Genomic DNA, 43,260 nt, shown 5'->3' on the forward strand with positions numbered 1-43,260 from the left:
GAGGCCGCACCAAGGCCCGCCGTCTCAAGACGACCCCGGTGCTGCTCTTCCGGCGCGCGGCCAGAGCCGATCGCTGAGAGCATGGTGGGGCGGCAAGGTTAACGGATCCTCTACCGCGCTCGGGATGCGCGCACGCCAAACCAGCAGCCAGAGGCGCCGAGGCGGTAGCGGCATAGCCTGAGCCGTAAGCTAAGCGTTTATACGACAACGGCGCAGCAACCTTGAGGTCACTGCGCCGCTGGTCGGGCCGCCTGAGGGGGCAATGACGGCCACGACGAAACGGATACGCCCAGCCCCGCCTTCGCGGGGTGCGCCTGAGCACATCCAGTCGCATGTGGCTCGGTGGTGACACGCATCGACGACCATCTGTGGACGACGTCGGATGCCTCTGATTGGTCAAGGTTCAGGGGCGAGCGTGAGATGCCTTCTCCGATCTGGCATCGCCATGTTCGCCAGTTCCCACGCCTTCATCCACTATCATCGCGAGCGCTTGGCCGTGCTCCTGTCCTCGGCCCTGTTCTTGGCTGGCGCCCTGCCGCTGTTCTGGGCGATCGGCTGAACCTCTCAGCGCCTAATCCCAGAACGAAGAAACACCCCAGGAGCGGGTGCTCCCAGGGTGTCGCCGACCTCGCGGCCAGGGTGATCGAGCTGGGGGTGCGGAGGTCAGCCGATCGGCTGCTCTTTGGCGATGAGGGGCGGTGAGGAGGACCAACTACCCCTCGCCCGCCATCGCATCTCCCGGCACGGATGCCGGGAGCAGCGCGACCGGATCTCAGTACGAGCCGAACTTGTAGTTCAGGCCGGCGCGGACGACGGCGAACTCGTCGGAGCGGCGGCCGATGCCGCTGCTGTAGACGGCGGGGAAGTTGCTGGCGGCGTTGATGACGAACGCACCCTGGTTGCGGGTGTTGCGGTCGAGGTTGACGTACAGGCCTTCGACCTTGAGCGTCACGGCCGAGGAGCGGAAGAAGTTCAGGAACGAGTCGGTGGGGAGCGCGTACTCGACGCCGCCGCCGACCGCGTAGCCGGTGCGGAAGCTGTCGTTGCCGGCATAGCCGCCGAAGGAGCGGTCGGCGCTGCCCGAGCCGTAGGCGAAGCCGCCGGTGCCGTACACGAGGGTGCGGTCGAAGGCGTAGCCGAGGCGGCCGCGCACGGTGCCGAAGTAGTCGAGGCTCGACAGGCCGCGCGGGTCGGTGACGTAGTAGCCGGGGGCGAGGGCGCCGTTGATGAAGGCGTTGTTCCGGCTGCGGCCGAAGTCGAGGTACTGGGCATCGGCCTCGATGCCGACGACCACGCCCGAGCCCGGGGTGAACTGGTAGTTGTAGCCGATCTGGGCGCCGCCGGAGAAGCCGTCCTGGCTGCGGTTGCCGAAGGTGGCGGTGGTGCCGGCGGCGGCGTAGGGGGCCGGGACGCCGAAGGTGGAGTTGTTGTTGCTGCGGCTGGAGGCGTCGAACGCGTAGCCGGCGTTGATACCGAAGTAGGCGCCCGTCCAGGTGAACACCGGCACGGGGGTGAACACCGGCGGCGGGGCGGCGCGGCGGGGCAGGTCGGCGGCCGAGGCGGCGGCCGTCAGGGCGGTGAACGCGGCCAGCGAGGTCAGGAGCTTGGTCATAACGTAAGGTCCAAATTTCGATCTGACGATAAGGCTACCCGTCCGTAGATGAAATGGCTGTAGTTTTACGGACACACTGCCGGCTGATGACGTGGGACGGTATAGTAAACCATCCATGAACATGCGTTGCACGGTCGAAATACATTGCGATGTACACGACCGGTCGTCGTAACATCTCGGCAGTTGTTTGGTTGCAGCATCCCGTAACTTTGGCCCGCGGCTGTTGCCGAGATGCTACAGAAGCGATCCGCCGCCCTGCCACAGAATTGGCCCGCCATCGGGTATTCAGCCCCATCATGCCGATCCGGCCCGAGCACCGCTTTTTCTATCCGATCGACTGGCGCGAGCTATCGATGGCGATCTGCTTCGGCCGGGCGCAGGGCCGCTGTGAGAGTTGTGGGCGGCCGCACGGTCGGATGGTCTACCACCTCGGCGATGGGCGCTGGTGGGACGCAGACGCTAGCCGCTGGCGCGACGGCTGGGGCAGACGGATCCGAATAGATGCGGAGGCTGACATCCTTGGACGCGCTCGCCGGACTTGGGTGGTGTTGGCTGCAGCCCATCGGGACCACGACACCGCGAACAACGCCGACGCCAACCTCGCGGCCTTCTGCCAGCGATGCCATATGATCCACGACCGGCCGGAGCATCAGCGGCGGCGTTGGCGCACCCTGTTCCGGCGGAAGGCGCTCGGCGATTTGTTCGGCGGTCCTTACGCTTGAAGCATGGGGCGCTCGACGAGGCCGAACCAGCCGCCCCGGGGCGCCGGTTCCTCCTGCGGATCGTAGGTCTGGCCGTGCTGCGCGGGAATGGGCTCAAGATGGCGAGCGGCGGGGTGGTTGTCGAGATACCGTACTTGACGGCTCGTTAACTGGCCTGCCCCCATCCGGTGGCCCAGGTTTGAAGTTAGTGCATCGTCGGTCGCGTGACGATGGCGGGGCGAGCGGACGGTACTGAGCCGCCCGGTTCCGGTGGCCGGATGACGACCTCCGGCGCAGGCGGGCAGTAGCCGAGTGACGAGTGGGGTCGGATGCTGTTGTAGTACCTCCGCCATCGCTCGATCACGACGCTGGCTTCCTTGAGGGTGTAGAACACCTCGCCGTTGAGGAGTTCATCCCGTAGCTTCGCGTTGAAGCTCTCGCAGTACCCGTTTTCCCAAGGACTGCCCGGCTCGATGTAAGCCGTCTTCGAGCCGACCGCTGTGATCCAGTCTTGGACGGCTTTGGCGATGAACTCCGGGCCATTGTCCGAACGGATATGCTCGGGCACGCCGCGCAGGCTGAACAGATCCGAGAGGACATCGATCACGTCGTACGCCTTCAGCTTACGGGACACACGGATGGCCAGGCACTCACGGGTGAACTCATCGACCACGTTCAGCATCCGATACTTGCGCCCATTGTGCGTGCGGTGCTCGACGAAGTCGTAAGACCAGACGTGGCCGGGCCGCTCCGGCCGCAAACGGAGGCAGGAGCCATCGTTGAGCCAGAGGCGGGCTCGCTTCGGCTGTCGCGCTGGAACCTTGAGCCCCTCCAGCCGCCAGATCCGTTCGACCCGCTTCACGTTCACCGTCCAGCCATCGCGGCGGAGCATCGCCGTGATCCGACGGTAGCCGTAGCGCCCGTACTGGAGAGCCAGTGCGACGATGGCGGCGGTCAATGCCGCCTCGTCCTCGACCACCACGGCGCGCTTGCGCTGTGTCGAGCGGTGCTGACCAAGAACGCGGCAAGCGAACCGTTCCGACACGCCATGCTCGGCCACGACGTAGTCGACGCAAGCCCGGCGGCGAGCCGGGCTCAGAAGTTTCCCGAAGCTGCCTCCTTCAGGATGAGCTTCTCCAGCGTCAGGTCCGAGATCGCCCGACGCAGGCGCAGGTTCTCCGTCTCCAAGGACTTCAGCCGCTTGACCTGATCACCCTTCAGGCCGCCGTACTCGGATCGCCAACGATAGTACGTGACCTCCGTCACCTCGATGGATCGGATTGCTTCGGAGACCTTGCGGCCCTGCGAGACCAAAACATCGACCTGACGCAGCTTCGCGACGATCTCTTCAGCCGTATGCTTCTTCCGACGCATCATAACATCCTCCACATGGCGCGAAGCCATACCTCAGGGAGGACCACTTTTCAGGGGGCAGGCCATCGCCCCCGAGGTGCTTGCCAGACTTGAGGATGGCTTGCCTATCACCGAGGCGGGGGCTCGTGACCGCGTCATGGGCGTGCTCGGACTGCGTCCAGATAGCCAACTCTATCCTGCCAAGCCGACTGATTTCGGCCGGCGTCCATCGGATTGAGATGGAAGCACGCTGACCCCGTCTGCAGCCGCCCAGCCTCCTCCCGCCACGCATCGCGCTCGGTCCGCATGGCTTCGACGAGGGCGTGCATGTTGCCGGCGTCGACCGCAGTCTCAACCAGCATGTCCTGGGTCGAGGCCAGTTGCTCGCGCAGCTCGGCATTCTCGGCCGGGATAGCAGGCCTTCGAGCGTCTGATGAGAAGCGTAGGCAATCAGGCGGCAGGAGCAGTGATAGTCTCAGATGCGAGCTTGGATGAAACAAGCATGAAGCTGCGATGGACACCTCGTCCCGCAGCCTTGGCTTCGTACAAGGCGGCATCGGCCTTCCGGTGGAGGTCGTCGCCCGACTCACCATCCTCTGGAAAGCGCGCAGAGCCGATGCTGAGGCCGACCCGCAGCAGCCCTATTGCATTAAGCAGGTAAGGCGGGCCAGCGATACTTTGGATGAGTGCATCGGCATAACGCTCGACTGAACTCGGTGAAAGCTCTGGTGCGACGATGACAAATTCGTCGCCCCCAAGGCGCGATACGATGTCGATGTCGCGAACACTTTCTCGAAGACGTTCACCGACCGCTCTCAGGACCTTGTCGCCAGCTTGGTGACCGTGACAGTCGTTGATAATTTTGAAGCCATCGAGATCGAGATAAAACAGGACGAAGCGATTTCTAAAGCCTATCTGACGAGCATCAAGCTGTTCCATCAAGCCGAACCGATTGAGTAGTCCGGTCAACGTATCGTGCCTCGCCTGATGACGATTATTCTGCTCCGCCGTCAGGTTTGTGATTGCCATAGTCTGAAATCGCTCGATAATCTTCATTACCCCGAAGAGGAACAAGGGCGTTTGAAGAAGGAGGACGAGCAGCCAGGGCTCTCCAGACACGGCAGCGCCGACGACAAAAGGCAGGTCGCACATGCAAACGAGCATGAGCGCGTAGCGCGGGGCGGCGTAATTGCGAGCGCAGATCGGCCCGATCAATCCCATGACGGTTGTCGCAGCCAGAAGCTGCAATGGAAGTATGTTGGTACGCATGGCGGCGAACGCCATCCCTCCCTGGAGTCCGCACCAAAGCGTGGCCGTGACGAGATACAGATCCGTGGGTGTGGGCATCCCGCGCGAGGCGAGCGTCGCTGCTCGCCGCACCACCGCTAAACGCGCAGCCACGAGAAAGACATCGACCACAATGAACAGCGCGAAAATCTGCCCTCGATCCATCAACAACGCTGCGCCGTTGAGCACCAAGCCATTTATGACACCCGCTATGACCGCGTTCGGAGTCGAAAATAACTCGCCGAGCAGCACGTTTGCGATCGCTGGCGAAGCTGCACGTCCAGGATCTGTCAACCATCGCAAGGCAGTATTGACGGGGGGCGTGTAACCGTACCTAGTGTCGGGCATGCGTTCGTCTCCGGAACCAGACCCTGATGCATCCAAATGAATAATAGTTACGTCGCCGTCAACAAAAAATACATTATGTTACGTATACAAGCTCTATTTTTAGTTTAGTTTTGTTTAATATTCACAGAACTGAATCATTTAATCGCTTTCTTCGCCGGCCAGCATCGCATCTGATCATGGTGGATACATTTCCTGTCTGATGCATTTTCCATCCATGATGGTTCTCGACCTGATCCGGGCCCTGGCGGAAGATGCTCCCGTAGGCATCGTCGTCACGGACGTGGCGATTGATCCGCCGGGGCCGATCATCCGCTACGCCAATCCTGCCTTCGCACGCCTCGTCGGGCGCGACCTCGGCAAGATCATCGGGCAGAGCCCCCGTTTCATGCAGGGGAAGGAAACCCGCCAGGAAACGCTCGATATCTTCAGACGCGCCTTGGCAGCTGGAGAGCGCTTCCACGGCTACATCACCAATTACCGCGGGGACGGCACCAAGTACCGGGCCGAGATCGATTGCCGCCCGCTCCGCGACTCCAGTGGGCGGATCGAGAGCTTCGTCGCATTCGAGCGGGAGGTGATCAGACGCCTCGGCCGACCTGCTTCCGGCGTAGCGGGACGCTATGAGCCCGTGATCGCAGTCGGAGATCCCCTGACCGGTGCTCTGCGAGCACTCGCGGTGTTCGAGGAGTCGTAGGAGGAACTTAAGGCGCTATTCCACGCCCTCGGCTATCTCGCGTCGCAATTCCGGTATGCGCGCCCAGGGCTCGGTCGTCCGGGCCATCGATCCCAGACGCAACTCGACCACCGCTTCGGGCACGGCCAAAACCGCCGCCCAGGCTGACGCGAACGCCGCCACGCATGCGGGGTCGAAATGCCGGCCGCTGTCAGCCTGGATGCAGTTCCGCGCCTCACCGAACGGCATCGCCACCTTGTATGGTCGCACCGTGGTCAAGGCGTCGAACACGTCCGCAACCGCGACGATCCGCGCTGATAGAGGGATGGCCTCGCCACTCAGGCCGTGCGGGTAGCCGCTGCCATCCCATTTCTCGTGGTGTGCCTCCGCGATCTCGGCGGCGAGGCTGATCAGCTCCGAGCCGCTGTCCCCCAAGATCCGGCTACCGATCGTCGGGTGCGTGCGGATGACGGCGAACTCGGCCTCATCAAGGCGCCCCTTCTTCAGCAGGATCCCGTCCGGCACGGCCACCTTGCCGATGTCGTGTAGCGGTGCCGCGAGGTACAGGCGCCGGCAGAACTCCTCGGGCAGACCCATCGCCTCTGCGATGATCTGGCTGTAGCGGGCAACGCGCCAGGTGTGGTCGCCGGTGTCGTTGTCCCGGTACTCGACGGCCAGGGCGAGCCGGAAGATGACCTCCGCCTCCCGCTCACGTAGCCGGCGCGTCGCCCGCTCGATCTCACCAGCCATGCGCGACGCCTGCTCGTCCAAGTGACGCACGGCACTGGCTAGGCGCACGAGGTTGCGCAGCCGCACGCTCAGCTCGACGCCCTTGGCCCGTTTGTCGAGGAAGTCGGTGGCCCCCGCCTCCAGCGCACTGAGCCTGACGGTGTCGCACATGTCGCTGGTGATCATGGCGATCGGCGCCTGGGCGTAGTGTGGTATGGCCCGGATTTCGCGGATGTACGCGATGCCGTCCATCTCGGGCATGTGCTGGTCGACCAGCACGAGGTCGAAGGCGCAGGTTCGGGCTTCGACCAGTGCGGCGAGCGGATCGGTGCACGTAGTCACGACGACTCCATGCTCGGCCTCCAGCAGACGCCGGAGGTGTAGCAACGTGGCCTTGCTGTCGTCGACGAGGAGGACGTCCATCGAAGCCAACTCCATGCGTGGGTACGGTCGAAGGTCGGGCATCCGGAAGAGGTCACGCCTTGTACGGATAAGCTCGCGCCATTGTGCCGAGCCGCGAGAAGGTATCGGCCAGGCGATGGATACTGTCGCGGAAGGCTTCGATCTCCGGTGTCGGATCCAAGATGGACCCCATCCGGTCGACCTCATGCTCCAAGTCACGGCTCAAATTCTGCAGGGACAATCCGAGCGAGCGGATCTGGGGCCAGCGCGGACCGTGGTCGACATTGGCCCCAAGGGCCTGCTCCAGGCTTTCGGCGAGGCGCTCCGCGCCTTCGCGGTTCAGCCGGCTCGGAAACAGGTAAACCTCAGGCATCGTCGCCTCACGCCGCTCGCACGGTGGCGAGGAAGCGTCCGACCTCAGCCGTGAGGTGCTCGGACTGGCGTGACAGCTCGGACGCTGCGCCCAGAACCTGGCTCGCCGCTGCACCCGTTTCCTCGGCTGCATTCGCGACGCCGGCGATGTTGCTGGTTACCTCGCCCGTACCCATGGCGGCTTGGCTGACGTTGCGCACGATCTCCTGGGTGGCAGCGCCCTGCTCCTCCACGCCAGCTGCGATCGAGGTCGCCACGCCGCTGATCTCGCGGATCCGCCCGGTGATGCCCGTGATCGCCGTGACCGCCTGACCGGTTGAAGCTTGGACCTGAGCGATCTGTCCGGAGATTTCGTGTGTGGCCTTGGCGGTCTGCTCGGCCAGGGCCTTCACTTCGGAGGCGACCACCGCGAAGCCCTTGCCTGCTGCACCGGCGCGGGCGGCCTCGATCGTGGCGTTTAGCGCCAGGAGATTGGTCTGCCCGGCGATGGTCGAGATCAGCCCGACTACGTCGCTGATACGCGCGACCGCAGCGCTCAGCTCCTGCACCAGAACACCGGCCTGGTCGGCTTCGCTTACCGCGAGGTGCGCGAGGCTCGCCGATCCATCCACCTGGCGTCCGATCTCCTGAACCGACGATCCGAGCTGCTCGGCGGCGGCGGCGACGGTGTTGACGTTGGCGGCGGCCTCTTCGGCCGCGGCGGCCACCGCGCCGGACTGAGCGGAAGTCTCACCCGCCATCGCCGACATCGAGCCGGCGGTGGCCTGCAGCTCGGTCGCGGCGGCTGAGACCAAGCCGATGATCCCGCCGACCGCCTGCTCGAAGCCATCGGCCATCTGGCGCATGCCGGCCTTGCGCTGCTCCTCGGCGGCCAGCCGTGCCTGCGCGGTCTCAGCCTCTAGCTGGCTGGTGCGGATCTGGTTGTCCTTGAACACCTGCACGGCGGCGGCCATCGCACCAATCTCATCCCGGCGCAGGCGATAGGGCACCGCCGCTTCTGTATCGCCACCGGCGAGCACGCCCATAGCCCGTGCCATGGTCTGGATTGGACGAGACACGCGCAGCAGGCCGAAGGCAGCGGCGGCGCAGGCGGCAACGAGCGCCAAGGCGACGGCGACGTAGGCGGTCAGTGTGGCGGTGTCGGCTTCGGATGCGGCCGCGTCGGCATCCCGGCGAGCCCCTCGCTCGTTCAGGGCGACGTCACGCGAGAGATCGGCACGAGCTTCGTCGTAGAGGTTTGCGGTCTCGGGGGCGGTCATCTGCTTGAGGGCGAACGGCTGTTGCCCGGTCTCCATCAGACGACGCATCTCGGCATCGGCCTGCTCGAAGCGCTTCCATGCAGATGCGAATGCATCGTAGAGCGCACGCTCGTCCGTCGAGGAGATCAGCGGTTCGTAAGCCTTGCGCGCTTGCGCGAGCTTGTCGTGGGTCGCGGCGAGTTTGGCCTCGTTCTCGGCCAGATGAGCCGGCGTATCCGACAGGGTGAGCAGGCGCAGCTGTTTAATACGGACCTCGGACGCAGCCTCACGCATCTGCCCGACCGCCACCACGGACGGGAGCCGTATTGCTGCCACATCGAACACAGAGTCCCGGATACCCCCGAGCTCGATGATAGAGAGCGCGCCTTGCCCACCCGCGATGAGGGCGAGCAGGCCGAAGGCAGCCGCGAGCGCAGCTTTGAGCGAGAGGTGCATCTTTCCATCTTCTGATCAGGAATAAAAACTTTTCCTGCTCGACAGAATACGTCGGAGCCATCAACATTTCTGATTAATTCCACTAATTAAAAGTTTATTTCTGAAAACGCTGCAAAAATTTATCGATAAATAGTTCTAAACTGGCCTTAAAACACGTCAAATGACTGCTTCCAACCGTCATATCGCCATAATACAACTCATAATTGCGGGTTAAATAATGGGGATGGCGCTCGAAATCCCGCCATCGAGAATTCCGTCTTTTGACAGCTCCTTCGATACCTTGCTCGGGTTGGATCATGCGATCCGAGGGAACACTACACCTCGTCATCTCTATGGGTGTCACGACTCTCCGATCCACCACCTTGCCGCAAAGGCATAGGGCGGTGCGAGGCGTGACCATCGGCATTGATCCGTTCTGCCGAACGCCCGCAGACCGTCACCGCATGGCTTGACCGATTCCACTACCCGCGCGGATTCTCGCACGGTCTGATCGGTCGGGGTCGCCCGCCGCTTGTCGGCAGCCCTTTTTTGGCTCCGTTTTCCCCGATTCTGACAGGACTAGAACTTCAGTAGGCGTGCGCTGCGGGGATTTGCACCCTCCCCCCTGAGGGATGGATCCCTTCCGGGCCAAGCGCAGCCAGGCGGTCCACTCAGCCGAGACGATCCGAACGATGTTCGGCAGGTTGCGAAAGCCGGTGACAGGGCGCTCCTCGACCGTGACCAAACAGAGCTTGCGAGCCTCCCGGATGGCGTTGCGCACCGTGGTCTCGGACACGCCGACGATCGCCGCGATGTGCCCAACCGCCAGCCGGCAGTCGCCCCGGCGCGCGGTCTCGGCAGCGACCAGGGCGAGCACGCCTTGCTCGGCGTGGGTGAACTTGGCGGCGAGACCGAGCGGCATGCGGCCCGAGGCTGCCCAGCGGCGGCGGCGCTCCATCGAGGCGTCCGTGCGTGGCCGGGAGCCGACGCCAGGCTTCCTAGAGCTTCCTATGCGATTTGAGGCGTTCTCAGCTGCATCCCCCATCCGGGGTGTGACAGTTGCCGCCCCGTTCGGGTTCTGTCCGGATCGCGGTCCACTTTTAGACAGTGTTCGCGCCTCGATCAGGCCGGACAGGCTCTCGGCCTCGGCCTCCGTGACCTTCCCTTCCCCGTAGGCGCGCCACAGCAGCGCCGTCACCTGCGGCAGGGTGATTCGGCTCGCGGCCTCGATGGCGCGCCTCAACTCGTCGGCAAACATGGTCCTCGGCCCCGTGAAAGGGCCGCAACAGGTCGTTCCGGGCCGCCGCAGGGGCGTCCAGTCCACAAGGCAAAGCCTCATCGTCGCGGGAATTGGCGTTCCCGCTTGACGCCCGGGGGCGTCTCATGGCTTGTGGGGGGTGCGTGAGGCCCCACAGGCCCTTTTCGATTTCGACGGCCCTCCAGTTTGGCGACTGGGGGGCCGTTGGCTTTTCAGGGGTCGACTTGCGGCGGCGTGATCTCCTGATGGTGCCGGCGACTCGCTAGAAAGCGCCTCAGCCGGACATGGCATGTCGGCCGGGTCACACGGTTAAGTCAACGTCAGGGAATGATCAGCGCGACCATGCCAGCAGGAACTTCGACCCTCGCGGACCTGCGCAAGGCAGGTATCATCAGGAGCCAAGAGGTTGTCGCGGCGATCGACGTCTACATGCGGGATCCGGCGGCGGGCCCCTACCGCTTCGCCAGCGGGCACAGCATCAATGTCTCGGCCATCGCGGATGCGACGCCTGGCCTCGATCGCGAAGAGCGCGCCGGTCCTCAAGAGAAGACGTTCCGGAACGCGCTGGCAGCCGCCGTCATGTCGGCTCACCCGACCCTGCCGTGATTTTGAACCTGTCGATCCAGATCAGCGCCGAGACGCTTTCCCCTTAGATCATGATCGACGCTAGGGTCCGGGCGGCGGCGTATGCTGCCGAGACGATAGAAGATCTCATGAACGGACAGAGACACCCACTCCACCGGCTTTGCAGCGCAATGAAATTGGATAATAACGAACTCGAGACTAGTAAATTTCGTAGACAGGCAATTTTGATAGTTTGCGCCGAAAGCTTACTTGAAGCGCAATACAAAGACAGGCGTGCGCAAACCTCAGCCTTAGACTTGATGCTCGACATATCTGAGATTGCAGCCTTTGTGCCCGAGGGGTCGGAAGCCTTCAGAAAGAAGGCGCAACGCAAGATGTATAATCCTGACACGTTGTCTTATGGCGACAGGCAAATGGGGCGAAAAGTCAACAAGAACAAAGTATATTTACAAAACCATGGAGCGACCACGATAGATAAAATCCTCACTTGGACAGTGCGAGTGCTCTGGGTGCATCTGTCGCCCCTTGATCTGGGCGCGACTTCGGCTTTTGAGCAGCGTCGCATCATGATCGTTGACCCGAAGGCTGGATTGATCTCGCTTAGCCCCGGCCGTGCGCCGGCAGCTATTGCCCCTCCCCCAGGTCAATCCTAGCTTTGACAGTCCCATGCAGGACGCCCTCGCCCGTTCCATCGCTCAGACCGCAGCCGATGTTCTCGGCCAGCGCAGCGACGCGCACGGTGGGGTCATCGTCTCGGATGAGGCGATCGGGGCGCATCTGTGGTTCGAGCGCGGGTTTCGGGACCACGACGAATTAGTCTCACTCATCAATCACACGCGCCAGGCGCTAGACGAGCGCACCCCGCCTTGTCCCGCCCGCGCGCCGTACCGGAAACCGGTTCAGCTCAGCTTTGAGCTGGGGGCCGCCTGATGCCTCGCCGGGATAGTGAGCCGCCCCGGTTGTTCAGCATCTTCGACCGCATCGCGGCCGAGGCGATAGCGGCACGGCAGCGGGAACAGGCCCAGACCATCGCGCTCGTAAAAGAACGGAAGATCCAGCGTCGCCGCAATCGGCGCTCGAATTGGACAGGCGATCGTCAGACCCTTCGCGAGATCGCGGATCTCATCCAGCTTCGCCACCGCGGCCCCTGCGATACCGATGACGGCGAAGCCTATCTGAGGGCCGCCCTCCCCTGGCTCGTTGCGAAGGCCGGCGGCTTCCTCGCCGAGGATCTGGAACAGCACGTCACCGGCTGGTGTCGCGTCGCTGTTCCCCGCCTCGGCTTGGATAGCGTCCGCGGCTGCATTGCGGAAGCCCAGGAGCGCGACGGGCAGCGGCACCGATGGTGGACCGCTCAAGAGCTTGGGGACGTTCTGCGCCTCACCGTAGCCGAGCGGGAGCGATTGCGCCTCACCCGGATCCGCCCGGCCGGGATGACCGCTCGTCAGTTCGCCAAGTACCAACGGCGGGAGAAAACCTCCCGGGAGAAAGCCCGGCGCATCGCCAAGGGTGCCCGACCCCGGGAGCAATCGAAGGCTCAGCTAGAGCCGTGGGAAGCGCTGGGGATGAGCCGGGCGACCTACTTCCGGCGGCAGCGAGCCGGCGCCCTCCCCGCTCAGGTCCGAGACCGTGAGACTGTTTCGTGTCCAGCAGGTACGAAGTACCTACAGGCCGCCACGGACCAGTCTCACGTCACAGAACGGACCGTACAGGGTCCAGCGAGGAAGCACCGCCCGATCCCGAGCGTCGGCGCTGTCGGGCATGCGCCCGGAGCCAAGGTAAGGGCGATCCCGTCCGGTCGTGCCGTCGCGCTGCCGCTACCAGAGGAAGGAGTTTTTGAGCACCCCGACATGCTCGGTGGGGGCGAGTGGAGACAGATCGGGGCGCCCCTCAGCGACTATGCCGGCGGGGTCTTGCCGGACAACCTCGTGCGGGCGGTGCGCGACGCGCAGCGGGTGCGCCAGATGACGCAAGGGGCAGTCGCACGTCAGATCGGGATCAGCCGTCCGCAGCTCGCCAACGCGTTACAGGGCCGGTTCGGCTTGAGCCGGAGTGCGGCAACCAACCTGCTGGAATGGCTGGCGGCCTAACCCTTCAATGTTTCCGAGACGGCGTCAGCCGTCCGCCGTCAGGCGGGACCAACGTCTACTGGAGGAGTCGCAGGTTGATCGACGAGGTCATCCCGAGCCCGAACAGCGCCGTGCCGATGGGCGCGGGTGCACAGGTGCTCCAGAAGGTCGGCGTGCTCAGCGCGAAGGCAGCCTTGAGCACCATCCCGTGGGCGGCCCTAGTGTTCGACCTCGGACAGGCCGCCGTGGATTACGGCAATGCGCGGCTGACCGACCGCTTGCTCGGGGATCTCGGCGAACGCATCGATCGAATGGAAGCCGGAGCCCGCGAGCGGCTGAAGGCGGATGAGATCTACCAGCTCTCCGCGCACGCCGCGATCCGGCGCATGCTGTCGGAGACGAACCCGCGCATGGCGGATGCCCTAGCGAGGGCGGTGACGGAGTTGGGCATATCTACGCTCCTACCAGCCGAGCGGCTGGAGATCGCCCGCGCGCTTAATGCGCTGACCGAACCGGCGCTGCACCTGTTGCAGACCATGTACCGAGCCCAGAACAATCATCTCACACAGCAGGAACTGGGCGTGGTCGACGACGACGTGCGGAAGACCTATCATTTCACGAAGCTGATGTACGCCACCATGCCACTGAGCTCTTGGATCGCCCCCGCCACCGAACTTGAGCGGGCTGGGATGGTCGTGGCGACCCTCGATGATGGCTGGTACGACCCGGCGGAAAGGGCGGCCGAGGAGTCCTTGGGGCTCACTGTGCATCTGCGCGAGATGTACCCGCTGGGCGAGCGCGTCGTGAGGATGTGCTTCGGCAACCCCGCAGTACCCGCGTTCGGGTTTTTCGCTGATCAGCCGTTGAACTCTTAGTGCCGCGCCGCCCTGCCAGCGTCACCCAAGCCGATATCGCGCAAGCGATTAGGGTGACCTACTCCACGGCGCGCCGCTTCACAGGCGGCAGGGCCACGCTGCACACAGACGGTTTACCGCTACGTGCAAACCAACGGAACGGGCCCTCGCGCTGAGCACTTAGCGAACTGCCATGTTTTGGTCCTGCCTGATCCTCGTCGCTGAACAAGCGTTCGTGCCCACGCAATGGGAGCGAGCTTCAGCGCGTAAGGAGGCTGTCGACGAAGCGCTCTGGCTTGGCTTCGTGGGGACCATCGTGGGGACCATGGCGCTCGTCTTCCTGACTGGAACGATCGAGGTCAGCGGCGTAACCCATTGCGCAAATTGGCACCTGAAGCACACCGCGGCGCAACTCGCTGATGGTCCGCTACCGTTCCTGTCCCCCGAAGGCCACAGCAATCTGCTGCTCAAGCGACATGCTGCCGCTTCCGGTCGAGCAGCTAAGATCTAGAACGATGACAAGTCCCAGTCGGTCCAGGCCGGGACTGGACCGACTGGGACTACCGACCGGCATCCCGATCCGGGACCCCGGCGTCCGGCATCGTTGAGGCTGGGCTAACCGCCCTCCCCCATCCTGTATCCCGGGCCACGTTGCGTACTGGCCCCTCGCCGTGAGGAACGGCACCGAGCCCCGCCAGCCCGTGATCAGATCGGGCGGCGGGGCAGCGTTCGTCATCTCGCGGTCCTGATATCTACCGCGGCCTCGGCGAGTCTGCTGCATGTGCAACCTCTACAGCCTGATCCGCTCGCAGTCCGAGATCGGCAAGCCTTGCTCCCGGAGACCATCATCACCCCGCAGTAGTCGATCCGCAGCCTTCCATGCTCTGGATGAAGCGCGAACAGCTCGGCCGCCGTCCAACCGAGCGCATGGGCCTCAGCCCCGAGCCGGTCGCAGAAATCGATGGCAGCCTCGCGGATCGGCACCCAGCGGGTAGGCGTCAGATACCGGCATGGTGAAGCGGCCGACTTGGAATACGCGTTCGCGGATTGCGCCTTTGCAGCCATCGCGGCTGGCATCGTCGTAGCGGCAGCGGATCTCCGTCCATGACCTCCGACCTGGAGTTCATCCCCGAGAACGGCGGTGGGGCCGGGATCCGGCTCCGGGAGCGGAAGGGGTAGGAATTAGAGGGGTCAGGTCGTACCACAGAGCACCTGAAGGCGAAGGGCTATCTGAAATGAGCCCGGTGATTGACGCTATGCAGACGGCCAAACTTGCCCAGGTGGCACAGCTCGCGACCGCCGTCGCTGAACGCGTCCTTGATGCTCAGATTTTCGATCTGTCCGTTCCGCCCGCTCAAATCACCGCGTTGGCAAGTGCGGCTCGTCTGCTGCAGGACAATGGCGTGCCGTGGCCGCCGTTGGTTGAGCAGGTGCTCCACGAGCTTGCCGAGAATTCAGGGAAGCTGGCTGAAGGCGCCGGCATAGAGCGAACCAGCGAAGGCGACAGCGCGCTGACGGGTCTGACACGCTTCCTGGGCGCGTTCCGGCGCGAGAAAGACCTGCCAGTGCAGCAGGTATGAAGTCCGGCGTAACCGCTATGGGGGTCCTCATTGAGAAGGTCGCCAAAGCCCGCGAGCCATCGCGCCCGCTCTTCGCCGAGGTGTGGTTCGCGACCACCGGCCAGCAGGATCCTGACACCAAGGTGCGGTTCGCTTTCTTCATGCAGTCGAAGGCGTGGACGGACGCCGCACTAATCACGCTCGAACACGCGCTACCCGAGTGGGGCGTCGTCGCGAGGAGCGGACCGGGGCCAGGCGAAGCGAAATTGCAGCCGCCCGGAATGGGGCACGCTAAGCGCCCGGCTGGACTAGAGCCCGTGCGACATCCAGGAGGTGCTGCGCTCGCCATCCTGCAGGCGACGCTTCATGCCAAGGCCGGAGGGTTCTGAGGGCATGGCAAGCTTGCCGAAAGCCGCCCTTGAAGCCGGCGTCATCTTCATCGAGGAGAACCAAGAAGGCCGGGGGTGCGGATGGGGAAGGCTCGAGGCCGAAGTGGCGTGGGGCGGGCCAGCGAAGCTGTGGCCTGTGGATCACGCAAATTCTGAATTGACGAACTGTTAAGGTTTTGAGCTAGCCCCAGGACTTGGTCTCTGGGCATTGATGGCCACGCTTCAGTAGGCCACCGACGATGCCAATCCTCCTCTACGATCGTGTTCACCGCTACCTCGTGATCGCGCTGGTGAGTGGTGGGCTGGCAATGATGGGAGCGGCTTGGGTCTGGGACGCTCTTTGATGAACTAGACCGTGCGAAAGGCACATTCGCTCAAAACGACCGATCTTGAACCTCGCTGACTACGCCTGCCCGTAGTTCACCGCTATCGCGTAGGCGCGGCGCGCCGGAACGGATCTGCAATCTGCGGGATTTCTCAGGCAACTCAGAGAGGATGATATGCTGACAGGTAGCCTGCTGTGGCTCTTAGAGTCCGTCCGAGAAGTCAGGCTGATCGGGCGAGGCGTCTGACGAGGATCATGACGGCTGCGGCGTAGAGGAAGGCTCGTGCGGAGGCGAGTGTCGCTTCCGGATCCTTCCAGAGGCGTCGGTTGCGGCTGATCCAGGCGAAGAACCTCTCAACGACCCACCGACGTGGATGAACAGCGAAGCCAACCTGATCCGGCGGCTTGCGCACGATCTCCACGGCGATGATCGTCGCGCTCGCTGGCTTGTCGCCGGCATAGCCGGCGTCGGCGAAGGCCTTGGTGATGAACGGGAAGGTCCGGCGCGACAGGCGCAGGACCGGACCGGCTCCGTCCCGGTCCTGCACGTCGGCAGGTTGCGGATCGAGGACGAGCGCACGCCCGTCCGTGTCGACCAGAGCTTGGCGCTTGCGGCATTTGACCTTCTTGCCAGCGTCGTAGCCGCGCGGCCCGCCGCTCTCCATCGTTTTGACGGTCTGGCTGTCGAGCACGGCTGCAGACGGCGAGGCTTCCCGCCCGACACGCTCGCGATCGGCCATGACGAGGTGATGGTTGATCCGGCCGAACAGCCCTGTGTCGCGCCAGCGGCTGAAGTAGCCGAACGTCGTCGAACGCGGCGGCAGATCCTTGGGGATCATCCGCCAGGAGATCCCACCTCTCAGAACGTAGAAGATGGCGTTCAGGACTTCCCGTGTCGTCCAGAGCGGAGGCCGGCCACAGGACGCTGGCCTCGGCATCAGCGGCGCGATCACAGCCCACTCGGCATCGGTGAGGTCAGTTTCATAGCGAAGGCCCGCGCGGCTATGCTGCCGCCGGGTGGTCGGGGTCCACATGGCGCTTCCAGGTTAGGCTTCAGCACCCTCCTGGAATCATCGCCATCCCGGCCACTCAACCCCGCCTCAGGCCCTTATCGGACGGGCTCTTAGGGGTGCCGATCCCCGTCCTGATCCTGATCTGGTTCTTCTTCCTGCGGGGCCGATAGCGCTACCCCGGCTACCACCTCGACACCGCCATCCCGGCGGCTATTCTCCCCCCATGCGCACAACCCTCGCTGCCCTCGCTCTGGTCGTTGCTGCCGGCGGAGCAAAGGCAACCGAGCCGACAGCGAAGCAGCTCATCAAGGCCTACACCGCAGCTGATGAGGCGTGCCGTGGCTCGCCCGGCGACTCCAGTGCGGCCGAGTGTGATCGGCGCACCCGGCTGAACTCCCGTCTCAATCAGATCGGTCGGTGCTACGGCAAGGAGAACCAGGACCGGTCCGAGTTTGCCTGGCACGCGTGCACGTCTCATTCGAACCGTAGCAACGACCTGGTGCCGGCTTCTCGCTGATGCGGCTGCGCCATCTGCCGCCCACGGTTCTGCACCACGATGCGGGAGGAGACGTCAATGGCAGAAGGGTCCAGTGGGGCGGAACCGCGGCTGGAACGCTCCTCACTCGTAAAAGGACGCTGCAACCGCCGGTGAGATCGACGACCTCCCCCGCCAGCCCGTGATCGGATCGGGCGGCGGGGCAGCGTTCCATTTACCCCGCCCGCTTGGCGCTCCAACTACCGGTGCATTCGACCAGTCCGCCGGACGTGCGCCATGTGCCGCTGCCGCCGCCCTTGGTGTCGAGGCTGCCGGCAATCGGGACCTTGTTCGCGCCGCTGGTGATCGTCGCCTGCACGGCACCACCTGTCGATACACCGCCGGCGATGTCGACTTCCTCCCCAGGAATGGAGGCGTCGCTATCCTTGATCTGCACGTGATAGCTTGTGCTGGCTGAGCAGGGCCCCTCAGCCGTGGTGGCTACGATGGTCCAGGAACCGTCGAACTGGTTAGGGACCCGGACCTTCTTCGTGGCAGCATCGGCCGGACAGAGAACACCTGTCACGAAGGCAGCCGCAAGGATCGAGACGGCGATACGTGTCATAGACTGCTCCGACGGTCGCGCCGTCGGGACTGACTTCGCACTCCGAAAACAATGGCATCGCACAAATATTTTCCGGACCTCAGGACTTTCACCGCTGCTCGGACGACTTTCCTCAGCAGCCTGATCTGGTGCGAGCGTGGCGCCCCGCCGATCGCGTAACCACCCGAACATGTCTGGTTTTGCACAACCCTAGTCCGGCGCAGCGTCGGCGGCCATCTTAGTGGCAAGATCGCCTACCACTGGAGCCGGAGGGCCTGCGCGTGCTGATCTCGATGCCAATCAACCTGCTGGTGCAGATGGATGCTACTTCAGCGATAGCCTTCAGCGCCATAGGGCACTGAAGGCCGTCTCGAAATCTCCGATCAGGGTCCGATTGCAGAAGCTGTGCAGGATGGGGCCGTCGACCCGGCCCTCGCGCATCGCGATCGACTCGGTGTTCTGGTCGTAGGAGAAGTTCAGATGGCGGCCGCCGAGGGTGGTCGATAGGATGGCGTTGCCGCTATCACCATCCTGGGTCATTTCGGTCGATCCTGGCTTGCTGCGCCACATGATCCCGCCGAGCAGCGCCAGGGTGACCGCCTTCATCTGCAGGTCCTCGCCTTCGGACTGCGCGATGACGCTCACCGCGTAACGTCGCACGGCGTCGAGGTCGGTCTTCTCGGATCGGACGGGAGCGAACATGGACATCGACTTACTCCCGCCGCGTCGCGATATCGGTTGCGCCGGTCGAGGTAGCGGAATAGCCGCCCCAACCCTCCGTGGAGACGGGCGACGTGCCGCCCCACCCCTCGGCGCACCACGTCGCGAGGCGCAGCGTCGGATCGACCGAGCCGTGATCCTTCAGGATGCCCATGACGCGGTCCCGCTGTTTGTCCGCGACTAAGAGATCGAGCATCGCTGCGCCTTGCTTCAAGCGCGCGCAGCAGGCGTCCGGCGCTTCCGGAGCCACGCCGATCGTCTCGAGCCTATCCTGAAGACCGGAGCCGTTGGGAAGCGATGAGCCCGCCTCCGCGCGACCGTCATCCAGTCCGATGGGGGCGACCACGAGCCGGATTGCCCGCTCGGGGATGCCGGCCGCGACCAGCGTGGCCGTCGCGGCTTGCGCCCTGCTGGGGCTCTCATACAGCGCGAGGATGCCGAGCCTCGCGCGCGGACCTTCGCTCGGAAGCAGGAGCCCCTCCGGCCGCTCGGCTGTATCGCCCTCGGACGCGATCTCCGTCCACGCCGCAGGGCTGAACGTGGCGCGCTGGTCCGCGCTCAGCGCGAAGCCGGCGCTCATCGTGGATCCCTTCATCGGGAAAGGATCCGCCCACATCCGGTCGCCCGGACCGTTGCCGAGAGAGTTCTGCTGCGCTCGTTCACGCGCCGCAGCCTCAGCCGGATTATCGATCACCGTCTCAGCCGTCCTCATGGGCTCAGTGCTCGGTCCCGGGCATGTTTTGCCGTGGTTCGCCGCCGTGATCTTTGATGAGGTTGGACCGCGCTGGGTCGCCTTTCAGATCCGCCACCTGCTTTCGTGCAATCATGGCCAAGAAGCCGACGCCGCTGATCGTGCCGAGCGCTAAAAATAATAGAGAGATGCCGCTGCCCATAGGCGAAGCCTTTCGTCGAAGGAGCCGCCGAAGGAAGGACGACGGGGAGCATTGTGCTACATGTCGAACTAAGCCCAGGATCAGAGGTTGCCGCTTTCGATCATATCTGGGGTGCGGCGTCTTTTCTTATCATTTTTAGGGAGGATCAATGTTGGTGCAAGCCACATTGATCTAGACAGCATCTACTGAGATTTGGAGTTTTGTCGTGTATAATCCCATCTTTTTATCGATAATGCTGGCGATTGAGTCGCGACGGGTCATCGAGCTGCGCATGGTACGTCTTGCCTGGGGCGGCCGTGAGGGCCGCGCCGAGATGCGGTCGATGGTTGTCGAGAAGGTGCATGCGGCCGGCGAGGCAATGACTACGCTGATGTTCGGAGGCTCGCCCGAGACGGTCATCGCCCGCTACCGCGAGCACGTCGCCTTCAACACCAAGCGGCTGTCGGCAGCCTGATGCGACGCGTCAGTCGCGCCGAGCTTCGGTGCTCGCGCGCTCGACGACAGCCCGCAAGGCTGCGCTGCCTTCCATCACGAACCAGGCCCGCAACACGCTGGTGGTTTCAGGCGTGTCGTCCGACCGCTCCCGGAACAGATCGGCGTAGCGGGCCAGCTCGCGCTCCATGAACATGTCGAGGTAGCCTGCTCCCTTTGTCCGTGCGAGGTCGACGAGGGCGTCGCTGAGAACGCGCTGCATCATCTCGCCGACCATGGCCGAGACGTACACCGCCTCGGCACTGCCTTGTTGGGGTTCGCTCATGATTTGCCCTATAGCCCCGCGCCGCGGCGTCTCTGTTGGGGTTTGCAGGCAACATTTTCCATCGATCACCAGCGAAATCGCTCAAACCGGCTTGAGATGTCGTCGCAGCCAGCGGCTCGCCTCTTCCAGGGCTGGAAAGGCAGGGACCCTCTGCCCTTGGAGCCGGCCGAACCCCGCCTCCATGAACCAGCTTCCGACATTGGCATGCTTGGGTTCGGCGAGGCGCACCAGCACGGCTACGAGCAGCCCGTTTGCCATCACCAGCATGCCATCCCGGTCGGGGCTGCCGGTGTCGACCGCGATCGGTTGCAGCTGCAGCACAAGCAGCGTCTCGACGTTGCCCCGCCCGGACATCGGCTAGCCCTCCTGGGCCATACCGGGCCAACTCAGGTCGCGACGATCACCCCAGCGCGTGCTGCGCAAGTGCAGGTAGTTCGGTGTGAAGCGGCAAAAAGCCTTCATTCGTTCGACGTCGAGGATGGTCAGGACGCGGCGCTTGAGGTGGATCAGGCCGAGCGCGCGCAGCTCGCGCAGAGTCCGGTTCACGTGCACGTCGGACAGTCCCATCGTCTCGGCGATCTCGGTCTGCGTCAGTGGGAACGCGTAGCTGTTGTCGGTGACACGCCCGACCGCTTCCAGGCGCATGAGTAGCTCGCACAGAAGGTGCGCGATGCGCTGGTTCGGAGCCCGCGCGCCCATGTTGACCAACCACGCGCGCAGGACGGCACCGTCGACCAGGGAGCACCACCAGAAGGCGCGCGCGATGCTCGTGTGATGCGCCGTGATCTCATCGATGGCCCGACGGGGGATGTCCACGACCTGGCACTGCGAGATGGTGCCGATGGTGTGATCCATCTCGTCGAGGATGAACACGTTCAGGTCGCAGAAGTCACCTGGTACCAACAGGGCCATGATCTGGCGCTGGCCGTCCGGAAGGACCTTGTACCGGCAGGCAAAGCCGTCGAGGATCAGCAGGACGTTGTCGGGCTTATCGCCTTCCCGGATCAGATCCTGGCGCGCGCCGACCTGCCGGACCTTGAGTACCAAGTTGTTCAAGGCCGAGCGAGCTGGGTCGGAGAGGGGTTCGAAGCTCTCGAGCTTCCGCGTCAGCGCCTGCTGCATGGGGCTCACATCGCTGCGCCTCGATGCCTGCCAATATGTCAGATATCCGACAAGATCTCCATCATTTGACCGATATCTTGTGCTCCTAAGAAATTAGGCTCAAAGATAGGCAGGCGTCGTACGCAGGCACGTCCAGGTGCTCGTGACCGAGGGCTCTTGGACCTCCCGCTCCAAGTGAACGGGACTAGGTCGCAACCGATGCAGCACAGCTGCCTCAATCGCCTGCTCAGATCCCTAGATCCGGACGATTTCGATCTCCTGCGACCGCACCTCGAACTCGCGATCCTGTCGTTGGGCGATGTGCTGATCAAAGCCGACACCCCGATCACGCGGGTTGCCTTCGTCGAACGAGGCATCGTCTCGCTCGTCAGCGTCGCGGCGGATGGCCAACAGGTCGAGGTCGGACTGGTCGGATGCGAAGGCATGGTTGGCGTGCCGATCCTACTCGATGCCGAGCGGACGCCGGACGAGGCCCGGGTTCAGGCTATCGGGCTAGCGCAGGTCATGCCGGTAAGTGCCCTCACTGATGCGCTTCGGCACAGTCGGCGCCTGCACAATCAGCTGTTGAAGTATGCGCACGTCCTCGGCGTGCAGGCCACGGCCACGGCCTTGGCCAACGGCCGCTACACCCTGGAGCCGCGTCTCGCCCGCTGGCTGCTCATGTGTCACGATCGGACCGAGGGTGACGAACTTCCGACGACGCACCGGTTTCTCTCGCTGATGCTCGGGGTCAATCGTCCGGGCCTGACGGGCGCGATCTCGGTCCTGGAGCGTTCCGGCGTGATCGGTCGACAGCGCGGTACCCTGATCGTTCGCGATCGCGCGGCGCTGCTCGCTCTAGCCGGCCCCTCCTACGGCACTCCCGAGGCCGAATACGAGCGCCTGTTTACGGGTCCGGCACCGGGCGGCCACTGAGAACCTTCTCAGCCCCACCCCAAGCTACGATGAGGAAGACGTCTAAGCCGGGCGGCCCTATCATCACCGCTCGCCCGGCCTCGCGCACCTTCCGACCGCGTCCGCGGCTGGTGACGTGATAGATGGCGGCGCGGCCTCGGGCGGCCAGATGATTCGAAGCACCGACGCAGCTACGGATTGACGCAGCTACGTCGTTACGTCATTACGTAAGCACGCAATGAGGCACTGATGCACGTCGTGGTGGTGGCGAGCCAGAAGGGTGGCGCAGGCAAAACCTCGCTGATGCGCAGTCTCGCGGTGGCGACGCACCAAGCTGGGCATGCCACCGCGCTCCTCGACACGGACCCGCAGGGGTCGCTTACGAGCTGGTGGAACCGGCGCGAGGACTCGCAGCCTGCGCTCGTGCGGATCGAGGTCGCCGACTTTCAGGCGGGCGCCGAGCGGCTGGCCGCGGCAGGGATCGAGTTCCTGTACGTCGACACGCCGCCGTCGGTGCGCCCCGAGCTGCGCAGCCTGCTCGCGCACGCCAGCCTCGCCGTGGTGCCGGTGCGCCCCTCCCCCGACGACCTCGACGCGGTGGGTGATACCCTGGCGCTGATTGAGGATGCCGGGTGCCCGTTCGTGTTCGTGCTGACGCAGGCCAAGCCGCGGACCCGGTTGCAGATGCAAGCCGTGATGGCGCTCGCCAAGCACGGGAAGCTCGCGCCGACCGTCATCCACGATCGGACGGATTTCCCGACGGCGGCGATCTCGGGCAAGGCCGTGACGGAGTTCGAGCCCGAGACCGCGGCAGCGCGCGAGGTGAAGGAAGTGCTTGAGTACGTACTGACGCAACTACGTAAAGACGCAAGCAAGGCGAAAGCGAGACGTTGACCATGGCGGCGAAGCAGACACCGTCCCTCGATGGGCTGATCCAGGCCAAGGGTGCGCCCAGGCCGTCCGACGTGCCGCAGCGGGGCGAGGCGCCCGGTCCTGGCGCTGGCGCCCCGGCGCCGGATCCCAAACCCGCAGTTGCGCCGGTCGCCGTACCTCGGCCGCAGTCGGACGCGGAGCCCCGCACGAAGTCGCTCACGCTCCGGCTGTCCGAACCGCGCTATCAGCGGCTTCGGCGGTTCGCGTTCGAGCGTGACGCCAGCCATCAGGAGATCATCGAGGCGGCGTTGATGGCCTACCTTGAGCGAGAGGGCGGTTGAGCCCAAGCCGTACCCGCGTGGGTGCGTGGGTGCGCACTTGCCTACGTCATTACGTAAGCACGTAGCTAAGCACGAACGTACCTGCGGACTTGCTTCGGAGCCAAATCGGCTGTAACTTTCGATAACGGTCATTCTCGAAAGTTTGGCTGCTAGGCAGAGCCTATGCCGACGATCCATCTGATAGACGGCACCGAAGGCCAGTGCCTGCCGGTGAAGCCAGCCAAAGGCGCAGCGTGCAACGGCTGTGGCTACTGCTGCGCCGAGGAGCCGTGCCATCTCGCCGTCGAGTACATCGGCGCCGGCACGGAAGGCCCATGCCCGGCCCTGGAGTTTGAGGAGGGCCGGGTATGGTGCGGCCTCGTGCGGCACGCCTCCCGGTACATGGATCTACCGAACGACTGGGCGGACGCGGTTCTCGGCGAGATGTTCGCCGCGGCGCTGGGTGCCGGGCGGGGCTGCGATGCCGACCTCTGAGATCCTGATCGGCGAGCCGGTCGAGGCCGGACTGCCCGCGGAGGCAGCCGCGATCGTCCGCGCCTATCAGCAGGCCAGCAAGGCGCCCTCGACGGTGCGTGCCTATCGCGGCGACGTGCTGGTGTTTCAGGCGTGGTGCGACCGGTACGGGTTCCGGTCGCTGCCGGCGAGCCCCGAGGCCGTGGCGGGCTTCATCGTGTCGGAAGCGGAGGACGGCCGCGCCGCCTCGACGCTCGGCCGGAGGCTCGCCGCGATCCGGTACGGGCACAAGCTGCACGGCGCCGCGGACCCGACGGATGACGAAGGCGTGCGAGCCGCGATCCGAGGCGCCCGGCGCAAGGTAGGCGTCGCCCCGACGCAGAAGGCGGCCGCAACCGCGGAGATCCTGGCTGCTCTCCTGATGCGGACGCCCGACAGTCTGACGGGCAAGCGGGATCGGGCATTGCTGGCGCTCGGCTTCGCGGGCGCGTTCCGGCGCTCCGAACTGGTGGCGCTCGATGTCGAGGACCTGCGCGAGGATCCCGAGGGCATTCGCGTCATGGTCCGCCGAAGCAAGGTCGACCAAGAGGGCAGGGGCTTTGAAAAGGCCATCCCGCACGGCCGGTTCATCCGACCGGTAGCCCTGGTGCGCGAGTGGCTGGACGCAACTGGCATCGTCTCGGGCCCGGTGTTCCGGCCGGTGTCGCGGTCGGGCAACGTGCGCAAAACGGAAACTGTTTCCGGTTTGCCGCCTCGCCTCACGACGCAGGCCGTAGCCGACATCATCAAGCGGTATTGCGCCGCCGCTGGCCTCGACGCCACGACGTTCGGGGCGCACAGCCTGCGGGCTGGCTACATCACCACGGCGGCCGAGCGTGGGGCCGATCTCGCCCGGATCATGGATCAGTCGGGCCACAGGGATCCCCGGACCGTGGTCGGCTACATCCGTCGAGCCAATGCTTTCAAGGGACACTCGGGGAGCGGCTTCCTATGACCAAGCGCAAGCCCAAGGCTAAACCGCCCGAGCCAAAGCGAGAGCCGAACGCACAGGAACGAGCCGCGATGGAGAAGGCGAAAGCCTACTGCCGGGGCCGAACCGAACCCCTGGCCTATGAGGTCAAGAAGATCGAAGGCGGGGACATCACGGTCGGCATCCCGCATAACGACTATGGCGGGTTCGAGGTCGTGCATCGCGCCACTTTCGGCACTGTCTCGGCAGACTTTGCCAACCGGACGGGCGGCGAGGTCGGTGAGATCATGCGCAGCCGCGGCAAGCCGATGCCCAGCCAGGATCAGATCAACGCCGGCATCGCGGCCATAGCGGGTATCGCCCCCGAGAACGAGGCAGAGACCATGCTGGCCGTGCAGATGCTCGGCACGCACGCGCTGGCGATGGACATGCTGTCCAAGGCCAAGTGTGCAGCGGCCCCCGAGCACATTGAGCGGTTCGGCACGCTCGCGACCAAGATGCTGCGGACCTACACGACGCAGCTCGAAGCCCTCGCCAAGATCCGCCGCGGGGGCGCCCAGAAGGTCACGGTCGAACACGTCCACGTCCATGCCGGTGGTCAGGCCATCGTCGGCAATGTCACCGGGGGACCGGGAGGGGCCGGAGGGGGCCACATCGAAAATGGAAGCCAAGCCCATGCACCCGCTCTCACTGGACCGGCAGCCCTCGCCCTTCAGGCTAATCCGGAGATGCTGTGCCCAGACCAGGGCAGGCACCCCGTGCATGTCGCCGGCGGTGAGGGAGAAGGCCCGATGCCGGATGCACGGCGGGGGAAGGGGAAGCGGCGGACAGAAGGGTGAGCGGAACGGCGCCTATCGAACCGGGATGTACACGGCCGAGATGGTCGAGCTGCGCCGGGAGGTAAGCCGCATGGTCCGGATCTCGAACGCGGCGATCAGAGCCGGGTTCGGGTGAGCCGTCTAGCGCTCCCTCGGGAGTTTCGGGAGCTGTACGCGGGCGCATGCGAGAGGGTTTTTCCCGCCTATAAAAAGGGGGGGGCGATCCGCCACCTCACCCGGGTGGTCCATTCGGCGAGCTGGAGCGCTCGCAGCACCGCGGCGGCCATCTTGTCCGCGCTCCGGCGCCCGTCGGCATCGTGGTGGTAGGCGGCCAGCGTCTCGATCGGCAGCGGCTCAGGCCCGACTAGGGCGAGGCGCCGCGGCTGGTGCGCGCCCTCGTCCGTGTCGAGCATCAGCACCAGGATGAGGCCGGCCGCGAACACGTAGCTGTGCACCTCACGCAGTCGCTCGCGTTGCACGACGGGGAGGGTGAGGATGTCGCCCATGGTAGCGCTCCCGTCAGGACCCACGAGCGAACTGGACGGGCCGCGACCGCGCCGTATGCGGCCTGATCATCGGCAGAGATCTGCATCCAGATCCTAAATTTGATGGAGCATGTGTTCTCGAGACAATGCAGCCTCCCCGGCTCGGGGTGCGGAGGGTCGGGCGCATGCAATCTATCGCCGAGACAGACATCCCACGCTCGCATATGGCCGAGCTCATCGGCCTGCTGGATGAATTTCCACTCGCCCGAAACCCACGACGGGCCGCGGTGCTTGGGCTCCGACTGTGGGAATTGGAATGTAGAGCACGCTGGCAAGGAGCGGCTCCTGAGACGCTGGCGGCGATCCAGGGCGCGCGCGTGCTGCTGGATCTGGCGGAACTACCCCCCCTACCGCCCCTACCGCCGTCGAGCGCAACCCGATGATAGACGGTTCCACGTCCACCAACCTGCTCACGCTGTCTGTGAATTTGGACTCGATGCAGCGGCTTTTGGGTCGCCGAACCGCCGATGGAACGCTCGTACCGGTTGATCCGTCCCTGATCGAAGCGGCGATAGCGGCCGGACGCGAGCAGGTGGCGAGCGTCAAGAGAATGCTGGGGGGCATACCGCACGACGAAATGGAACCCTGGCAGCGATCCGCCGACAGCCTGGCCGCGGCCGTGGCCGAGCTCGATGGCATGCTCGACATCCTCGAGGAAATGCTGAGCCACCTGAGCGATTGGAGAGACGGCGCTCATTTCAGGCCTCCTTTGGTCCAGGCCGCTAACAAGCCCACGCCGCGGTGATGATGGACTCGCGCGCATCGGCCCGGTCACCGCATGCGCCACGATCAAATGGTGCTCGGCATCCACCGCGGCCTGGACGTTGTAGCCGACCATGCCGGTGCTTTTGCCGCTGGTCGCCATGGAGCGCGCGTCGGGATCGGTCAGCGAGACTTGGCCGTCGGAGGCGGCCTCGACTTGCCGGCCCATCGCCTGGAGAACCTGCATCTGCTCGCGCAGACGAGCGATCTTCTCATTGAGCCGCGTCGTGCGCGCCTCGGCGATGTCGCTCGGCGCGCGGTCGGCCCGATCCAGCGCCGCGAGATAGCGGCCGATGCTCGCCTCGATCTGCACCAAACGGGCTTCGACCTTGGCGGCGGTGAAGTTCTTGTCGCGATTGTTGACCGCCTTGAACTTGCTGCCGTCGATGGCGACGACCGCTTTGCTGAACAGGTTTAACTGGCGGCACAGCACCATGAACTGTGCGCAGGCCGCCTGAATGGCCGGGCCATTGTCCTTACGGAAGTCGGCCAGCGTCTTGAAGTCGGGCATCAGCCGGCCGGTGAGCCAGATCAACTCGATGTTGCGCTGGCTCTCGCGTTCGAGGCGGCGGCTCGACGGGACGCGGTTGAAGTAGCCGTAGAGATAGATCTTGAGCAGCGTTGCCGGGTGATAGGCCGGACGGCCCGTTGCCTCCGGCACGGCGCCAGGGAAGCCGAGCGCGGGCAGATCGAGCTCATCGACGAACACCTCGACGAGGCGAACCGGATTGTCGGCGGTGATGTAGTCGTCCAGGCAATCGGGAAGGAGTGTGATCTGCTGACGATCTTCGCCTGCTATGAAACGCTTCATCCCGACCTCCCTAGATCGGGGTTTACTTTACCAGATCACCGCGTTTTCACACAGCCTGGACCCTTCTCGGAAGTTCAGAAGGTCTGTTTGCGGGCAGCCTGATCCAGTTCTATGTCCGATCCTGACTGAACGCGGCGAGAGCTGGTTTGTATCTGCGAAGCTACGCGGTTCCGCAGCTCGACCTGATCGCGTGCGACCGCCAGCCCATTCACATCGTCGGCAGCATCCAGCCGCACGAGTTCCTGCTTGCTTTCGATGGTCACAACCTAGTGCTTGTCCAAGCGGATTGGATCAGCGCTGAGCATCACGAGGTCTGCCAGCGTGCGTCAGGTCGCCTCCGTCTGCTTCAGCAGATCAATCGGTATAGATATCACCACGCGCAGGCCTTCGGGCCCCCAGTGATAAGCGATCTTGCCGCCGAGCTGGCCGCCGACGCTGCGCTGGACCAAGGTTGCGCCGAACCCAGCATGTTCCGGCGGTTGCGCGATCGGCGGTCCACCACGCTCGCACCAGATCAGGCTGATGCTCTTGTCGTAGCGGCGACAGCTCAGACTGACGGTGCCTGTATCACCAGATAGGGCGCCATACTTGACCGCGTTCGTCGCGAGTTCGTGGATGATCAGCGCGAGGCTGGTCAACGCCGTGTCGCGGATTGGAACATCCGCTCCGCCGAAGAACCGGATACGGCGATGCGCGCTGCCCACGCCGTCGTAAGGCATCAGCAAGGCGCGCAGTAACGCCTGCAGGGTCTGCGCCGGACGCGGCGCAGCCTTATCCTGGGGCGACGCGTGCAGGTACTCCAGCGCCCGACCGAGGCTGGTGAACCGATCCCGCAGCGTCCGTGCATACGGCTGCACTACCGGGATGTCGCGTGCCGAGAGGGTGACGAGGCCGTTGACCAGGGCGAAGACGTTCTTCAGACGGTGGCTCAGTTCACGGCTGCGCAGTTCGTGATCGGCCTGGGTTTTCGCCGATGCGGTGATGTCCCGCGAGACCGCAAGCAGGCCGATGGGACCCCCGTCATCGTCCAGCATGCGCGAGAGGGCTACGTCCCAGTAGCGCGCCTCTCCGAAGATCCCCGGACGCCAATGGCTGAAGCGGGCGACGCCGGTCTCGCGCACAGCTTCGAGCCCAACTAAAACGGCCGCCCGCGCCTCCTCGGGCCAGGATAGGGACCATGGTTCTCCCTCGTTCTCAGCGGTGTCGCAGCTGCGCAGCTGCTGCAGCGCGGTCGGGTTGGCGAATTGGAGATTGCCCTGCGGGTCGAGTACTTCGATGCAGTCCGGGCTCGCCTCGACGATGCACCGGCTGAGGGTCTCAACGGACCACAGGCCACGCCGCACCGCCTCGATCGTTCCGGTGTCGAACAGGCGGTGCATTGGAGGTGACCGGCGTCGAGGCGAACCGTAGCCATTCGGGCCGGGGGACAGCGCCAGGGAGAGACGATCCCACAGAGCTCCTGTTGCCATTGCCGGCTCCCGCGCGTTGGTCTCGCATGACGAAGTGTCAAGCTATCGTCAGGCTACGGAAACTGCGCTCCGTCCCCTTATCAAAAGACAATTGCGCGAACCTTTTACGAAAAATTAATCACCGCTTTGGGGTACCTGGCCTCTATTGAGGGTAAATTTCGGTGAAAACTGCTTTTTGATCGGATTGGCATCTCCGGTCACTGCCATGGGTAGCAAGCTGTAGCTGTGATGTTGCGAGCGCAGCGAGCTGCGCGAGCGTTCCTTGCCCCTTCATCGCCTGCACGGCTCCTTCCGACCCAAGCGTACTCAAGCCCCGTCGCCCGGTTCGGGTGGCGGGGTCTTTTACCGGGCGGATCATCGATCACTGGACAGGGCGCAGGCATCCAATGTCGTGCTCGCGGTGTCGTCGCTAGATCGGCTGGGCTCGGTCTGGCGTTCCTTCGAGAGGCACCTTTCGAACGATCACCTCGTTCTCTCTTTTGGGAGGGCGGTTTAATGCAGGCAGGCGCTGACGCGGAAGCTCGAGAGCTTCGAGCCGCTGTCCGACCAAGCTCGCTGGGCTTTGAACAACCTGATACTCAAGGTTCGGCACGTCGGCGCGCGCCAGGATCTGATCCGGGAAGGCGACAAGCCCGACAACGTCCTGCTGATCCTCGACGGCTTTGCCTGCCGGTACAAGATGCTCCCGGACGGCCAGCGGCAGATCATGGCCCTGTTGGTACCAGGTGACTTCTGCGACCTGAACGTGTTCATCCTCGACGAGATGGATCACACCATCGGTACGATTTCGCAGTGCCAGGTCGTGGACATCCCCCGTCAGGCTATCGATGAGATCACGGCGCATCACACGAGCATCGCGCGCGCCTTCTGGTGGTGCTCCCTGGTCGACGGTGCGGTCCTACGAGAGTGGCTGGTCAACATGGGCGCACGCGCTCCGGACCAGCGCATCGCGCACCTCCTCTGCGAACTTTTGATGCGCTTGGAGGCGGTGGGGCGTGTCACCGATAATAGCTACGCGTTCCCACTCACGCAGACCGAGATCGCTGACATGATCGGCTTGTCCGACGTGCACGTGAACCGAACCCTACGCGGGTTGCGCGCCCTCGGCCTGATCCACCTCAAGCGCCGCGTCCTGACCATTCTCGACGTCGAGCAGCTAAAGGCGTTCTGCAGCTTCGCACCGAACTACCTGCACCTGCGCAATACCCGTTGGGGAGAGCGCCACGACCTGAGTTGGCTCGGCCGAGCCCAGGAAGGCTAGCCGATGTCCGAGCGGGGCAACGTCGAGACGTTGATCGTTCTGCAGCCGATCGCGGTCGACACGGGTAGCCCCGACCGTGACGGCATGCTGGTGATCGCCAACGGCCTCCTTGTGGCGGTTCTTGTCCGCCTCGCCGAACCCGAGCACGCCAATGTCGGAAGCTGGTTTCTGGAAGCGGGGTTCGGCCGGCTGCAGGGGAACAAGTCTCTGACCTTCCTGGACCTGGAGGAGGCGACGCGCTGGCTGCAGCGACGCCTAGCGCCGACCTAACCTCGTCGGCGCTGCCCCGTGGTTGGGCGATACCGGCGTCCGCACTCTGCTGGAACGCGACGCCCCCGAACCTTTCTCAAGCCTGGGGTACTTTCAGGAGGTTCCAATGGGCGTGTCGCAAACCCAGACGGCCCTTCGTTCATGGGTCGTTAGCCACACCCGCCCAGCTTGCCGCCTCCGCCTTGGAGCCGGCTCATGACCCTCCACACCATCGCCGCCAAGCTGAAACAGCGCGCCAAGGCCGACTTCCGGGGCCGGCACTTCGAGGCGGCGCTGATCGTCCAGGCGGTGTCCTGGTACCTGCGCTACCCGCTCAGCTACCGTGACATCGAAGAGCTGTTCCTGGAACGCGGTCTGGAGGTGGACCACTCAACCCTGAACCGCTGGGTGCTCGCCTACGCGCCGCTGATCGAGAAGCGGCTGCGCGCATTCCGCCGGCCACACTGCGGCTCGATCTGGATCGACGAAACGTACATCAAGGTGCGCGGCGAGTGGCGCTACCTATACCGGGCCATCGACAAGCACGGTGACGCGGTCGACTTCCTGTTGACCGCCCGGCGCGATCTCGATGCGGCCAAGCGGTTCTTCCGTAAAATGCTGGCGGACCAGCCGCTTCTCGCCCCTGATCGGATCGGCACGGACGGCGCCGGAACCTATCCGCCCGCCATCGTAGCTGCGAGGAGCGACGGCCTGCTACCCCGCACACCCCTCCACTACGTCACCAAGCACCTGCAGCAAGGGATCGAGAGCGACCACTTCCGGGTGAAGCGGGCGATGACGCGGGTCGGCGGGTTCCGCTCTTTCCATACGGCGCGCCGCACGATCTGCGGCTTCGAGGCCATGCTGTGGCTGCGCAAGGGCTTCGGCTTTGCCGGCGCGTGGACCGTGCGCGAGCAGAACCAGCTGCTTGGGGTCTGCTTCGGGCTTCAAAAGGTTAACGAGATCTGAAAACAAGGCGGTTCTCGCCTTTCCTGCGGCCTACGATACGGCTTGCGACAGGCCCCGGATACTCGGCTACAACGGTGCCGAGATCGGCACTGACGCCGTGATGCTCTCAGCAAACGCAGGGTAGGGCAACCGCGCTTGCAACCGATCGAGGGTCCCGTCGAGCCAAGCCCGGCTCGCCTCGACGTCGCGTTCGAGGTCCCTGGCACCAGCGGTCATGGATGGCCTCGGATCGCATCGAGCGGCATAATCCACACGGAAGCGGCCTTCACTTCCGACCGTGGATGACCAGTGCAAGAAGGTAACCGAGCGCGCCCGCCATCGCGACGACTATGAGCGGCGACTCTTTCGCATATTGGCTGAGCGCCTCACCGCCCTGTCGATACGCATGTTCGGCCTCAGGGAAGCGCTCGCGCCCCTTCTTGATCGCCTCACCAGCGAGATCGTTCGCTTGGTCGGCCACGTCGCGCACCGCGTCCTTGGCCTGTCCGACGAGGTTCTCGGTCGAACCCTTCAGTTCGGTCATCTTGCTCTTGCCCTGGGTCTCGCGGTCGCCAATCGCGGCGCCGACCTTGCCATGAACCTTGCCGCCGAGTTCCTTCGCGGCGCCGGTGATGCGGTTCTCGTCCATGGTGTCCCTCCTTGAATTGGCAGCCGGGCCCACATGCATCGCGGGCCCGGCTGGTTCTACGAGAGTCGATCAGTGCTTGCCGGTGCTCTTGCCGTGAGCCTTAGTCGAACTCTCGTGCGCCTTCGCCGAATGGCCGTGGGCCTCCTCGGAGTGCTTGCCGGCCGCCTTAGCGTCGCCCTTCTCGTGGTGCTCGGCGGCCGTCTTGTGCGACTTGGCGGCTGCCTCGTGATGCTTGGCCGCCTCGTGGTGTGCGTTCTGGGCCATGGCTGTGTTCCTCGTTCGGCACCATAACGGTGCTCGTTGCGGTCATATCGACCGGCGCGTCCGGGTGAGGTCGTCCTCCACCGGCGTGCGGAAAGTCCTCAGGCTCACCGCGTCAGCGCACGGGTAACCTGCCATCAGGGGCGTAGCGGTTCACCACTGAGGGAAGCTCCTGTGGGAGCCGGAAAAGTAACTCGCCGTGCGACAGGTCGGTCTGCCACGACAGGCTGTCGAGCACCGCAGAACATATGCCCTGCTGCAACTGACGAAGGGTGATCTCATAAAACGGCGGCGTGATCGGTCGCGAAGAACGTTACCAGTGCGCGTGCTCCTGCTCGGTCGGCATACGACCCTGTGGGGTAAGCTGGTCGACCACGCCGGGCAGCAACTGCGAGAGTTGCGACAGCAGGTCGGAACTGCCCATGCCGGTCTGCTGCGAGAGCTGGCCTACCGTCTCGGGACCGAGCGCGTCGCCGAGGTCATGCGGCGCGATCGGTTGGTTCTGACCTTGGCCGATCCACGAGTTGATCGCCCCGCCGTGGCCAGCCTGGGTGAACTGATCCACGAGGGCACCGAGCCCACTGGCCCCACCGCCGCCGAGCAGACCGCCGAGACCGCCCTGACTGGCGCCAGCCATGCCGCCGCCCGCGTTACCCAACATGCCGCCGAGGCCGCCGCCTCCGGCCCGCGCGACCAGAAGGCTCATCAGGGCGCCGACGAGGGGGTTAGCGCTGCCACCCTGTTGCTGACTGGCGTTACCGCCGACCACGCTGCCGATGATGCTGTCGAGTAGGCCCATGGGTGGTGCTCCGGGAGCGGCCCTCAGGCCGGGATGATCGTATGGGTCGACGATGAGGCCGGACCCAAGGATGGATGCCGAGGATCAGACTGGGTGGTTGTAGACACGCACCCTGCGGGCACCCGACATCGACGTGTCCGTACCGGCCATGGGAGCGCTCACCGCATCGTTCTCGCGCACGAGCGAGCCGGCGGCCGCGTCCGAGCCGATCAAGGTCGATGTGTCCCTTGGGGCCTCGTCGGCAGTCTTGCCGCTCCAGCCCTCGCTCTCCCAACCCTGCGCACGCGCGTCGAGATCGACGGCACCGTGCTCCTCCAGGATGCGCGTGGCTACACCGGCGTGAGCTTCACTCGCCCTCACGGTCAGCAGCGAGCCGCCGCGGCGCACACCCTCGGCGTAGGCATGCGCGTCGGTCTCAGTCACACCGGCGCCGGTCAACGAGCCGGTCAAACCGCCCGCTGCGGCACCGATGCCCGCACCGGTCAGCGTCGCCACGAGCCAACCGGCGGCCACGACCGGACCGACGCCTGGGATGGCCATCAGCCCGAGGCCGGCGAGGAGGCCCGCGCCACCGCCCAGGATCGTGCCGAGCGTCGCGCCCGTCCCCGCGCCGGTGGCAGCATGGTCTGCCGTGTCGCCCGTTCCGGCATTGCCGGTCTCCGCCTTGTTGCTGACGAGGCTGATATCCGAGTGCGGCACGCCGGCCGCCTCCAACTTCGTCACAGCCGCCGCAGCGTCGTCGTAGCGGTCGTACAGGGCCGAGAGGGTCTGTGCTGGCATGGGATGACTCCGAGATATTCGGGTGGGACAGATCGAGCGAGGGGACCGGCTACTGGACCGCGACGTTCCCCTTGAAGTCTAGGCCAACGCTGGCAGCTTTGCCGTCCACCATCGCGCTGGCGTGCCAGATGCCGTCGCCATCCTTCTTCAGGTCCTTGACCTCGTGGTAGCCGGCTCGCTCAAGCCGCCGGCGGACCTCACCCTCGGTGAAGCTGTTGGCGCCCCGCTCCAACTTGACGTTCGCCCCCGTGCCGGTGGCGGCTGCCTTGCCGTCGTGGCTGTGATCGGTGTTCGGCCGCGTCACGGCGTTCTGGCCGCCGGACGTCGCGCTGGAAGCACCACTCGTCGCCGGCTGCCCGGTGACGGTCGTCTGCGCCAGTGCGGGCGCTGCTGCGAGCAAGGGCAACACGATGAGGATCGAGCGGTTCAGGGACATGGCAGGGCCTGTTTGTCTGGTGGTAGTAGAGGGACGGCCAATCCGACGTCTGATATCGGCAGGGTGCGCTGCCCGGTGCATCCAAGCTCCAGGCAGCGCTCTCAGGTGGATCAGACCGGCTTGCGAGTGCCCGGCGTGGTCCCGGTCGTCGTGGTGCCGGTCGTGCCGGTGCGGCTGACGTTGCCGCGCTCATCCTCGACCTCGACCTCGGTGTGACGCACCTTGTCAGTGATGGTCTCGGTGCGCTGACCCGCGTCCTTGCGAATGCCGACCTCCTCGACCACGCGGGCCTCCTTCGACACCACCGCCTGCTCACGCATCTCGGTCGCCTCGATGGTCTTGCTCGCAAACAAGGCCTCGTCGGCCGCCGTCACCGGCCGGTCGACCGCGCGCCGGTCGACGTGCACGGTCTCGTCGCGCAGGGTGACCTGCTCCTCAACCGGCTTCTCGACGACGAAGGAGCGAACTCGCACCCGGCCGCTCTCGGCCACGCGCTTGCCGACGTTGAGCCGCTCCTCAACGATCGGGATGTAGTCGGTCTCGCCCGTGGTCGTCCCGGCACCCTTCAGGGCCGCGGCTCCTGTAGCCGCCGTTCCGGTTGCTGTCGTACCCGTGGTCGAGCTGGCCGTCGTCGTGCCGCCCGTCGCCGAGTACCCGCTCCAGCCTTCCTTGCGCCACGCGCTCTCACGCTGGTCGAGGTCGACCGAGCCGTGCTGCTCCAGGACATCGTAGGCCGTCTCGGTCTGCGCCGGCTCGACGCTCGCGGTCAGCAGCGTGCCACCGCGGCTCAGGCCCTCGCTGTAGGCGTAGCGATCCTCCTCGGGCATGAAGAAGTCCTTGAGCGAGCCCCAAAATCCGCCCTCGTCCTTGTGGTAGTCGTACGAGCCGCTCGTGCGCGCCGTCTGGGCACCTTGCACCAGCTTGATCGCCGATTGCGGGATGCCGGCGGCGACAAGCTTGGCCTGCGCGGCCTGCGCCTCGGCCGGGCGATCGAACAGCGCGGTGATCGTCTGCGTCATGGTGTTGTCTCCTGAGCTGAAGGGGGATCGATCTGTTCGCTTGCGTGGCCGTCCGGGCTCACGCGTTCGACCACGGCGCGCTGCTTACGCAGCGTCACCGGGACCTCGACGTCCTCATCCGCGGAGCTTCGGCGGACGTGCACCTCCTCCTTCAGGACGAGGCGCTTCTCGGCGACGAGGATCTCTTCGAGAACGGGAATGACGGTCACCCCGTTCTCCTCGCGGATCACCGGGGGGACCTCGCCCTCGGACAGCGTCCGGTTGACCGGCACCCTGGTGACCTCGACCGTTTGGCTGCGCAGGCTCTCGCGCAGGACCTGATCGACGGTCTCCGTCCGGGTCGAAACCCGCACCCGCCCGGTCTCCACCGCCTGCTTGTCGATGCGAGCGGTCTCCTCGATCAGCGGGAGAACCACCTCCTCGCCCAAAGTGACCTCCGCCGTCTCTACGCCTTGCGTCTGTGAGAGCTTCGGCTGGCTGGCGGCGGGATCGCTCATGATCAGATCCGACGCTGGGTCGTGGCGGTGATGCCGGTGTGGCTCACCACCGGATCGACCGCCGCACCGCGGCCCGCGAAGAAGGCGGCCAGTGCGCCGAGGATCAGCGCCAGGGCGCCGTAGAGCGCCCCCTGTGAGCCGACCCGTGCCGCGGCATCGGCTGCCTGCTTGGCCTGCTCCTTGGCCTTGGCAACAGTGTCGTTGAACTGCTGCACGTACTGGGCGACTTGTGTCCGGGCCTGATCGACCGGGATGTTCTGCGCTTTCGCCAGCGCCTGGGCGGCCTTCTCCTGGGCGTCCTTCTGCTGGGCAGCGTCACCGGTCACCGCGGCGCGCATCGCGCTGACGGCGGCGTTCTTCAGGGCTTCAGGGTCATTGCCGGTGCCATTGCGGACCTGGCTCTCGATGTTCGAGAACGGGTTGTCCATGCCCGGCAGCGACGGGGCGGCAGCCTGTGCGGCGGTCTTCACCGAGCCGCCGACGAGGTTACCGGCGCCGCCCAGCGTGCTCGACACCGCGCTCGACGCGCCGCTGACGATGCCGCCGACCGCCGAGGACAACAGGTAGACGACGACCAGGGTCGAAACCGCCCAGGCGATCAGCCCGTGATAGGCAGTGGTAGTGTTGGCCGGCTTGCCCGAGAGGCGCCCGGCGAGCCAGCCGCCAGCGGTGGAGGCGAGGATGCCGGAGATCACGAACCAGATCCCGGCGCCCGAGGACAGGCTGCCCGCGGTCGGGGTGCCGTTACCGGCCGGGTCGACGGTCGAGAGCCCGATCCCGAGCCCGACCATGTTCAGGATGACCTGGGCGACCAGCGCGATCACCGCGCCGGCGAACACCGCCCCCCAGGAGATGGAGTGCAGCGCCATCGTGCGCATGTCCTCCGCAGGGGAGACCGCACTGGCGGTGGGGAGGTCGCGGTCGTAGGCCGCGCGGGTGGTGTCAGGTGATAACGCCATGGTCGGTACTTTCAGTTCAGTGTGGTTCGATCTTCGGCCTGAAGTCGGCGGAAGCGGGTTTGACTGGGCTCAGAGCACCCGGTGGCCGATTAGGGCGTGGTCGAGCCGCCGCCCGACCACCACGCCGACGACGGTGACGAGCAGATCGGTCGAGGTTCAGCCCCGCGATGCCGGGCTGACCGAACTGGTTGCGGGCCGTGTGTCAGCTCCCGCTCCAGCATCACGAGCAGGTCGAGCGCTTGGGTCCTGGCTCGGGGTTCGACGACGCGTATGCCGCCTCGATGGCAGCGATCTCGGCGGCGGCTTCCGCCTGGATCGCACGGTCGCCCTCGATGATGCCGATGGCTTCCTTGATCAGCGCCCGGGCATAGTCGGGCGAGAGCACCTTTCGACGCTCGGCCACACGGATCTCCTCGTATCAACCCGCCAGGATGATCTTCCGAGATGCTCGTGTGAGCAGAGCTACCACCGTGTAATTAGGCGATTTAGTAGAAGTTCCGACGATTTATATAAAGTACATTTGCACCAAGCCGGCCTGGTAGTTCTGTCACGGTTTTCGTTTGTCTCAGCGCCGGTGACGCGTGTTCGGCCCAATGCCGCGCTCCTGCGCCCACACCACCACCGCGCTGCGGCGGTTGACCCCGAGCTTGCGGTACAGCCCTGAGACATGGTTGCGCACCGTGTTCGGCGACAGCTTCAGCTCGGCGCCGATCTCCCGGTCGGTGGCGCCCTGGCAGATCCGCGTGAGCATGTCCTGCTCGCGGATCGTCAGGTTCTCGACCCCGGGCGACGTCCGACCGGACCGTGTCGGGTGGCGCAGGGTCGCCAGCTTATCGATCACCCCGTGGCTGAACCACGACGCGTCCGCCATCACCGCCTCGATGGCGGTGATCAGTTCGCGCTCCGAGAGCTTGCGACTGGTGATGTCCTGCAGGACGCACAGCACGCAGGCCTCATCGTTGATGCTCACTCGCTCGGCCGAGACCAAGCAGTCGATCTCCGCGCCCGCCGCATCCTGCAGCACAGCTTCGAAGCCGCGCACGCTGCCAAGCCGCCTGAGATCGCGGGAGAACTTGCGCTGCTCAGCGCGATCAACCCAGAGCGCGAGATCGGCGAGCGACTGGCCGCCGACGGTATCGGGAATATGCCCGAACGTCGTGGCGAAGGCCTGGTTGACGCTGGTTATCTCCAGCCCGTCCGCGTCCAGCAACGCGCTCGGCACCGGTGAGAGATCGAACGCCTTGGCGAAGCGCTCTTCGCTGTGGCGCAGGGCCATCTCGGCCTTCCGGCGATCCTCCAAATCGGCGAAAGTGAACAGCATGCACGGCTCGATGCCGCCAGAGCCTGGCATCTCGATGGCGTGCCCGGCCACGATCACGTACCGGCCGCGGCCGCACGGCGTGGCGAGCTGAGCCTCCATCTGTGGGATTGTGCGTCCCTCGTGCAGGCGATGGATCGCCATCTCGCGCCGCTCGGCCTCGCGCAGCAGGTCGATCTCGCAGAAGGTTCGGCCGAGGACATCATCGCGATGGTAGCCGGTCAGGTCGAGGAAGCCGTGGTTGACCCGCACGAAGCGCAGGTCGGCGATCCGGCAGATGATCGCCGGGGCCGGGTTGGCGTTGAACATCCGCTCGAACCGGGCCTCGGCCTGATAGCGTTCGCTCACGTCCTGCATCACCAGGGCGAGGCCACTCGGCGTGCCGGCCGCATCGGTGGTCACCAGGCTGCGTATACGGTGCATCCACCTGTGTGTTGGATCCCGGGTCGGGACCAGCTCGACCACGACGTCGCGGAACACCTCGCCTGAAAGCACCCGGTCGAGGGGATGCTGCAGCGGGCCAATCTCCCGATGATTGCGGTAGTGCAGCGTGAAGTTCGCACGGTACTCGGACACGGTGGCGCCGAGATCGCCGACATCGGTAATGCCGTGCATCATCACGGCGGCATCGTTGGCGTAAGCGATGGTCTGATCCGGCTCGATCAGGATCACGCCCTCAGATAGACCAGCCACGATCTGCCGCATCTGTATGTGGCGCGCCTCATCGACCATCGGGGTATCTCCATCCGAAGCGCCAACGCTCGAATGCGAGGAAAAGCCCAGACCGCCGCGTTTTGTCGATCCTGATCTAGTCGATCGCCTCGGATGCACTCGCCGAGCAGATCTCCGGCCGAGTAACTGCACCAATGAGCTTACGAGGATTTGTTACGCACAAGTTGCAGTTTGGGCCGGCGGCTTCCAGTAATAAATATCACTTCGAGCGTGCCTTCATCCATCGTCGTGACGTGGAGGCGGTAGCCCATATTCGTCGCCAGCATACGCGCTTGGTCCAGTGTACTGGCGGCCAAGGTCATCGTGAACTCGGCTACGCCCGATGCCAGTTGAGCCGCGAGGAGACCGATTTCAACACCTTCGTCGAAGGTCTCGTCGCGGCCAGCAAACCGCAGGCGCAGACCGGGCACGACGTGGATGTGGCGCATGGCTAGTCTCTCTGGACACCTCGCAGTGCACAACCGATGTGGTTAACGTTGCGTTAGCGGCGGTGTGCTCTCGAAAGATCCAAAATCTTGCGCGACCACTACGAGGTTGGAGCAGCTTCTCGAACCCGGGCGACACACACGGTCTCAGAACGCCGCCTTATGTGAAGGAAGCGCAAGGACGGAGGAGTCGACGAGCCGCGCGTCTTGAGTGCGGTCCTCACCTTCGCCAAGCCCACAGAGGCGACATCGGCATAGGGGCGGATCCGTGCCATTTCGCCGGCCCGGCGGCGCACCGTGTGCGGCTTGGCTAGCAGCGGCCCTGTGGCGAGCGCGTCGAAGTAGGCTATCCAGTACCGAAGCTTCATGGGCCTCGGATCACTCGATTTTAAACCCTTCGCTGACGGCATGGTCGCTTCCGATCGGCAAGCTGCATACCGCAAACATCCTACCAAAGGGATGAACGCGGCCTCAATCGCTCGAGCCGATAACAAGCGGCCAAGTTCCAACGGCAGCGTTCCAAGGATCTTGCCCTATTGGAACGACCACGTTCCAGCGGGATAGTTCCAGTCAGCGAGCCCTATTGGAATGCAACGGCAGGTAGCGCGATCGGTTGTGTGCGAAAAACGACCGTCAAAGCAGCATGTGGCGCGGGACAGGCAATGGCGCCGGAGGCACCACCCGTGCGCGGTGCCGCCGTCGAACGGCCCGGCGAGCAGGTGCTCCGGCCGGGCCTGCCGCAGGAATGAGAGGCGCGTGCGCGTAGCGAGCCGAGGGCCAAGCGCGCCAATTCCAGCCGAGCCTCACGATCCTGGTCGCCCCACGCTGCACCTGTCGCCCCGGCCCTCGGCCGCCGAACGCCTTGCCGGACGGCGGCACGTGGGATACCGCCAACGCGACTGAACTACGCATCACAAGCGAATTGTGGTGGGTCGCCCTATCGGCAGGCGATACTTTATCGATAATGCATTTCGCATATCAATTTTCTGTGTATTCAATAAATTGGAATAAAGATCATAATTAATTTTGCTATATTGCTGTACTGTTCCGCAGATGCTGTACATTAAAACACCCCAGAGCGCGCTACGAGGGACTCTCTTTTGTTTGATGCGAACGCCTTGCTGAACGAGCTCGTGGCGGATCAGATCCAGCCCTGGCAAGATGTGCATTTCAACGCCATCGAGCTGAACGATCGGCTGAGACAGCTCAATCATTCTCCATCGACCTGCCTCTTCCAGATCGTCGGCAACGCCGTCTCCATGCTGGAAAAGCCCGCGGATCTCTCGATCCATCCGAGCTATGTCTCACGGTATCATTGCTACCTGCATCACCTGACCGACGCGCTCTACGCCGTCCCGGCAGGTCGGGACATGATCATCGCCATCGACATTCAGGATCAGGCGCCGGATCACGATGGGCTTCCGGTCTTCTCGTTCCAGAAGCTGGCGGGCCAACGCAACCTGCTCCTGCCCGACGTCGACCTGATCGCGCTGGATTATCTCGCGGCAGCCCCACCGGACACGCGTCCCTACGCCGACAAGGCGCCCGTCGCGACCTTCTGCGGATCGACCACCGGCGGCGGCTACATCACGACCGATGCGGTGCGGGGGGCGTGCTTCCCACGGCTGCGCGCCGCGCGATACTTCGCCGGCCGCCCCGAAGTCGACTTCAAGCTGACCGCGATCGTGCAGTGCGATCCGGAAGCCGAGGCCCTGTTGCGCGCGGAAGGCTTCGGCACCGGCCCGCTGAATTGGGACTTCACCTACCGCAGCAAGTTCGCCCTGTCCCTAGACGGCAATGGAGCCGCCTGTTCAAGACCGGCAATCATACTGAAAAGCAATTGCGTATTGATTAAATACAACAGTCAATGCTTATTGCACTATTCCAAGGGCCTGATAGATGGGTATAATATATTGGACATTACCAGCGAAGAGCAGGTCATCGCCATTGTACGGGAGGAGCGGCAATCCCCGGGCCTCTACGCGCCGATCGCGGCGGCCGGGGCGCTCTTCGCAGAGAACGTGCTTTGCAAGAGCGCAGCTCTCACTTACACGGGTGCCCTACTCAAGGCGTATGCCGACCGTCTTCGGTGAACTCTGCTGGGTCCTGGCGCGGGCATATCGCCCACACCATGGGTGCCATTGGAATGGATGGCGCGGCAGGGAACGGCTCGATATGGCACAGATACTAGACGTTCCTCATGCTGGCCTGCTCTACCAAGACTTCATTGCGCGACTTGTCGCCGAGCGGGAGGCGCGGACGTATCTGGAAATCGGCGTCCAGAACGGGCTCAACCTGTCCAAGATCTCGGTCCCCTGCGCGTTCGGTGTCGATCCCGGCTTCGCGCTGACGGTCGATCCGACGGTCGGGAAAGATACGCTGCGCCTCTACCGGATGACGAGCGACCGGTTCTTCCGCGATCACGCCGAAGACATCCGAGCCGCCGGCCCGTTGGACTTCGCGTTTCTCGACGGCATGCATCTGTTCGAATACCTGCTCCGGGACGTGTACAACACGGAGCGGTTGTCCGGCCGCTCAGGCCTGATCACCATCCACGATTGCCTGCCCTTCGACGGGGAGATGATCGAGCGCCAGAACAACACGGCAGGGCGGACACCCGGGCCGTGGGCGGCGGCCTGGACGGGCGATGTCTGGAAGATCATCCCCATCCTTCAGAAATACCGCCCGGACCTCAAGGTCGTTCTGGTCGATTGCGCCCCGACCGGGCTGGTCTGCCTCACCAACCTCGATCCATCCTCAAGGGCCCTGGAGGACCAATACCTCGACATTGTGTCGGAGTATCACGCGATGCCCAACGACCGGGCGGCGCTGGAGGCGTTCTTTGACGGCCAGCAGATCGTCTCGGCCGAAGCCCTGACGGCCAATTTCGGCCACTCGATCTCGTTCCGGATCTAGGCTCTGTCGTCGCCTGAACCATCTGGCTTAGCACGTGTTCTGTGCCCTCGACCTGAGGAGGGACGATGCTGAGCGACGCGCACTGGGCTGTTCTGGAGCCGCTGGTTGAGGCGTGCCGGCCGAAGGCGAAGACACCGCCGCAAGACCTGCGACGCACGCTCTCAGCAATCCTGTGGCGACATCAGAACGGCGTCAAGTGGCGTGCAATCCCGCCCGAGTAGGGGCCATGATGGCGTGCCGCGTAGATCTTCATCCGGTGGTCGCGCGCGGGGGTCTGGGAGCGTCACCGCGACTGCGCTGGC

At 64.7% G+C, this 43,260-nt stretch carries 53 protein-coding genes and 3 pseudogenes; 25 read left to right on the plus strand and 31 right to left on the minus strand.

Annotation, left to right across the window (positions count from 1 at the left end; all coding sequences use genetic code 11):
* Positions 1–772 precede the first annotated feature (772 nt).
* Positions 773–1,612, minus strand: a complete 840-nt coding sequence (locus tag AC3IF1_RS30300) for an outer membrane protein (RefSeq protein WP_489216192.1) — start codon at positions 1,610–1,612, stop codon at positions 773–775.
* A gap of 296 nt (positions 1,613–1,908) precedes the next feature.
* Between AC3IF1_RS30300 and AC3IF1_RS30305 the strand changes: the two genes are divergently transcribed.
* Positions 1,909–2,334, plus strand: a complete 426-nt coding sequence (locus AC3IF1_RS30305; protein ID WP_489220838.1) for a hypothetical protein — start codon at positions 1,909–1,911, stop codon at positions 2,332–2,334.
* A 184-nt stretch (positions 2,335–2,518) separates the two neighbouring features.
* Here AC3IF1_RS30305 and AC3IF1_RS30310 read toward each other — a convergent pair.
* Positions 2,519–3,687 (minus strand): IS3 family transposase gene (locus tag AC3IF1_RS30310; protein ID WP_489220288.1). Its coding sequence is split into 2 segments (ribosomal slippage): positions 2,519–3,423 and positions 3,423–3,687, totalling 1,170 coding nucleotides; the frame shifts between segments, so codons are not numbered across the junction.
* 429 nt (positions 3,688–4,116) lie between these two features.
* On the minus strand, positions 4,117–5,205 hold the full coding sequence (locus tag AC3IF1_RS30315; protein ID WP_489220799.1) for a GGDEF domain-containing protein: 1,089 nt from the start codon (positions 5,203–5,205) through the stop codon (positions 4,117–4,119).
* A 310-nt stretch (positions 5,206–5,515) separates the two neighbouring features.
* Between AC3IF1_RS30315 and AC3IF1_RS30320 the strand changes: the two genes are divergently transcribed.
* Entirely contained in the window at positions 5,516–5,995 is a 480-nt protein-coding gene (locus AC3IF1_RS30320) for a PAS domain-containing protein (protein WP_489220800.1), read from the plus strand.
* A 15-nt stretch (positions 5,996–6,010) separates the two neighbouring features.
* Here AC3IF1_RS30320 and AC3IF1_RS30325 read toward each other — a convergent pair whose 3' ends face one another.
* The 4 genes from AC3IF1_RS30325 to AC3IF1_RS30340 all read right to left on the minus strand — a co-directional run bounded on the left by AC3IF1_RS30325 (position 6,011) and on the right by AC3IF1_RS30340 (position 10,408).
* Entirely contained in the window at positions 6,011–7,126 is a 1,116-nt protein-coding gene (locus AC3IF1_RS30325) for an HD domain-containing phosphohydrolase (RefSeq protein ID WP_489220801.1), read from the minus strand.
* A 52-nt stretch (positions 7,127–7,178) separates the two neighbouring features.
* On the minus strand, positions 7,179–7,478 hold the full coding sequence (locus AC3IF1_RS30330; RefSeq protein WP_489220802.1) for a hypothetical protein: 300 nt from the start codon (positions 7,476–7,478) through the stop codon (positions 7,179–7,181).
* A 7-nt stretch (positions 7,479–7,485) separates the two neighbouring features.
* Positions 7,486–9,171: a methyl-accepting chemotaxis protein gene (locus tag AC3IF1_RS30335; protein ID WP_489220803.1), complete on the minus strand. Its 1,686-nt coding sequence runs from the start codon at positions 9,169–9,171 to the stop codon at positions 7,486–7,488.
* 436 nt (positions 9,172–9,607) lie between these two features.
* Positions 9,608–10,408, minus strand: a complete 801-nt coding sequence (locus AC3IF1_RS30340) for a helix-turn-helix domain-containing protein (RefSeq protein WP_489220804.1) — start codon at positions 10,406–10,408, stop codon at positions 9,608–9,610.
* A 327-nt stretch (positions 10,409–10,735) separates the two neighbouring features.
* Here AC3IF1_RS30340 and AC3IF1_RS30345 point away from each other — a divergent pair, with 327 nt between their 5' ends.
* The 8 genes from AC3IF1_RS30345 to AC3IF1_RS30380 all read left to right on the plus strand — a co-directional run bounded on the left by AC3IF1_RS30345 (position 10,736) and on the right by AC3IF1_RS30380 (position 15,864).
* The gene (locus AC3IF1_RS30345; RefSeq protein ID WP_489220805.1) at positions 10,736–11,014 is read left to right on the plus strand and encodes a hypothetical protein; all 279 of its coding nucleotides are present in this window, start codon (positions 10,736–10,738) and stop codon (positions 11,012–11,014) included.
* A gap of 107 nt (positions 11,015–11,121) precedes the next feature.
* Complete coding sequence (locus AC3IF1_RS30350; protein ID WP_489220806.1) at positions 11,122–11,646, plus strand: hypothetical protein; 525 nt, start codon at positions 11,122–11,124, stop codon at positions 11,644–11,646.
* Positions 11,647–11,659: 13 nt separating this feature from the next.
* Positions 11,660–11,923 (plus strand): hypothetical protein, encoded by a 264-nt coding sequence (locus AC3IF1_RS30355; protein WP_489220807.1) that lies wholly within the window; start codon positions 11,660–11,662, stop codon positions 11,921–11,923.
* A 29-nt stretch (positions 11,924–11,952) separates the two neighbouring features.
* Positions 11,953–13,083: a transcriptional regulator gene (locus AC3IF1_RS30360; RefSeq protein WP_489220808.1), complete on the plus strand. Its 1,131-nt coding sequence runs from the start codon at positions 11,953–11,955 to the stop codon at positions 13,081–13,083.
* A 74-nt stretch (positions 13,084–13,157) separates the two neighbouring features.
* Entirely contained in the window at positions 13,158–13,937 is a 780-nt protein-coding gene (locus tag AC3IF1_RS30365; protein ID WP_489220809.1) for a hypothetical protein, read from the plus strand.
* Positions 13,938–14,109: 172 nt separating this feature from the next.
* Positions 14,110–14,427 (plus strand): hypothetical protein, encoded by a 318-nt coding sequence (locus AC3IF1_RS30370; protein WP_489220810.1) that lies wholly within the window; start codon positions 14,110–14,112, stop codon positions 14,425–14,427.
* A gap of 724 nt (positions 14,428–15,151) precedes the next feature.
* Positions 15,152–15,496: a hypothetical protein gene (locus AC3IF1_RS30375; RefSeq protein ID WP_243972560.1), complete on the plus strand. Its 345-nt coding sequence runs from the start codon at positions 15,152–15,154 to the stop codon at positions 15,494–15,496.
* Positions 15,497–15,513: 17 nt separating this feature from the next.
* Positions 15,514–15,864: a hypothetical protein gene (locus AC3IF1_RS30380; protein ID WP_243972559.1), complete on the plus strand. Its 351-nt coding sequence runs from the start codon at positions 15,514–15,516 to the stop codon at positions 15,862–15,864.
* 546 nt (positions 15,865–16,410) lie between these two features.
* On the opposite strand, the gene AC3IF1_RS30385 is transcribed toward AC3IF1_RS30380, so the two are convergent.
* The 5 genes from AC3IF1_RS30385 to AC3IF1_RS30405 all read right to left on the minus strand — a co-directional run bounded on the left by AC3IF1_RS30385 (position 16,411) and on the right by AC3IF1_RS30405 (position 19,894).
* Entirely contained in the window at positions 16,411–17,223 is an 813-nt protein-coding gene (locus AC3IF1_RS30385; protein ID WP_489218471.1) for an IS5 family transposase, read from the minus strand.
* Between the two features lie 689 nt (positions 17,224–17,912).
* A complete protein-coding gene (locus tag AC3IF1_RS30390) occupies positions 17,913–18,302 on the minus strand; it encodes a heme utilization protein (RefSeq protein ID WP_243973616.1) in 390 nt (129 codons plus the stop codon).
* A 321-nt stretch (positions 18,303–18,623) separates the two neighbouring features.
* On the minus strand, positions 18,624–18,989 hold the full coding sequence (locus tag AC3IF1_RS30395) for a hypothetical protein (protein WP_243973617.1): 366 nt from the start codon (positions 18,987–18,989) through the stop codon (positions 18,624–18,626).
* A 4-nt stretch (positions 18,990–18,993) separates the two neighbouring features.
* Positions 18,994–19,713, minus strand: a complete 720-nt coding sequence (locus tag AC3IF1_RS30400; RefSeq protein ID WP_489220811.1) for a hypothetical protein — start codon at positions 19,711–19,713, stop codon at positions 18,994–18,996.
* Between the two features lie 4 nt (positions 19,714–19,717).
* On the minus strand, positions 19,718–19,894 hold the full coding sequence (locus AC3IF1_RS30405) for a hypothetical protein (RefSeq protein ID WP_243973619.1): 177 nt from the start codon (positions 19,892–19,894) through the stop codon (positions 19,718–19,720).
* A 232-nt stretch (positions 19,895–20,126) separates the two neighbouring features.
* Here AC3IF1_RS30405 and AC3IF1_RS30410 point away from each other — a divergent pair, with 232 nt between their 5' ends.
* Positions 20,127–20,348 (plus strand): hypothetical protein, encoded by a 222-nt coding sequence (locus AC3IF1_RS30410; protein ID WP_489220839.1) that lies wholly within the window; start codon positions 20,127–20,129, stop codon positions 20,346–20,348.
* Between the two features lie 9 nt (positions 20,349–20,357).
* On the opposite strand, the gene AC3IF1_RS30415 is transcribed toward AC3IF1_RS30410, so the two are convergent.
* From AC3IF1_RS30415 to AC3IF1_RS30425, 3 genes are all read right to left on the minus strand, one after another.
* Entirely contained in the window at positions 20,358–20,651 is a 294-nt protein-coding gene (locus tag AC3IF1_RS30415; RefSeq protein ID WP_489220812.1) for a hypothetical protein, read from the minus strand.
* Between the two features lie 81 nt (positions 20,652–20,732).
* Positions 20,733–21,005 (minus strand): hypothetical protein, encoded by a 273-nt coding sequence (locus AC3IF1_RS30420; protein WP_489220813.1) that lies wholly within the window; start codon positions 21,003–21,005, stop codon positions 20,733–20,735.
* Between the two features lie 3 nt (positions 21,006–21,008).
* Positions 21,009–21,773 carry a Crp/Fnr family transcriptional regulator gene (locus tag AC3IF1_RS30425; protein WP_489220814.1) on the minus strand — a complete coding sequence of 255 codons (765 nt, stop codon included), beginning with the start codon at positions 21,771–21,773 and terminating at the stop codon, positions 21,009–21,011.
* Between the two features lie 300 nt (positions 21,774–22,073).
* Between AC3IF1_RS30425 and AC3IF1_RS30430 the strand changes: the two genes are divergently transcribed.
* The 7 genes from AC3IF1_RS30430 to AC3IF1_RS30460 all read left to right on the plus strand — a co-directional run bounded on the left by AC3IF1_RS30430 (position 22,074) and on the right by AC3IF1_RS30460 (position 26,258).
* Positions 22,074–22,688, plus strand: a complete 615-nt coding sequence (locus AC3IF1_RS30430) for a Crp/Fnr family transcriptional regulator (RefSeq protein WP_489220840.1) — start codon at positions 22,074–22,076, stop codon at positions 22,686–22,688.
* A gap of 228 nt (positions 22,689–22,916) precedes the next feature.
* Positions 22,917–23,561 carry a nucleotide-binding protein gene (locus tag AC3IF1_RS30435; protein WP_489220815.1) on the plus strand — a complete coding sequence of 215 codons (645 nt, stop codon included), beginning with the start codon at positions 22,917–22,919 and terminating at the stop codon, positions 23,559–23,561.
* Between the two features lie 2 nt (positions 23,562–23,563).
* Complete coding sequence (locus AC3IF1_RS30440) at positions 23,564–23,881, plus strand: ribbon-helix-helix domain-containing protein (RefSeq protein ID WP_489220816.1); 318 nt, start codon at positions 23,564–23,566, stop codon at positions 23,879–23,881.
* Positions 23,882–24,043: 162 nt separating this feature from the next.
* Positions 24,044–24,355 (plus strand): hypothetical protein, encoded by a 312-nt coding sequence (locus AC3IF1_RS30445; protein WP_489220817.1) that lies wholly within the window; start codon positions 24,044–24,046, stop codon positions 24,353–24,355.
* Positions 24,342–25,328 carry a site-specific integrase gene (locus AC3IF1_RS30450; RefSeq protein ID WP_489220818.1) on the plus strand — a complete coding sequence of 329 codons (987 nt, stop codon included), beginning with the start codon at positions 24,342–24,344 and terminating at the stop codon, positions 25,326–25,328. Before AC3IF1_RS30445 ends, AC3IF1_RS30450 begins: the two co-directional genes overlap by 14 nt.
* Positions 25,325–26,143, plus strand: coding sequence for a hypothetical protein (locus tag AC3IF1_RS30455; RefSeq protein ID WP_489220819.1), 819 nt, complete (start codon positions 25,325–25,327; stop codon positions 26,141–26,143). The genes AC3IF1_RS30450 and AC3IF1_RS30455 overlap by 4 nt, the downstream gene beginning before the upstream one ends.
* Positions 26,067–26,258 carry a hypothetical protein gene (locus tag AC3IF1_RS30460; protein WP_489220820.1) on the plus strand — a complete coding sequence of 64 codons (192 nt, stop codon included), beginning with the start codon at positions 26,067–26,069 and terminating at the stop codon, positions 26,256–26,258. The genes AC3IF1_RS30455 and AC3IF1_RS30460 overlap by 77 nt, the downstream gene beginning before the upstream one ends.
* 67 nt (positions 26,259–26,325) lie before the next feature.
* Here the strand turns inward: AC3IF1_RS30460 and AC3IF1_RS30465 are convergent, their stop codons facing one another.
* The 3 genes and pseudogenes from AC3IF1_RS30465 to AC3IF1_RS30475 all read right to left on the minus strand — a co-directional run bounded on the left by AC3IF1_RS30465 (position 26,326) and on the right by AC3IF1_RS30475 (position 28,503).
* Entirely contained in the window at positions 26,326–26,628 is a 303-nt protein-coding gene (locus AC3IF1_RS30465) for a hypothetical protein (RefSeq protein WP_489220821.1), read from the minus strand.
* 808 nt (positions 26,629–27,436) lie between these two features.
* Positions 27,437–28,240, minus strand: a pseudogene (locus AC3IF1_RS30470) (transposase); the annotation flags it as partial.
* A gap of 74 nt (positions 28,241–28,314) precedes the next feature.
* Positions 28,315–28,503 carry a hypothetical protein gene (locus AC3IF1_RS30475; RefSeq protein ID WP_489220843.1) on the minus strand — a complete coding sequence of 63 codons (189 nt, stop codon included), beginning with the start codon at positions 28,501–28,503 and terminating at the stop codon, positions 28,315–28,317.
* Here AC3IF1_RS30475 and AC3IF1_RS30480 point away from each other — a divergent pair.
* Positions 28,465–28,818, plus strand: coding sequence for a hypothetical protein (locus AC3IF1_RS30480; RefSeq protein WP_489220841.1), 354 nt, complete (start codon positions 28,465–28,467; stop codon positions 28,816–28,818). The genes AC3IF1_RS30475 and AC3IF1_RS30480 overlap by 39 nt on opposite strands.
* Before the next feature lie 111 nt (positions 28,819–28,929).
* Here the strand turns inward: AC3IF1_RS30480 and AC3IF1_RS30485 are convergent.
* Positions 28,930–29,709 (minus strand): annotated as a pseudogene (locus AC3IF1_RS30485) (PAS domain-containing protein); the annotation flags it as partial.
* A 562-nt stretch (positions 29,710–30,271) separates the two neighbouring features.
* On the opposite strand from AC3IF1_RS30485, the gene AC3IF1_RS30490 reads away from it, so the two are divergent.
* The 3 genes from AC3IF1_RS30490 (at position 30,272) to AC3IF1_RS30500 (ending at position 32,188) form a co-directional block, all read left to right on the plus strand.
* The gene (locus AC3IF1_RS30490; RefSeq protein WP_489220822.1) at positions 30,272–30,970 is read left to right on the plus strand and encodes a Crp/Fnr family transcriptional regulator; all 699 of its coding nucleotides are present in this window, start codon (positions 30,272–30,274) and stop codon (positions 30,968–30,970) included.
* 3 nt (positions 30,971–30,973) lie between these two features.
* The gene (locus tag AC3IF1_RS30495; RefSeq protein ID WP_489220824.1) at positions 30,974–31,240 is read left to right on the plus strand and encodes a hypothetical protein; all 267 of its coding nucleotides are present in this window, start codon (positions 30,974–30,976) and stop codon (positions 31,238–31,240) included.
* A gap of 195 nt (positions 31,241–31,435) precedes the next feature.
* Positions 31,436–32,188, plus strand: coding sequence for an IS6 family transposase (locus tag AC3IF1_RS30500; protein ID WP_489220825.1), 753 nt, complete (start codon positions 31,436–31,438; stop codon positions 32,186–32,188).
* 265 nt (positions 32,189–32,453) lie between these two features.
* On the opposite strand, the gene AC3IF1_RS30505 is transcribed toward AC3IF1_RS30500, so the two are convergent.
* The 12 genes from AC3IF1_RS30505 to AC3IF1_RS30560 form a co-directional block, all read right to left on the minus strand.
* The gene (locus AC3IF1_RS30505) at positions 32,454–32,816 is read right to left on the minus strand and encodes a CsbD family protein (RefSeq protein WP_489220826.1); all 363 of its coding nucleotides are present in this window, start codon (positions 32,814–32,816) and stop codon (positions 32,454–32,456) included.
* Between the two features lie 69 nt (positions 32,817–32,885).
* Positions 32,886–33,080 (minus strand): hypothetical protein, encoded by a 195-nt coding sequence (locus tag AC3IF1_RS30510; protein ID WP_243947511.1) that lies wholly within the window; start codon positions 33,078–33,080, stop codon positions 32,886–32,888.
* A gap of 112 nt (positions 33,081–33,192) precedes the next feature.
* A complete protein-coding gene (locus AC3IF1_RS30515; RefSeq protein WP_489220842.1) occupies positions 33,193–33,375 on the minus strand; it encodes a YidB family protein in 183 nt (60 codons plus the stop codon).
* A 15-nt stretch (positions 33,376–33,390) separates the two neighbouring features.
* Positions 33,391–33,876 carry a YidB family protein gene (locus AC3IF1_RS30520; RefSeq protein ID WP_489220827.1) on the minus strand — a complete coding sequence of 162 codons (486 nt, stop codon included), beginning with the start codon at positions 33,874–33,876 and terminating at the stop codon, positions 33,391–33,393.
* 84 nt (positions 33,877–33,960) lie between these two features.
* Positions 33,961–34,656, minus strand: a complete 696-nt coding sequence (locus AC3IF1_RS30525) for a hypothetical protein (RefSeq protein ID WP_489220828.1) — start codon at positions 34,654–34,656, stop codon at positions 33,961–33,963.
* 49 nt (positions 34,657–34,705) lie between these two features.
* Entirely contained in the window at positions 34,706–35,092 is a 387-nt protein-coding gene (locus AC3IF1_RS30530; protein WP_489220829.1) for a hypothetical protein, read from the minus strand.
* Between the two features lie 110 nt (positions 35,093–35,202).
* Entirely contained in the window at positions 35,203–36,111 is a 909-nt protein-coding gene (locus AC3IF1_RS30535) for a YsnF/AvaK domain-containing protein (RefSeq protein ID WP_489220830.1), read from the minus strand.
* The gene (locus AC3IF1_RS30540) at positions 36,108–36,608 is read right to left on the minus strand and encodes a YsnF/AvaK domain-containing protein (RefSeq protein ID WP_489220831.1); all 501 of its coding nucleotides are present in this window, start codon (positions 36,606–36,608) and stop codon (positions 36,108–36,110) included. Before AC3IF1_RS30540 ends, AC3IF1_RS30535 begins: the two co-directional genes overlap by 4 nt.
* Before the next feature lie 2 nt (positions 36,609–36,610).
* Positions 36,611–37,567: a PhnA-like protein gene (locus AC3IF1_RS30545; RefSeq protein ID WP_489220832.1), complete on the minus strand. Its 957-nt coding sequence runs from the start codon at positions 37,565–37,567 to the stop codon at positions 36,611–36,613.
* A gap of 220 nt (positions 37,568–37,787) precedes the next feature.
* Entirely contained in the window at positions 37,788–37,970 is a 183-nt protein-coding gene (locus AC3IF1_RS30550; protein ID WP_489220833.1) for a hypothetical protein, read from the minus strand.
* A gap of 162 nt (positions 37,971–38,132) precedes the next feature.
* Positions 38,133–39,617: a PAS domain S-box protein gene (locus AC3IF1_RS30555; protein ID WP_489220834.1), complete on the minus strand. Its 1,485-nt coding sequence runs from the start codon at positions 39,615–39,617 to the stop codon at positions 38,133–38,135.
* Positions 39,618–39,757: 140 nt separating this feature from the next.
* Entirely contained in the window at positions 39,758–40,045 is a 288-nt protein-coding gene (locus AC3IF1_RS30560; protein WP_489220835.1) for a hypothetical protein, read from the minus strand.
* A 1,115-nt stretch (positions 40,046–41,160) separates the two neighbouring features.
* Here AC3IF1_RS30560 and AC3IF1_RS30565 point away from each other — a divergent pair.
* The 3 genes and pseudogenes from AC3IF1_RS30565 to AC3IF1_RS30575 all read left to right on the plus strand — a co-directional run.
* Entirely contained in the window at positions 41,161–42,135 is a 975-nt protein-coding gene (locus AC3IF1_RS30565) for a hypothetical protein (RefSeq protein WP_489220836.1), read from the plus strand.
* Positions 42,116–42,958 carry a class I SAM-dependent methyltransferase gene (locus AC3IF1_RS30570; protein WP_489220837.1) on the plus strand — a complete coding sequence of 281 codons (843 nt, stop codon included), beginning with the start codon at positions 42,116–42,118 and terminating at the stop codon, positions 42,956–42,958. Before AC3IF1_RS30565 ends, AC3IF1_RS30570 begins: the two co-directional genes overlap by 20 nt.
* Before the next feature lie 65 nt (positions 42,959–43,023).
* Positions 43,024–43,200 (plus strand): annotated as a pseudogene (locus tag AC3IF1_RS30575) (transposase); the annotation flags it as partial.
* Positions 43,201–43,260: the final 60 nt, after the last annotated feature.

Source organism: Methylobacterium sp. E-012, assembly GCF_057836545.1.

Bases quoted from the DNA above. Each gene is read 5' to 3' on its own strand.
- AC3IF1_RS30560 (WP_489220835.1), bottom strand. From the start codon at position 40,045: ATGCGCCACATCCACGTCGTGCCCGGTCTGCGCCTGCGGTTTGCTGGC.
- AC3IF1_RS30335 (WP_489220803.1), bottom strand. From the start codon at position 9,171: ATGCACCTCTCGCTCAAAGCTGCGCTCGCGGCTGCCTTCGGCCTGCTC.
- AC3IF1_RS30460 (WP_489220820.1), top strand. From the start codon at position 26,067: ATGTCGCCGGCGGTGAGGGAGAAGGCCCGATGCCGGATGCACGGCGGG.
- AC3IF1_RS30505 (WP_489220826.1), bottom strand. From the start codon at position 32,816: ATGGACGAGAACCGCATCACCGGCGCCGCGAAGGAACTCGGCGGCAAG.
- AC3IF1_RS30535 (WP_489220830.1), bottom strand. From the start codon at position 36,111: ATGACGCAGACGATCACCGCGCTGTTCGATCGCCCGGCCGAGGCGCAG.
- AC3IF1_RS30340 (WP_489220804.1), bottom strand. From the start codon at position 10,408: ATGTTTGCCGACGAGTTGAGGCGCGCCATCGAGGCCGCGAGCCGAATC.
- AC3IF1_RS30520 (WP_489220827.1), bottom strand. From the start codon at position 33,876: ATGGGCCTACTCGACAGCATCATCGGCAGCGTGGTCGGCGGTAACGCC.
- AC3IF1_RS30440 (WP_489220816.1), top strand. From the start codon at position 23,564: ATGGCGGCGAAGCAGACACCGTCCCTCGATGGGCTGATCCAGGCCAAG.
- AC3IF1_RS30300 (WP_489216192.1), bottom strand. From the start codon at position 1,612: ATGACCAAGCTCCTGACCTCGCTGGCCGCGTTCACCGCCCTGACGGCC.
- AC3IF1_RS30555 (WP_489220834.1), bottom strand. From the start codon at position 39,617: ATGGTCGATGAGGCGCGCCACATACAGATGCGGCAGATCGTGGCTGGT.
- AC3IF1_RS30350 (WP_489220806.1), top strand. From the start codon at position 11,122: ATGAACGGACAGAGACACCCACTCCACCGGCTTTGCAGCGCAATGAAA.
- AC3IF1_RS30345 (WP_489220805.1), top strand. From the start codon at position 10,736: ATGATCAGCGCGACCATGCCAGCAGGAACTTCGACCCTCGCGGACCTG.
- AC3IF1_RS30435 (WP_489220815.1), top strand. From the start codon at position 22,917: ATGCACGTCGTGGTGGTGGCGAGCCAGAAGGGTGGCGCAGGCAAAACC.
- AC3IF1_RS30355 (WP_489220807.1), top strand. From the start codon at position 11,660: ATGCAGGACGCCCTCGCCCGTTCCATCGCTCAGACCGCAGCCGATGTT.
- AC3IF1_RS30545 (WP_489220832.1), bottom strand. From the start codon at position 37,567: ATGGCGTTATCACCTGACACCACCCGCGCGGCCTACGACCGCGACCTC.
- AC3IF1_RS30530 (WP_489220829.1), bottom strand. From the start codon at position 35,092: ATGTCCCTGAACCGCTCGATCCTCATCGTGTTGCCCTTGCTCGCAGCA.
- AC3IF1_RS30455 (WP_489220819.1), top strand. From the start codon at position 25,325: ATGACCAAGCGCAAGCCCAAGGCTAAACCGCCCGAGCCAAAGCGAGAG.
- AC3IF1_RS30445 (WP_489220817.1), top strand. From the start codon at position 24,044: ATGCCGACGATCCATCTGATAGACGGCACCGAAGGCCAGTGCCTGCCG.
- AC3IF1_RS30330 (WP_489220802.1), bottom strand. From the start codon at position 7,478: ATGCCTGAGGTTTACCTGTTTCCGAGCCGGCTGAACCGCGAAGGCGCG.
- AC3IF1_RS30405 (WP_243973619.1), bottom strand. From the start codon at position 19,894: ATGGGCAGCGGCATCTCTCTATTATTTTTAGCGCTCGGCACGATCAGC.
- AC3IF1_RS30425 (WP_489220814.1), bottom strand. From the start codon at position 21,773: ATGCAGCAGGCGCTGACGCGGAAGCTCGAGAGCTTCGAACCCCTCTCC.
- AC3IF1_RS30500 (WP_489220825.1), top strand. From the start codon at position 31,436: ATGACCCTCCACACCATCGCCGCCAAGCTGAAACAGCGCGCCAAGGCC.
- AC3IF1_RS30305 (WP_489220838.1), top strand. From the start codon at position 1,909: ATGCCGATCCGGCCCGAGCACCGCTTTTTCTATCCGATCGACTGGCGC.
- AC3IF1_RS30390 (WP_243973616.1), bottom strand. From the start codon at position 18,302: ATGACACGTATCGCCGTCTCGATCCTTGCGGCTGCCTTCGTGACAGGT.
- AC3IF1_RS30385 (WP_489218471.1), bottom strand. From the start codon at position 17,223: ATGTGGACCCCGACCACCCGGCGGCAGCATAGCCGCGCGGGCCTTCGC.
- AC3IF1_RS30525 (WP_489220828.1), bottom strand. From the start codon at position 34,656: ATGCCAGCACAGACCCTCTCGGCCCTGTACGACCGCTACGACGACGCT.
- AC3IF1_RS30320 (WP_489220800.1), top strand. From the start codon at position 5,516: ATGATGGTTCTCGACCTGATCCGGGCCCTGGCGGAAGATGCTCCCGTA.
- AC3IF1_RS30375 (WP_243972560.1), top strand. From the start codon at position 15,152: ATGAGCCCGGTGATTGACGCTATGCAGACGGCCAAACTTGCCCAGGTG.
- AC3IF1_RS30395 (WP_243973617.1), bottom strand. From the start codon at position 18,989: ATGTCCATGTTCGCTCCCGTCCGATCCGAGAAGACCGACCTCGACGCC.
- AC3IF1_RS30540 (WP_489220831.1), bottom strand. From the start codon at position 36,608: ATGAGCGATCCCGCCGCCAGCCAGCCGAAGCTCTCACAGACGCAAGGC.
- AC3IF1_RS30450 (WP_489220818.1), top strand. From the start codon at position 24,342: ATGCCGACCTCTGAGATCCTGATCGGCGAGCCGGTCGAGGCCGGACTG.
- AC3IF1_RS30415 (WP_489220812.1), bottom strand. From the start codon at position 20,651: ATGAGCGAACCCCAACAAGGCAGTGCCGAGGCGGTGTACGTCTCGGCC.
- AC3IF1_RS30465 (WP_489220821.1), bottom strand. From the start codon at position 26,628: ATGGGCGACATCCTCACCCTCCCCGTCGTGCAACGCGAGCGACTGCGT.
- AC3IF1_RS30380 (WP_243972559.1), top strand. From the start codon at position 15,514: ATGGGGGTCCTCATTGAGAAGGTCGCCAAAGCCCGCGAGCCATCGCGC.
- AC3IF1_RS30400 (WP_489220811.1), bottom strand. From the start codon at position 19,713: ATGAGGACGGCTGAGACGGTGATCGATAATCCGGCTGAGGCTGCGGCG.
- AC3IF1_RS30325 (WP_489220801.1), bottom strand. From the start codon at position 7,126: ATGGACGTCCTCCTCGTCGACGACAGCAAGGCCACGTTGCTACACCTC.
- AC3IF1_RS30495 (WP_489220824.1), top strand. From the start codon at position 30,974: ATGTCCGAGCGGGGCAACGTCGAGACGTTGATCGTTCTGCAGCCGATC.
- AC3IF1_RS30410 (WP_489220839.1), top strand. From the start codon at position 20,127: ATGCTGGCGATTGAGTCGCGACGGGTCATCGAGCTGCGCATGGTACGT.
- AC3IF1_RS30570 (WP_489220837.1), top strand. From the start codon at position 42,116: ATGCCGACCGTCTTCGGTGAACTCTGCTGGGTCCTGGCGCGGGCATAT.
- AC3IF1_RS30510 (WP_243947511.1), bottom strand. From the start codon at position 33,080: ATGGCCCAGAACGCACACCACGAGGCGGCCAAGCATCACGAGGCAGCC.
- AC3IF1_RS30420 (WP_489220813.1), bottom strand. From the start codon at position 21,005: ATGTCCGGGCGGGGCAACGTCGAGACGCTGCTTGTGCTGCAGCTGCAA.
- AC3IF1_RS30370 (WP_489220810.1), top strand. From the start codon at position 14,110: ATGTTTTGGTCCTGCCTGATCCTCGTCGCTGAACAAGCGTTCGTGCCC.